This is a genomic window from Melioribacteraceae bacterium, from assembly GCA_019638015.1.
GTDB lineage: Bacteria > Bacteroidota > Ignavibacteria > Ignavibacteriales > Melioribacteraceae > JAHBUP01.
Genome location: JAHBUP010000001.1, coordinates 3,229,601 through 3,287,271, shown reverse-complemented (window position 1 = coordinate 3,287,271; position 57,671 = coordinate 3,229,601). Strand labels below are relative to the sequence as shown.

Sequence of the window (57,671 nt, the reverse complement as noted above, 5' to 3'; positions counted from 1 at the left end):
CTGCCGAAGGAAAAGATTTCTTTGTGCTTCCCGATCTTGGTACCGAAATTAGTAGGATCGAAAATGAAATTACTGATGAAGAATTAAGATTAAAAAGGAAGGATGAACTTTATCATATATATGCTGAACGCTCAGATAGAATTCATACCATTAATCAGCTTTTAAAAGCATATACACTATTTGAAAAAGATGATGAGTATGTAGTTACAGAAGATGGAAAGATTGCTATTGTTGATGAGTTTACTGGAAGAATTTTACCGGGAAGAAGATATTCTGACGGTCTTCATCAAGCAATTGAAGCAAAGGAAAATGTAAAGGTTGAAAGAGATACTCAAACTCTTGCTACTATTACTCTTCAGAATTATTTCCGCCTATATAAAAAATTAGCAGGAATGACCGGAACCGCAGAAACTGAAGAGGGTGAATTTTTCCAAATATATAAGCTTGAAGTAAATGTAATCCCAACGAATAAACCAATTACCCGTGACGATGACGATGACGCCATCTATCGTACCAAGCGTGAAAAGTATAATGCCGTGCTCGAAAAAATTAAAGAGTTGAAAGAACAAAAACGCCCCGTATTAGTTGGTACAACCAGTGTCGAAGTCTCTGAAACTTTAAGCAGAATGCTGAAACGCCAGGGCGTGGCTCATAACGTTTTAAATGCTAAACAGCATCAACGTGAAGCAGAAATTGTTGCATTCGCGGGGCAACCGGGGGCAGTTACAATTGCAACTAATATGGCAGGTAGAGGTACAGATATTAAATTGGGCGCAGGTGTAAAAGACGCAGGCGGTTTATATATTCTTGGAACCGAGCGCCATGAATCAAGAAGAATTGATCGCCAACTTAGAGGTCGGTCTGGCCGACAAGGAGATCCCGGTACTTCAAAGTTTTATATCTCACTTGAAGATGATTTGATGAGATTGTTTGGTACAGATAGAATTACGAGTGTAATGAGTAAAATAGGAATGGAAGAGGGGGAGGCAATTCAGCATCCATTAATTACGAAATCGGTTAGCCGCGCTCAAAAAAAGGTTGAAGAAAATAACTTTGCAATTAGAAAACGTCTTTTAGAGTTTGATAATGTTATGAATCAGCAGCGCGAGGTTATTTATTCAAAAAGAAAAAAAGCTTTAGAGGGAGAAAGATTAAAGGGGGAAGTATTAGAATATTTAGAAGAGTATATAGAAAATACCATTGAAAAGTATTATGAGAATGGAGAGATTGAACTCATTCATTCAGCACTATTACAAAATTTATTACTGGATATAAAATTAGAACCTCAGGTAATAGTTGATCTTGGTAAAGAAGGATACAGAGATAAATTAATTGAAGCGGCAAATGAGTTTTATACCCGCAAAGAGGAGATGTTAAGCAGTGACTTGATGGCTAGATTAGAAAGATATGCTTTCTTAAGTGTTATCGATGAAAAATGGAAAGAACATCTTAGAGAAATGGATGACCTAAAAGAGGGTATTGGTTTGCGAGCCTACGGTCAAAAAGATCCTTTGCTGGAATATAAAGGTGAAGCATATAACCTCTTCATTACATTATTAGATGAAATTAGAGATGAAGTTGTATCATTCTGCTTTAAATTTTGGCCGCAAGCTCCTTCCGAAGTTCAAGAGAGAAGAATCGCTCCGGCTCAAAGACTTAGAGCTATAAAAGATGATACCGATAATTTAGGTTACAAATCTTCTTCTGGAATGGGTGAAGGGGCTGCTTCGGCGAAACATCAGCCCGTTCGAGTTGAAAAGCAAGTAGGTAGAAATGAGCCCTGTCCCTGCGGCAGTGGTAAAAAATACAAGCACTGTCACGGCGTTTAAATTTTATTGAGGATATTTTGAAAAAAATTGAAGCTATCATTCGCCCATTTAAATTGGATGAGGTAAAAGAATCTTTACTGGAATTAGGGGTTCGTGGAATGACCATTACAGAAGTTAGGGGTTATGGCAGGCAAAAAGGGCATAAGGAAACTTACAGGGGAAATGAGTACGAGATTGAGTTTGTTCCTAAAATAAAAATTGAGTTGGTAGTGGAAGACAATATTGCTGAAAAATCAATTGAAGCAATATTAAAAATTGCGAAAACTGGACAGGTTGGGGATGGTAAAATATTTGTTTCAGAAATTTCAGACGCAATACGCATCAGAACTGATGAATCTGGCATCGAAGCACTTTAAATAAGGAGGAACTTATAATAGTTTATACTTTTTACTAACATTAAATTGAAAATTATGAAAGCTACAATCATTCAAAAACTATTTTTGTTCTCATCCTTTATTGTTGTTTCTTTAATTATGACAGGTTGTGGTATGTGGCGGGATTTCACTACTTACTTCAACACTTACTACAATGCCAAATCATTATTTGATCAAACAGAAGAAGAAATCCTTAAAAACAAAACCGATATATTTGCCTTTAGGGAAGATCAAACAACAAACAGAAATACTTCACAAAACTTAAATCCAACTTTACAACAGCAACAACAGAGACAGATGGGAATGCAAGGGCAAGGCGCTGGTTATCAACAGCAATTTGCTAGTCAACCTGGTGTAATGACTGGAAGCGTAGCTGAAAATCTCAAAAAAGTTATTGAAAAATGTTCAAAGATTTTACAGTATGATCAAGAATCCTCATTCTTCGTTAACGCCTTATTCATGACAGGGAAAGCTCTTTATTATCAACAGGAATATGCGCGAGCGCAAAGAAAGTTTATTGAACTTTCTGGTTTAGGCGAAAATGATTTCTCCGATCAAAATAAAATATGGCTCGCTAAAACACATCTTCAGCTCAGAGAATTTGATATTGGCATTAAACTTTTAGATGAAGTTAAAACGAAAGCGCTTGAAATTGAAGATGATGAACTATTTAATGAAGCAGTGATAACCAAAATAAGTTTTTATTTATTTAGAAATGAATACTCTAATGCGATCACTGAATCTAATAATTATTTAGAGCACACGGATGATGATGAGATGCGTGCGCTGGTGTACTTCCAATTAGGAAATATTTATCAAAAAATTAATGAGAACGATCTAGCTCTCAATTCATATAAAAAAGTACTTGATTATTCACCTACTTTTGAAACGGAATATAGAAGCAGGTTAGAATATGCTAAATTGTTAAAACAACTTGATAGAGTAGATGATAGTAAAAAAGAATTTGTTCAATTGAGCAATGAGGGAAAGTTTGTAAATTATTTGGATGAAATTTTAATTGAACTAGGGCAGATTTACATTGAAACCGAGGAGTATGAAACCGCATTCAAATTATTTGTGGAGGTTGACTCGGTCTATAAAAACAAACCTACAGGAGGAATTGCTTCATCCAAAATTGGGGAGATTTATGAAAAGTATTACCGTGATTATGATAGCACCTTAAAGTATTACAATAAAGCTGTCTTGTCACTTATCCCGGCAGAACAAAAAGCCGAAGTGATTAAAAGAGTAAGAAATTTTGAAAAGTTTACCACAGTTCATACAAAAATAAATGCGAGTTTTTTACAACTTGAGTATAATGTAAATCCTGATCGTTTCATTCGCGATTCAATTGATTATGCTTTTGCTTACAGGGAATACCAGGCCGAACAGGAAAAAATTGCCGAACAGCAGAAAAATCAAGCACAACAATTCCAGCAGAACCCTCAACAGCAGATGTCTCAATTACAGATCGATCCAAAGGATAAAAACACCGTTCTGACACCAGCACAACAAATTGCACTAGGATTACTAAAGCAACCCGCTAAATTAAACTACTCGGTTGACACATTGAAGTACTTTATAGCACAAGATTATTACGATTTGGGTAATCTGTTTTTCTCTGAACTGGAAGTTTTAGATTCGGCATACTATTATTTCAACAAAACCATCACAGATTATGCCGATAAACCGGCCATGGTACAAGCTTTATTTGCGCTTGGTACCTATTATGAAACATTGGATGATAGTGTAAAAGCGGATAGTCTTTATCAAATTATATATGATAAATATGAAAAACATCCTTTGTGGTCGGCTGCTGGAGAAAAACTTGGTTTATTAAAAAAGGAAGAGAAGAAAATATTATCTCAAGATACGGATCCTGCTGAGAGAGCATACAGCAAAGCTGAGGAAATTTATTATAATGGAAATTATCAGGCGGCGATAGATGAGTATAGAAAATTAATTGCTGATAATCCCTCCTCACCTTTAGTACCCAAAGCTTTAATGCACATAGGAGTTATATTCGAAAATGATTTGAAACAGTATGATTCAGCCGCGGTTGCATATGGTAAATTAGTTGATGGATTTAAAACTACTAATTATGCCAAGGCTGTTTCTGATAAGTACACTAATTATCAGTCAGAAGTTGAAAAAAGGAAAAAGCAAGAAGAAGAAAAATTAAAAGCTGAAGAACAGAAATTGATTGAGGAGAAAAAAGTCGTAGCTAATGATGATTCAACACAAACGAAAACGACTCTTCTCGATGAAGAAGCCTTTCCCGATAGTATTGCAATTCAAAGACGAATTTTGCAGGCCAAAAGGAGAGAGGCGTACCTAGATAGTTTAAAGACCAGAAAGGATACGGTTTTAATAAACAACCAAATAGATGATGATGTTGCTTTCCCTGACAGTATCACTAATAAAAGAAAAAATTCACAATTGCCCAAAAAAGAAGTTTTCGTTGATAGTTTGAAAACGAAGAAAGATACTTTGGCTGCGCCCGCCAAATTTATAAAAGACCCTTAGATGTATGATAACCCGAAAAAAAATTATTCAGATGATTGAGCATGGAGAGAATATTACAATAGAGTTTAAGCAGAGATTTTCTTCACATGAAAAAATAGCCAAGGAAATGATTGCCTTTGCAAATACGAGAGGTGGTTATATACTCTTTGGAGTTGAGGATGATGGATCGATTTACGGATTAGAAAGTGAAAGATCGGATATTGAGCTTATCAAAGAAACAGCCGAAAGGTATTGTGAACCTGCAGTTCAATATAAGCTAGAGTCCATAGAAATTGAAAAAAAAGATTTGATTGCTGTTCAAGTATTCGAGTCTGAATTCAAACCAAATAGAATGCAAGATTATAAAAAAGAAATGGATTTGAATTCGGCACAGGTTTATGTTAGAATTAATGATAAAAGCGTACTTGCCTCGAAAGAGATGATCAAAATTTTGCAAACCCAGAGCAGAGATTCGAAACTGGTAAACTATACGGTTGGGAGTTTGGAAAAAATTGTGTTTGAGTATTTGGATAAGAATGAAACTATAACTGTGAAGCAGCTTGGGAAAATTGCAAATGTTTCAGATCGTAGAGCTTCAAGGACATTAATAAAATTGGTTAGAGCAGACTTGCTTATCATTCATCAAAAGGAAAATGGTGAGAGCTATTTTTCTTATTCTGGAAATTAAAACTATGTATCAAATATCCTTCTCATTTCAAATATAGAAATTCCATACGCTACAGCAACATTTAATGACTGCTTAATTCCATATTGTGGTATTTCTATTGAATGATCACACAAATCTATTAATTCTTGAGACACGCCGGTAATCTCGTTACCAATTATTAATACGCATGGGAACCATTCTTTAGAAAGAGAATAGTGGGGAACGCTTTTATCAGTTAATTCTAAGGCAATAATTTTTAATCCTTCCTTTTTCAGCTTTGAAACAATATCGCTAGCATTTTCAACATATTCCCAAGCAATACTATTTTGAGAACCAAGTGAAGTTTTTAGAACATCTTTATTCTCCGGCGTTGGAGTGTAACCGCAGAGATATATTTTTTCTACCATGGCTCCATCAGAAGTTCTAAAGATTGATCCGACATTGTAACTACTTCTTATGCTATTTAGAACAACATGAACCGGTAATTTTTTTACTGAGTCTAAAGTTTCTAATGTACTTCTGTTTTGTGAAATTTGTTCGTGCGAAAGTTTTTTCATCAGCATCAGGCGGCTTTGTAGGTTAGTTTTAATCCTATGATACCAATTACAATAAAAAAGATGAACATTATTCTGAGAAGATCTTTTGGTTCATCAAAAAACAGCATACCATAAAAAGCGGTTCCAACGGCTCCAATCCCTGTCCATACGGCATAAGCTGTTCCTATCGGTAAAGTTTTTACTCCAAGTGCTAGAAAAATATAACTTAATATCATGGTGATCACAGTAAAAATGGATGCTTTTAAATTTGTAAATCCATTACTGTATTTCAAACCGACTGCCCAGGATATTTCAAAAATGGAAGCAATAAGAATATATAACCATGCCATATTATTCAAACGACATTTTGGCCACAGAAAGATAATTTTCGAATGTGACATTATTGACAAAAATGTTTATTCTTTTAAGTTCGGGGAATTGCTTTGCAGTTGAATAAACTTGCTCTTGGATTCGGGGAATATCACAAACTCCGGAAATATCAAAATCACCTTTGAAGTAAACATCAGCAACCATATTGGCTACTGTTACTTGAGCGAGAATTAATCCAGGACCACGCACAAAATTTTTTAATGATTCGCTGCTTTTTTCATTCATCAATGCAGTAAGTACGGCTTCTAATCCGGAGCGGGTAATTTTCAGCTCTTTTTCGATGGGAACAAGCACATCATTACATCCTATTATTTGTCCTTTTGCCTCGGTTCCTTCAAGTGCAATTAGGTAGATATTTAGTTTTTGATCTTTGATATTATTGGATGATTCAGAGCATCCTAAAACTAAAATTGTAAGGAAACCAATTAAGATTATCTTAAATACTAGTTTATTCATTTAACAAATATTTTTTATAATTGATGGTATAAGATAATAAAAAGTAAGCTACTTTTTAACAGTTAAATATACCGTATCAGCAATAGCTGATCCAAATACGCCAATACCATCTCCTGTAAAATTCAATCGAGGTTCATGAAAGTTACCATCAAATTCCTGAACTGAACGATAAGTTTGAAAGTACAGCCTGTAGTTTTCGTCAACGGCATAAACAACTAAACGGTGATTCCCATAGAACCACAAATCGAGCCAAGGAATTTCATATTCGATATTTCCACCGAATGAGTTGATATTTGGAAGTTGATTAGCCTGCAGTCTATATCGATCAAAATCTTTATTAAGATCCTCTTTTTTAATTTCAAAATATGGATTATCATAAACGAAAGTTTTATCACTAGCGTCAAGGGCTAAAAGTGATATTAAATAAAACTTAGTACCCGGCGATGGAGCAAAATTCAAAACAAAACTTTTGGGATTACCTGACTCATCTGGTTCCCTATAAAACATTGGATCAAATTTCGATAATTCTCTATTAATCTTGAATCCCTTTTGAGGTACTTTAGTTGTTGAACTAGCGGATAACTTTTTCCCATCAACATAGGCACTAACATTTAATTGATATTCTCTTCCATAATTTATTGTAAGATCATTCCCTTTATATTCAAAAGAGAAAGACTGGGGGTTATATGTTAATCTAAATTCTCTACCACTTTCAATTTCTTTAATGGAAACATCTGCATTGGATAAAATCAGGTTGGAAACTTGAATTGAACTATTTAGTGGAAAATTTCTAGTCACTCTTATATTCGCAACATTTTGATTGGCAAATAAGTAACCCTCAACAACAATTTTAGGCGAGTAGGTGTTCTCCCCAATCTCCACTAAATTTTCGGTACAACTCACAAAAATAATAATAAGAATAACCATACTTAAAAGTTTTACTACCTTCATTCACTACTCCTAAAAATTTATTGTAACCCCAATGCTCGGAAGTATAGGGAACATTGTAACATTGTTGATTTTTTGATTTATACTGCTTGCTTTTATCTCATTCTCATATTCAATAAACCAAACATTTTTTCTGTTTAACAGATTAAAGATTTGTAAATATGGCATCATCGACCAATTTTTATACTTGATTTCATAGTTAATACTTAAATCTAATCGGGCATAAGAAGGGAGGCGGAAGGCATTAATCTCTGATGGATAAACTGCTACAGAGTTTTGATTGATCGGCCAATCGGGGAATGGATTGGCTAAATAAATTGATCCTGGTAATGTTATTGGCTGACCAGTAAGATAGGAAAAGCTTAATCCTATCGACCATTTTTTTTCTGAGTCAATGTAGGGTCTGCCTGTAAATTCATTAACTAAATTATTAAGATCAGCATTAGCTACAATGTTAATTGTTTGTGTTCGGTCATGTCTCGGCGAAAAAGAGTTACCTCTGTTAATTTTATCTATTGTATATTCAGTTCGAGCTAATGAATATGCAACCCATCCAGTTAATGCTCCAACGTCTTTCCGGAGCAAAAATTCAATTCCATAAGATTTGCCGGATGCTTTATCAAATAATCCTTTAGAATTATTATAAACCGGGTAATTATTTTTATCGTATGAAGAGGGCTCTACGTCGGCTAAAAAAGTTTGATTGTAGGAATAGAGATTTTTATAATCTTTATAGTAAGCCTCAACTTCCAATTCAAATTTTGAGGCTATTTCCCGTTGATAGCCAAGAACAAAATGTGTTGATTGAGAACCTTGAATGTACTCATCGGCAGTAGTCCAGATGCTCACAAAAAATAATCTTGGAATCCTGTTTGCGTACTGGTGGTAAACACCAGTCGAAAATTTTAAATTTTCTATTTCACTTAATCTGTATTTGATACTTAACCGGGGGTCTAAATTTTTATAGTCTACATCCGAATCAAAAAAGTCGGCACGCAGTCCTGCTTGAATATCCCACAAAGTATTTGGCTTCCAAGTAGTATTCAGGTAAAGGGTATAAAGTCTGCGATGTTTGGAAACATCAACATTAGCTCGGGTAAATTGTTGAATTAACTTTCCGCTAATATTTTTGTTTTCGAAGCCGAACTTAATATCAAATTTATCATTAGCAAAGTATTCAAGATTTCCTTTAAGAGTGAAATCCCGAATTAAATTGTGCTCAAATAGTTCAACGGCATCTAAATCGAAATAAGAGTAAAAACGGCTTCCTGTAATCCAGAAATTGCCGAAAAGTTTAGGCGATAATATAGTTCGCCAATTAACGCTACCGGTATTATTTCCCCATACGTAATCAAATCCGAATGATTGAGCTCTCTCTTTATCCAATATAAAATCTAAATCATCTCTGCTTCCAAAGTAGCTAATAATTAATTTATTTGATTTATCCAGATCTAAAAAAGCTTTCAAGTTTCCATCAATAAAATAGTAGTCGGGCACCTCATCAACCCATTTGGCAATTGTTTGATCGAGATAAGTTCTTCGTACTGAGCCGGATAACGAACCAATTGAACCTAGCGGCATTTGAAGTGTGGTATTTAATGAGAGAAGACTAAGTGAAACCTTACCTTGAAAATTATTTCTATTCCCATCGTTATTAGTCACATTAACTACTGAAGAAAGCCTGCCGCCAAATTCAGCGCCGAAACCACCTTTGTAAATTTCAACTTTTTTAATAGCGTCGGTATTAAAAGTGGAGAATATTCCAAATGCATGTTCGGGATTATAAACATCGGCACCATCAACCATAAATAAATTTTGATCCGGAGTGCCACCTCTCACATATATTGCTGAAGAAAAATCAGAGAGAGGTACAATTCCAGGGAGGGATTGAAGTGTTCGTAATAAATCAGCTTCAATTGCTTGTGGAACTTTGCCAATTTGTTTTAAAGTAAGCTCAATTTTAGATACCGGCTTATTAAATAGTCGGTCTATAATTCTAACTGAATCTGCTGATACAACTATTTCCTTTCCAAGAATTACCTCGGGGACGAGCTGGATATCAAGCCGTAAATCTTGACTGTTTACTAAATTAACTTTTTGAGTGAATGTTTTGTAACCAACAAAACTAACCTTTAGAATATACTCGCCCTTAGATAAACCGGGAATTACATAATAACCGCTATTGTTTGATGCGGCTCCTCTCATAATTTCGGGCAAATATACATTTGCACCAAGAAGTACCTCCCCGTTGCTTGCGTCAAATATAAATCCGCTAACACTGGATTCCCCATTTTGTGCTTTAATTGATTCAATCGATATAATTACAATCATTAAAAGAAGTATGCGAGAGTAGAATTTCATAAACCTCCAAAAATTCATATAAATCTTTAATTAGGACGTATCGGCCCGGTTAAATGTTTAAAATAAATGATTAATAAATTGCTAAGCTTTATTTGTTTCTATAAACAATTTTTGTGTATAAGAGTTTCTTTTCGGTCTCAAAATTCTGCTCGACTTTAACGATATATTTATTGAAGGGGAGCGATTGAATTTTTGATTCAATTAAATAATTACAAATGCAGCGACAAAGATTTTGGGCTGTATCGGCTAAGCTGATATTGATTGTATCTGCATATATTCTATGTGAGAATTTAAATCTGTTTGAATCGGGGCAGCAATTACCCACCACACAAAAATTAATTTCTAATTCTTTACCGAATTTATAATTAAAACATGTATCGATGCTTGATTTATTCAAGCTGAAGCCACCACATCCCGGTTTTTGAGAAATTGATACAAGTGGCTCAATATAATCGGGTTCGTTAGTGCAGTAAAATAATAGCGCAACTAACATTAATAATGTAAGTGAAATAAATTTACTCATTGTTTCGACCTATAAAATTAAAATTCCATGTTAAGTTAATCCAAGGTATAAAGGGCATTGAGTTAGAACTCCAATTTGTTGTTCTAGCTAGCGCAACATCCCCCGAAATTCTCTCGTTGTAAAATCTCAATCCAATAAAGAAAATTGCGAAATCGTTGCTTGGAGCAATCCAACATTCAGCCATAAATTTTGATGAGCCGCTAATTTGAGAATCACCACCAATAATAATTATGGGACTGTCCACAATATTATCACCATTAAATCCCCAACCTAGCCCCCCTGTAAAGCTGTATTTTTCATCTCCAATCGTTGCCATTGAATAGGTAATACCAACACCATTATCTGAGTGTTTAGATAATGGCATCAAATAAAAAACACCTCCAGCAATACTAAAATTCTTATTATGATAAGGAATTATCTTGGGTGAAAAATAGAGAAGCTGATATTCAAATGATGGAAATATTGTAATTCCACCCCCAACTGTGGCAAAATTACCAATTCCCACTGAAGCAAATGGAAAGAAAACCTCCGCAATCGAAAAATACCACTGACCGCTCAACATTGGTCTTGCAGTAGGGAATATAATCATTCTGCTTAAATTCGCATCCGGAATATCGGATTTAAATTCTTCTGAAATTTTTGGTTTAACTTTCAGGTCGTTTGGGTGAATATCTTCAACCCTGATTATCTCGGAGATACCATTTTTAGGTATTTGAATTCTTATGCTGGTCTTGGTGATGAGATTAATATTTAGACTGTCTTTAGATTCAATCCTCCCAATGAAAACTGAACCATCATTTAGAGTTACTCTTAACAATGGAGCTTTGAGTGTATCGGTTTGCGAATAGCTAATAGAATAGAAAAGTGTGAACAACAATAATATCATGGTACTACTTTTCATTTATTTTCCCCGCTAAAATTACTCCTTTCAGAAATCAATTCAGTGCATAAAAAATACTTAAATGCAATTGGATTAATTCACTTTTACAGCCAGTTGACCGCATGCCGCGGCAATATCATCTCCTTGAGTATCTCTAATCATCACTGTTAAATTATTATTTCTCAGTTTGTTGGCAAATGCTAAAATTTCGGTATATGAAGTTGGTTCAAGTTCGGATGATATCCCGCCAGGACTCATATGTTTAATGCTGTTAAAAGGAATAATATTTATTTTAGATGGGAGTTGAGAGCATAATTTTGTCAACGCTCTAACGTCCTCATTGCGATCATTAATACTTTTAAGCATAGTATATTCAAAAGTAATTCTTGTCTTTGTGACTCTCGCATAATATTTAAGCGCCTCAATATTCTCTTTCAATGAATATTTTTTATTGATAGGCATAATTTTAGTCCTGATCTCTTCAAATGGAGAATGAAGTGAAAGAGCAAGTTTCACCCGAAAACCGGAATCTGCAAGCTCAACAATTTTATGTGGTATGCCCGCGGTTGAAATTGTGATACGAGTGCGGCTTAATCCTTTAGTAAGTTCATGTGTAAATATTTCAGCGGATTTAATAGTTGTTTCATAGTTTAGTAGCGGTTCACCCATACCCATATAAACAATATTGGTGATTGTTTTTTTTCCTTTCTGCTTGGCTGATAAAAGATATTGATCAACAACTTCTCCGGTTGTTAAATTTCTTTTGTAACCCATTAAACCGGTCGCGCAAAATTTACAATCGAGCGGGCAACCAACTTGAGTAGAAATACAAAGCGTATTTCTATCTTTATCGGGAATAATGACAGATTCAATTTTGCGATTGTCTTCTGTTTGAAATAAATATTTTTCAGTTTTAGTATTTGCCGAATCCTGAACGGACACTAGTTTTAGTGAATCAAGTTTGCAAATTAAACTTAACTTTTGTCTCAATTCTTTGGGCATATTATTCATCTGTTCAAAGTCGAAGATTAGATGGTTATACACCCAATTAAATAGCTGTTCGCCACGGAATTTTGATTCACCAATAGATTCGAAATAATTTCTCAGTTCACCAAGAGTCATCCCTTTTAGCTCTACTTTTTTGCTATTCTCAGACATTATCAAATTCTTTCAATATGTTATATTTGCCAAAATTGTGAACGATCTATTAATATTACTTATTAAAATATCCGGCGACAAAAACGAGTGGCGCATTCCAATTAATCGCAATTTCATTTGAGGCATAACTTCCTTGATGATCAACAAATTTTAACGCGTTTGGAGTTTCGTAAGTAAAAGCATCCTTCAAAATTTGATCACTCAAGCCCTTTTCAGGACCGCCGCTCAACAAACCCGGAACTGGATCAACAATATTATCGGCACCACTTGGCCTATGATGAATATTCATCACTGGGTTTGCGCCTATACCGGTTAGAAATGATATGTTATGTACATTTGTACCAAGTATATAATTAAATTGATGGAGCGCGGTATTATAATAATCACTATTCTTTGTTAACTCATGTGCGCAAATCAATAACACTGAAGTATTTAAAACAACACCAGTGCTACCCCAGACATATTCATCCGGGAGAATGCTGACATTAAAACCATCATTGCGTGAGCGCTCAACCAAAATATTACTATAATTAATCAAAGATTTTTTTAATTCACTCTGCACAGATTTATTTACTAATGTTTCATCCCCAAAAATGTAAGTTAGATAAGCTAATGGTTTTACATTTGGCCACGACATTGTTGAGAAGTTACTGTTAGGTTTGTTATAGTTATCCAAAAAATAATTATGATATACTGAATTTCCGGTTGCTAAAAATAATTCAGTTGCTGCCCATAGCCGTTCATCCGAATCATTCCCATCCCCATATTCACCTGTGCGTGTACCTTGTGGATTTTTAAATCCATTCTTAGGGAATATCTCATGATTATCCGATAAATATTTCCATGCTTTTTCGGCAGAAGTCAAACACTTACTAGCGAATGATTTGTCGAATTTTGAGAACACCCGATAAGCGCGAGCCATCACCGAAGCGAAATCTGCTGTAGCGGTACTCGAAACCGGAAGAATTAATCGTGTACCTTTATCAAACTCAGGCATAATAAAAGATTCAAAATTTTCATGAGTAACTTTGAAATATACTGCTCCATCCATTCTTTGCATTTTAAATAACCAATCAAGCTCAAATCTAATTTCGTCAAGAATATCGGGCATCTTGTTTCCGCTTTCGGGAATGTTCAAATCATCAGCTGAGAATTTTTCGGGGAACATTTCATAAGCCATTAATAAAGTTCCTACAGTAATTCCCGCATTTACAACATATTTTCCATAATCGCCGGCATCGTGCCAGCCGCCGGTAACATCAATTTTCTCTTTTGCGCCTGCTTGAGGATGTAATTCACCATCTTCTAAATGACATTCAGAATGTTTAAAATCACCGGCGTATTTTTCGTGAAGTTCTACCCCGCATCTTTGATAGTAAAATCCTTTTAACGATTTGTTAAGAGTTTCTTCAAAAACGAAGGGGGAAATTTTAAAATTGTATGATTTATTTCCCTTGGAATCTTTTACATAAAACTCACCATTGGTTTTTAATGATGAAAAATCTCCGGCATAAATATTTTTCCCGGTTGCTGGATCACCAATTCTATTTGGTTTAACCTCACTTTTAAATATTACTGAGCCAGTAAGTTTGCTAATCACATAAAAACTATCTGCTGGGTAGTCGAAATAAGCAACTTTATTTTTCTCGGGAAGGTAGCCGGCCTGATTCACAAATATTTGCGCATGTAAATTAGAGATTACGCTTACTGCAACTAATAATGCAAATATCAATTTTTTCATACAATTCCTATCCGCTTACTTTGTAATTTGTCGGCTCAAATTTAACAAAATTATTTAAGTTGATTATGTCATTCATGATATCTAAAAATGACTCAAAATCTCTTTTGATATTAAATAATGCTTTAGTAAGTTTAGTTATTATCGCACCACCAAAAGTGAGGTGTACATGAACTTTGAAATCACCAATGATCAATTGATGATTCAAAATATGGCAAAGGAATTTGCCGAAAATGAAATTGCGCCAACGTCTATCGAAAGAGATAAAAATTCCATATTCCCTACTGAAATTATCAAAAAGGTTGGTGAGCTTGGTTTTATGGGAATGATGGTGCCTACCGAATATGGAGGCGCCGGACTCGATACTGTAAGCTATGTGCTGGCTATGATTGAAATTTCTAAAGTAGATGCCAGTATTGGTGTTATTATGTCTGTAAACAATTCACTGGTTTGTTACGGCTTAGATAAATATGGTTCTGAATTTATAAAACAAAAATATCTGGTACCGCTAGCCGACGGAAGTAAATTAGGGGCTTTTGCCTTATCAGAACCGGAGGCGGGAAGTGACGCTACTAAGCAGCACACGACTGCCTATCTGGAAGATGGGAAGTGGGTTATCAATGGAATTAAAAACTGGATCACAAACGGTATCAATGCCGATTATTACCTCGTTTTTGCTCAGTCCGATAAAGAAAAGGGGCATAATGGTATTACTACTTTTTTAGTTGAAAAAGGAACCGAAGGATTTACACATGGGGCAAAGGAGGATAAACTTGGAATTCGAAGCAGTGATACTTCCTCTTTAATGTTTGAAAACTGTAAAGTACCCGAAGAAAATATAGTTTGGGAAATTGGCAAGGGGTTTAAATTTGCGATGCAAACTTTGAATGGCGGTAGAATTGGAATTGCATCACAAGCTGTGGGTATTGCTGAAGGCGCTCTGGATGCTTCAGTAAAATATGCAAAAAGCCGAAAAGCTTTTGGAACTGAAATTGCCAATCATCAGGCAATACAGTTTAAATTGGCAGATATGTCTACCAAAATTGAAGCCGCAAAATTATTAACACTTCAGGCTGCAGCGCTAAAGGATGCAGGAAGACCATATATAAAAGAAGCAGCTATGGCAAAAGTCTATGCCTCCAAAATTTCGGTTGAATGCGCGCTCGACGCCATTCAAATTCATGGCGGCTATGGTTACGTGCGCGAATATCTTGTTGAAAGGTATTTGCGTGATTCCAAAATCACAGAAATTTATGAAGGTACTTCGGAAATCCAAAGAATTGTGATCGCGAGGGAATTATTAAAAGATTGATGATTTTTTGTTTAGTGATGTTCTCTTTTTATCAATTGTATTCTCAAACCGATTGGAAAAAATGGGAAGCGAAGGAAATTAATTACGCAATAAAAAGTAGTTCCCAAATTGATGAACAAACAGAGTCAGACAAATCTTCCCAAAAATCTTTGGGGATTAAAATTTTATCGGGTTTAAGAAGTATCTATCAATATACAATTTCCGATCTCGATGGGGATAATTGTCCATTTTACCCAAGCTGTTCCCATTTCTTTATTGAGAGCGTGGGTCAAAGCAATATTTTTACAGGTTCATTAATGTTTGCCGATAGGTTTACGCGAGATTTAAATCCATTCAAAAAAGTGGAAAGGTACTTTAGAATACCCAAAGGAAAATATTTTGACCCTTCACACAATTATGCCTTAAATTTGCGTAATATAAAAATCACACCATTCGGAAATTAAATTGTTACTAAAAAGTGGGTTAATGCTATCATTTCTAATCATAGGATTGTTGTGTTTTTCACAATCCAATGCTCAGCAGATTTTTTCTACAGAGAATCGGCTAAAATTCGGCGAATCTCTTTTCGCAGATAAAGATTACCTTCGTGCGATTGATGAATTTACAGAGGTATTGAAAAAAAACGATAATGATACAATAAGATTTAAAATAGCTGAATCGTTATATAGAATTGGCAGATTTGAAGAATCAGCGGTAAACTTTAAATCACTATTTTTTAGTAGAACTTTAGAGGATAACTCCAAACTATTTTACTTCAAAACACTTTTTTTTATGCAGAAGTATTCACAAATAATTGATGACAACCAAACCCAACTTTACCACTCAAATAAATTTAGAAATGAGATAAACACTATCGCAAGTTTATCTCAAATATATTCCAATAATTTTGTGAATGCTGACACTACGCAATTATTTGAGCCATTCCCGGAATCGGTTCACTCAACCCTTTCTAATTTTTACATGAGAGCGAAGAACCCGAAATTGAAAAGCAAAACCTCTGCGGCACTCTATTCTGCATTTATTCCCGGTGCAGGTAAAATTTATACCGGTGAGGTTTCTGATGGTGTTACAACTTTGATAACTACAGCATTATTAACTTATTTAGCGGTAAGTAATTTTAAAGCAAAACACGAATTTAGAGGTTGGCTATTTACTGGGTTGACTTCATTATTTTATGCGGGTAATATTTATGGCTCCGCCGCATCTGCCTCAATTTATAACGCTCAAATTAGGTTTAACCTCGATTCTGAAATCAAATCCTTTTTTGAGCAGAATAATTACTTTTTGCCAAAGATTGGTTTTTCGGAGCTGAAATGATTAATAAATGCAATATAGTTTTGATTCTCCTTTTGTTGCCAATATTCATGGTTAAACCACAGAATGAAATAGAAGATCAATTTGACAGAGCCGAAAAACTTTTCTCTGAATCAAAATATTTTGAGGCTATTACCGAGTATAAACGTTATCTCTTCTTTGATGCAGCAAAGACTAGGAATTATGAAATTTTTGAAAGAATCGCAGAATGTTACAAAGCTGGAGCCCATTTTGAAGAAGCTATAAAATATTATCGACTCGCTGAAAAGGAAACAGTTGACGATGAAAAATTATTTTTAACTAAAATAAATTTAGTGAGAGTAAACATTTTAAGAAAAACAGCATCTCAAGCATTTGCAATATTGAGTGAAATTGAAAGTAATGAGAAATATAGGTTTAGGAAAAATGAAATTAACTATTGGCGAGGCTGGGTTTATATTTTTGAAGATGACTGGAAAAATGCCGCATTAAATTTTGATAAAATAAACCCTTACCATGAACTTAAACTATTATCCGAGCGAACAAATCGTTCAAAAGTTTCGGTTACTTTTGCTAAGGTAATTTCTTATATTTTGCCCGGTTCAGGTTTAATTTATACGGGCAATTTTCTGCAAGGCTTGCTTTCACTTTCTTGGAATGCGGCAAGTGGATATTTAACTATCAATTCGTTTGCTGAAAAAAGAGTCTTTGACGGAATAGTAACCGGCGAATTACTATTTCTCCGGTTTTATCGGGGATCTGTTCAAGCGGCGGAAGAGGAAGCCGTCCAAAAAAATATTAATATCAGTAACAAAACTTTAACTTATCTACAGAAAGAATATAAGGGTCTAAAACCTTGAAAATAAGCGAAGATGAAATAAGAAAAATTACGTTTGAAACAATCAGTCAACTGGGCAGTAATACAAACCCGGCAGAGGTAAAAGAAGCAGTTAGAAAAAAAATTGAATCAATGGCTGGGGAAAATATTAAATTTTATGAACAGGGAACTACATCTGGCAGAGTAATTTTAACTTCATTCGGGCTAAACAAACCGGGAGTGGTAGCCGCTGTTACTAAAGCTTTAAGTGAATACAATTGTGATATTCAAGATCTTAGCCAAAAAATTATGGGAGATTTCTTCACAATGATTATGATAATTGATATAACTGGCTCAAATAAAGATTTAAAAGAAGTTCAAGAATCTTTGAACATTGTAGCTCAAGACTTGAAAATAAAAATATATTTACAACACGAAGATGTTTTCCGTTACATGCATAGAATCTAATATTAAATATCAAAAATAAAATTAAACCTAAATATATGGTTTTCACTTTTTACCACTTATGAGGAAGAATGCAATACAACTTTGAAGAGATACTTGAAACAATACGGATGACCGAAATAGAACACTTCGATATAAGAACTGTAACTATGGGTATTAGTTTACGAGATTGTTTTGACCGTAACATCAATGTAGCAAAGCAGAAGGTTTATGATAAGATATTAAAACACGCTAAAAATCATGTGGTGTATGCCAAAGAAATGGAATCCCGATACGGAATTGCAATAGCAAATAAAAGAGTTTCTGTTACCCCAATTTCAATTCCCTTTGATGCATATGGTGTTGAAGAATTTGTAGAGATTGCAAAAATTCTTGATAAAGCCGCCGATGAGATTGGCATAGATTACATTGCTGGTTATTCAGCTTTAGTGCAAAAAGGTATGACAATTGGAGAAAGAGCACTAATTGAATCTATTCCCTTCGCATTATCGGAAACCAAGAGAGTATGCTCTAGCGTAAATATTGCTTCCACAAAAGCCGGAATTAATATGGACGCAATTAACCTGATGGCATCCGCAATTAAGCTCACCGCAGAAAAAACAAAAGAAAAAGATTCAATTGGTTGTGCAAAATTAGTTGTCTTTGCAAATGCTGTTGAAGATAATCCATTTGTGGCTGGAGCGTTTCATGGAATTTCAGAACCGGAAATTGTACTCAATGTGGGCATTAGTGGTCCTGGGGTTGTTCTCGATGCTATAAAAGAGGCCGGTAAAGCCGATTTACAACACTTAGCAGAAGCAATCAAAAAAACGATATTTAAAATTACGCGAGCCGGGGAACTGCTTGGACGAAAAGTTGCAGAAAGGCATGGGATTCCTTTCGGAATAGTGGATATTTCTCTTGCCCCAACACCGGCTGAAGGGGATAGTATTGCTGATATATTAAAAGCAATGGGAGTTGAAGATGTTGGTGCGCCCGGAACCACTGCGGCTCTGGCGATGCTAAATGATTCTGTGAAAAAAGCCGGATTAATGGCTAGTACATCGGTTGGCGGTATGAGTGGTGCATTCATCCCTGTTAGCGAGGATATGGGAATGATTAGAGCAGTACAAGCAGGAAATTTAACATTAGAAAAATTGGAAGCTATGACTGCCGTTTGTTCGGTTGGATTAGATATGATTGCCGTTCCAGGCGATACTCCAGATTCAACAATCGCGGGAATTATTGCGGATGAAGCCGCTATTGGAATTATTAATGATAAAACTACAGCTGTGAGGATTATCCCTGCCTATGGGAAAAAAGTTGGAGATTTTGTTGATTACGGAGGTTTATTAGGTAAGGCTCCAATAATGGAAATAAGAAGTTTAAGTAGTGCTAATTTTGTTGGTCGGGGTGGTAAAATACCGGCTCCAATGAGAAGTTTAACAAATTAAGTAACATTATTAAGTTTATAACTTGGAGGCACAATGAAAAAAGGATTACTAATTGGTTTAGGAATTTTCGGTGTTGTTGTTGTAATCGCCATTATTATAATTAGCTGGGGTGTTGGTATCTATAACAATCTAGTTGGATTAAATGAAAATGTAAATAAATCCTGGAGTCAGGTTGAAAATGTTTATCAGCGTCGCGCTGATTTAATTCCAAATTTGGTTGCTACTGTGAAAGGAGTAGCCGATTTTGAAAAAGAAACTTTTACGGCCGTTACCGAAGCAAGAGCAAAAGTTGGTCAAATTAAGTTAAGTGCCGATCAATTAAGTGATCCTCAGGCATTCCAGAAATTTCAACAAGCGCAAGATGGATTGAGTAGTGCTCTATCGAGACTGCTTGTCGTATCAGAGAATTATCCCCAACTTAAAGCAAATGAAAATTTCTTACAGCTACAGCAGCAGTTGGAAGGAACGGAAAATCGCATTACGGTAGAGAGAATGAAATTTAATGAGTCCGTTCAACAATATAATACTGTTATCAAAAAGTTTCCGGCAGTTATAATTGCAAACTTCAGCGGATTTAATGAGAAGCAATATTTCAAAGCTCAAGAGGGTTCAGATACAGCCCCAAAAGTTCAGTTTTAGTAAGTGGAGAGTATCGAGTGCAGAGTATAATCATGAAAAAATTCTTTATTCTTTTTTTTGTCGCTACAATTCAATTTGCGCAGGTTGAAATTCCTACTCTTAAACAATACGCAAATGATTTTACTGGCACATTAAATAGTGGAGAAATTTCAAATATTAATTCATCACTAAAAACTTTTGATGACTCCACTTCTAACCAGGTTGTGTTTTTAATGATTAGTTCATTAAATGACTATTCACTAGAAATGTTTACCTACGAAACTGCGGTAAAAAATAATATTGGTTCCAAAGCTAATAACAATGGGGTTTTATTTTTTGTAGCTAAAAATGACCGCAAAATGAGAATTGAGGTCGGATATGGATTAGAGGGAGCTCTCCCCGATGCATTGGCAAATTCAATTTTAAGAAATGAAGTCCGCCCCCATTTCAGAGAAAATAATTATTATGCAGGAATTGCTGCTGGTCTAAATGCCATAATTTTAGCAACACAGGGTGAGTATAAAATAAAAAAGAAATCAAAGGAAGAAGATGGTGGGTTCCCTGGAGTTTTTATATTTATCCTAATTTTTATAATTCTCTCCCTTTTTGGAAAAGGTAAAGGGGGTGGCGGGGGTCTCGGAAATGTGCTCCCCTGGTTAATTTTGAGCTCAATGACAGGTTCAAGAGGTGGTGGAAGGAGTTCTTGGGGTGGCGGTTTTGGCGGTGGAGGTGGATTTGGAGGCGGTTTTTCCGGTGGAGGTGGTTCGTTCGGCGGCGGTGGTTCTTCGGGAAGCTGGTAAAAATGGCATACAAGTACTTTTATCTTGACGTTATTAATGTCTTTTATTATTATTTCACAAGTTTTTGAAGAATATATCATTAGGAATAGAGTTATTTAACAGCGGCAATTTTTTTGACGCTCACGATTTTTTTGAAGATATTTGGATTGAATCAGAGAAAGAAGAAAAACTTTTTTTTCAAGGATTAGTTCAAGTTTCGGTTGCTTGTTTTCATTTAATAAGCGGAAATTTGACCGGTTCTTTAAATCAATTGAAAAAAGCTAAATTAAAATTGATAGGTTATCCCGAAAAATTTAATGAAGTGAACTTAACTGCATTGATTTCGGATGTCGACAAATTAATAGTTTCGTTGACCAAAAAAGAGTTTGATGATAATATCGAAAAATACTGGAAAAAGATTCCCAAAATTAATTAACATAAATTTTCACTAATTCAGGAGTAAACCAATGGCGATAATGATAACAGATGAATGCATTAATTGTGGTGCATGCGAACCAGAATGTCCGAATACTGCAATATATGAAGGTGGAGCAGACTGGAAACTTGCTGATAAAACTTATGGCGCCGATGATGCAGCTCCTTCGGGTGCAACCGGTTTCTACTCAAGCGATTTTTTCTATATTGTTCCGGATAAATGTACGGAATGCGTTGGTTTTCATGATGAACCCCAATGTGCGGCTGTTTGTCCTGTTGATTGCTGTGTCCCAGATCCAAAACACGTTGAGGATAAAGATACATTATTACAGCGTAAAGATTATCTGGATGGTTTAGGAAGATAATTCTTAGTAACCAACTTTCCATAAGAAAATGAGTGCGAAGCTGAAACTAAAGAATTCAGTTATTATGTTATTCGAAATTATAGGTCGATGTAGAGTCGGCCTATTTTATTTTGTGTATTCTACTTTGGCAGTAACCGGAAAATGATCTGAGGGATACATACCACTAAATGATTTTTTCACAATGGTTGCAGATTTTGTTTCAAAAAATCTATTTGAAAAAATAAAATCAATTTTTTCACCTGTATCAGTTCCCTCGAAACCATTGAAAGTACCTTCATTAGGTGAAATTTCATTCAGCTTTCTATAAGTATCAATAAAACCATTATTAAGGAGCGTCTTTATAGTTTCATTATTGTAGCCGCAGTTGAAATCCCCCATAACTAAAACCGGAATTCTACCAACAAAATCTTTTGTAAATTTCACAAGTTGAACGCTACTTTTCTCACGGGAAATTTGGGACTCATGGTCTAAATGGAGATTACATACCAGTAATTTTTTTTGAAAAAACTTGTCGAACAGAACAGCCCATGAACAGATTCGAGTAAAATTATTTCCCCATGTTTTGGAGCCAGGTATTTTGGGTGTATCGGAAAACCAGAATGTACCGGAGCTGTCCACAATAAATCTTTGTTTATTAAATAAAATGGCAGAAAATTCACCTTTCTCAATTCCATCATCTCTGCCTACTCCAACAAAATTATATTCTGGTAAATTTTCAAGAAGTTCATCAATCTGAAATTTAAGTGCTTCCTGTACACCAAGTATTTCGGGCGAATTATTTCTAACAGTTTCAAAGACGTAATTTTTTCTGAATTGCCAGCTGTTAGACCCATCATCTGCGCTTCCATACCTAATATTAAAGGTCATACTTTTAATTTCTTGATTAGCATTTAATCCGGTTGTATCACCGCTTTTGCAGGATAAAAGTACCAATGCAAATAAGATCATTAAACCCAATTGAACGGTTATTCTTTTCATTCTGTTACTCTTATTATAAATTAATCGAATATAATGTAAATTTACTTTCAAAATAACTATTTATTATAACTATGAAAATCGGAAAATATGAAATAAAGGTGCTTCATACCGGTACCTTTGCTTTGGATGGGGGAGCAATGTTCGGGATTATTCCTAAAATAATGTGGAGCAGAATTAACCCGCCGGATGACCAGAACCGCATTACTCTTGGGGCTAAAGTACTTCTACTCCAAAGTGAATCAAAGAAAATATTAATTGATACAGGATTCGGACTCAACTGGGATGAAAAATTTAATAATATCTACCGAGTTGATAATTCCTCTAATACACTTTCCAATTCTCTGATGAATTTAAATATCAAAGAAGATGAAATAACAGATGTATTTTTAACACATCTTCATTTTGATCATACCGGAGGTTCAACAAAATTTGAAAGTGGTAAATGGATTCCTTGTTTCCCAAACGCAAAATATCATGTTCAAAAAAAACATTTTGAGTGGGCTATGAATCCGTCTGAAAAGGACCGCGCTAGTTTTATTGATAACCGTTATTTGCCGCTTGCCGAAAATGGGATTCTTACTTTCATTGAGGGAGAAAAAGAATTTGATGACTTTATTAAATTTATTCCGGTTAACGGTCATACATTTTCACAGCAGATGATTAAAATTTCAGATCAATCAGACACTCTTCTCTACTGCGGTGATTTATTTCCAACAAGTTCGCATATTCCAATTCCCTATGTAATGGGTTACGATTTGGAACCACTTGTAACAATTTCGGAAAAGAAAAAAATATTACCACAAGCTGTTGATGAAAAATGGAAATTATTTTTTGAGCATGATCCCGAAATAATAATGGCAACCGTAACAACTAATGGTAAATCTTTTATGTTAGATGAAATTTTTGAGGAGATGATTTGAGCATTGTACCGGAGGGTTTCAAGAAAGTATGTAAAGTTTCTGATCTCAAAGAAAAGATCGGGTCACGTTTTTTTGTTGATGATGAGGATGTTGCATTATTTAAAATTGATGGTGAAGTATTCGCGGTTAGCAATATTTGTCCCCACCAAAAAGCCGCAATTATATATGATGGATTCGTTGAAGATAAATTAGTTACCTGTCCTTCTCACGGGTGGCAATTCAGTCTGGAGACCGGGATAATTCCCAGTGGAATTAAAGGTTTAAGCAAATATGATGTTATGATTATTGATGAATATGTTTATGTGAAAGTTTTTAAAAAATCATTTAAGTGGTGATTAAGTTATATGATTACCAATGAAATTGTGATTAAAAAAGCCGCAGAACTGGGATTTGATTTAGTTGGGTTTGCAAAAATTGAGCCTATTGAAAATGAAATAGAGAATCTAAATAGATGGCTTAATAATGGTTATCATGCTTCAATGGAGTACATGATTAAAAATCTTGAAAAAAGAAGCAATCCAAAACTGTTACTTGATAACGCAAAAAGCATTATATCTCTTGGCTTAAATTACTATACAGATCATCTGCATAAAACAGAAGATAATTATGGAAAAGTTTCCCGGTATGCATGGGGTAAAGACTATCATTTAGTCATATGGGAAAAGCTTGCACTCCTGGAGGGATACCTTAAAGAACTTGATCCCCAATTTCAATCAAAAAGTTATGTGGATACTGGACCGGTTATGGATAAAGTCTGGGCAGTGAAAAGCGGTATAGGATGGCTTGGCAAACATTCAAATGTAATCAACCGGGATATTGGAAGCTGGTTTTTTATCGCAACTATAATCACTAATTTTGAATTTGAATCAACAAATCCTATAACCGATCATTGCGGAACATGCACCGCATGTATCGACGCATGCCCCACAAAAGCAATTGTCGATAATTATGTCGTCGATTCCAATAAATGCATTTCTTTCCTGACAATTGAAAATAAAAAGGAAATTGATGAGGAGTTCAAAAATCAGTTTGATAATTGGCTCTTCGGTTGCGATATCTGTCAGGATGTTTGTCCGTGGAATAATAAATTTTCAGAAATATCCTCAATCATCGAATTTGAACCAAAATGTAATAAGGAATTAAATATAGATGAAGTGCTCTCAATGAATGGTGAAGAGTTTAAAACCCGTTTTGAAACAAGTCCAATTTTTCGTGCAAAATTAAAAGGGCTAAAGCGTAACGCGGCTTTTCTCAAAAAGTGATAAATTTATTATGTATGAATCTAAAACTATATTATCTCATCTAACTATTAAAAATTTAATAAAAATTGGAGAACAGAATGTCGGATAATCATCACAAAGTAATAATTATTGGGTCGGGTCCTGCAGGACTGACAGCCGCATTATACGCCAGCAGGGCTAATCTTGAGCCGATAATTTTGGAAGGCATGCAGCCAGGTGGACAATTAACAATTACTACAGAAGTTGAAAATTATCCCGGTTTCGAGCATGGAATTCAAGGTCCCGAATTAATGGATATAATGAGAAAACAAGCTCAGCGTTTTGGGGCAAAATCATTCTTTAAGTTGGTCACCGAAGTTGATTTTTCAAAACGTCCTTTCACTATTAAAACTGATGATACAATTTATACTGCGGATTCCGTTATTATTTCAACAGGCGCATCTGCTAAACTTCTCAATATCGAAAGTGAAAAAAAATATATGGGATATGGTGTTTCAGCATGCGCAACTTGCGATGGGTTCTTCTTTAAAAACTTAAAAATAATTGTTGTTGGCGGTGGAGATACAGCAATGGAAGAGGCAATCTATTTAACAAAATTTGCTTCTGAAGTTACAGTTGTTCACCGTAGAGATGAATTTCGCGCATCAAAAATTATGACCGAAAGAGCTAAAAAGAATCCTAAGATTAAATTTATTACGAACGCTGTGATAAAAGAGATATTGGGGAAAGATGAAGAGGGAAGAAAAACTGTAACCGGCGCTCTCCTTGAAAATACAAAGGATGGTTCAACATGGGAAGTTCCGGTTGATGGAATTTTTATGGCTATTGGTCATCAGCCAAACACAAGTTTGTTCAAAAATATATTGGATATGGATGAGACCGGATACTTAAAAGTAAAACCTGGTTCAACTCATACCAATATTGAAGGTGTATTTGCCGCTGGAGATGTTGCTGATCATGTTTACAGGCAAGCAATCACTGCCGCAGGCTCAGGTTGCATGGCCGCTATCGATGCGCAGAGATGGCTTGAAGAGAATGAGATGGCATAAAAAAAAGGGTTGAGGTAATCCTCAACCCTTTTTTAAAATTATGTGGGGATATTATTTTTCATTAGCTTCATTTAATGCTTCTACTTTTTTACTCACAAAGTAGGAAGTTATAAAACCTAATCCGGTCATCACAAAAATGGTTACTGCCATGTATTCATCAAAACCTGTGGCATTTTCCAAGGCGAAACCAAAACCAAGCCCAACTCCAAAAAACACAGCTATAATTCCAATTTTAAGCCATGCGGTTGATGTTTTCCCATTTTTCTGTTTCTCTTCAAGTAACTGATAGATTTGCTCAGCGCTCAGTCCCTTTTCCATCATTAATTGCTTTTCACGAGATTTAAAATATATCGCCGAAAGTATTACAATCCCGGTTACAATTATGAATATTATGGGTATAAAAACTGCTATTGTTGGTCCCATGACGTTTCTCCTTTGTCTATTAAAAATTAATTATTAGTAAACTCTACTTTTCTTAAATTGCTAATGTTTTTGTTTCTCTGATGCTTTTGACAAGAAGCCCTATGTAAAAGGTTACAAGATTCTGAATATTTTTTCTGTAACCTTTGAACTTTCATTTTGGTCTAATTGGGTGATGAAAAAATTAAGTGATATAGAAATTATTGAATCGGTGGTTAAAGGCAATATAAATGATTATACATTGCTGATTAACCGATATAAAGACCGGGCTTTTTCACTTCTTAAAAGACTTTTAAAAAATGAAATGGATGCTGAGGAAGTATTACAGGATTGTTTCTTAAAAGCATTTCATTCAATAAAGGATTTTAGAAAGGAATCGCAATTTTCAACCTGGTTTTACCGAATAGTGTATAATTCAGCCCTCACATTTATCTCTTCGAAAAAAAGAAAGATTGAAAAGGAGATGAGTAGTTATGATGAGGAATTTGATTTATCGAGATTTGATTCTGAGGTTTACAGTACCACAGAAAACGTTTCCGATTACATATTTAAAATGGTTGATAAACTTCCAATAAGAAACGCATTGGTACTAATTCTTTTTTATATGGATGGACTTTCATTAACAGAAATTAGCAATGTAATGGGGATTTCTATAGTTAATGTGAAAGTGCTGTTGCATCGTTCAAGAAATAATTTGAGGGATCTTCTTATTAAACATAATTATCAAGAGGAATTGGTATGAAAAATATAGATGATTTAATGAACGATTTTATCGATAACCAGCTCGATAATAATGAGATAGAACAATTAAATAGAGCTATAGATAATGATGTTGAATTAAAGACAAAACTCAAAGCACTTAAAGTAGTTGATTCCACCATGCGTAAAATTGAGGTTGATCCTGTTAATGAATCATTCACCTCAAAAGTCATGGTAAAAATTAACAAAGCTATGAGTGTTTACAAGCCTGTAAAAAATTACTTTTTTTACTCCATGATTTCAATTATGAGCATTCTATTAACATCTATTTTAATTGCGATGGGTTACTATTCAAGCGGGAATATTTCCGAATCTCCAAAGATGGAATTGTTTGAAAAAATTACACCATATATCACCTCGTTTTTTTCCTCTGCCGGTTCATTATTGGCAAATAAGTTTTTGATGACATTATCATCCTCGATGATTTTACTCCTCTTAGTGGTTTTATTCCTCTCTTATGATGGGTTCAAGAACTTTAAGAATAGATTAAAGGGACTTTCTCAGTAAGCATAAAATCTAAGCAACCTTAATTAATTTCAGAATAAGCTATTCACCAATAATTTCGATATTTTCGCACAACATTTTTGGTGAATAAATGAATCACAAAGCAGGATTTGTTACTATAGTCGGCAAACCAAATGCCGGTAAATCAACCCTTATGAACGCTCTAATTGGTGAAAAATTATCTATCACCACCAACAAACCACAGACAACGAGAAAGAAAATACTTGGTATTCTTTCGCATGAAGAGTATCAGATAATCTTTGTTGATACTCCAGGGATTCTTAAACCTGAGTATTTACTTCAAGAAAAAATGCTTGAGTCTATTTTTGCCGCTGTTAAATACTCCGACATAAATCTTTTTATTCTTGATGCTTCGGAGGATCCGAGCGGTGAGAGAACTTTTTCTGATCCCAATACAAATTCAGTTATTAGCAACTCATCAGCTAAAAATATATTGATTATAAATAAAATTGATTTAATGAAGCAAATTGAAGTTGAACAACTCATACAAAAACTTGAAGATAAAAAGTTGTTTGAAAATATTATTCCTATTTCAGCAGAAGAAAAATATAATTTGCAATCTGTACTAAATTCAATTTTGGATTTATTGCCCGAACATCCAAAATATTACCCCGATGACCAACTCAGCGATGAAAATGAACGCTTTTTTGTCACCGAAATTATCCGCGAAAAGATATTTGAACTTTACAGAGAAGAAGTTCCATACAGCACCGAAGTAATAATAGATGAATTTAAAGAGAGGGAAACTGCAAAAGATTATATTCTTGCGTCTATTGTTGTTGAGAGAGAATCGCAGAAACCAATAATTATAGGGAATAAAGGGGAGGCAATTAAGAGATTGGGGCAGGTAGCACGCAGAGCGGTGGAAGAGTTTTTAGGCAAGGAGGTATTTTTAGAGTTGAATGTAAAGGTTAAGGAAAAATGGCGGAGCGATAAAAATATTTTAAGACAGTTCGGTTACGACACTCATCATGAATGAGTATATTAAAAATAATTTATCGAAGTACTTTGCCGAATTAGCATTGTTGTTTATGACGATTATTTGGGGCGGTACTTTTGTGATTGTCAAAGAATCTTTAAATGATGTATCGCCGATTTTATTTGTTACAATCCGGTTTTCACTCGCATCACTAATCTTATTTGCAATAATTGTTTATAATAAAATATCTATCAGCAAGAATGTAATTCTTCCCGGTATTTTTTTAGGATCTATTATTTTTGTTGGATTTCTTTTCCAAACGCAAGGATTAAAATTAACTAGCGCGACCAAATCGGGATTTCTAACAGGTACACTGGTTGTAATTATCCCTTTGCTTCAAATTATTATAGAGAAAAAAATTCCAACACGGGGCGCACAAATTGGTACACTATTCGTCTTTTTAGGAGTTCTATTTTTATCAAGTTCTGGAAAATCGATTTTTGGTTTTTTAACAGACTTGGGGAGAAGTTTTAATTTTGGTGATATGCTAACATTGATATGCGCTCTATTTTTTGCGCTTCATGTTGTCTTTATTGATATCTATGCCCCAAAATTCAGATTGGTTGAATTACTCTTTATGCAGTTAGTTACCGTTGCCATTTTGGGAATTATCTTTACATTCTTCACTGATATTACTTCACTGGAAAAGGCCTCCTTCTCTTTCTCCTATAATTCAATTAAGGGGCTTTTATACACCGCATTATTAGCTACTCTTCTTAATTTCATGCTTCAGACCAAATATCAGAAAATGGTAACCCCCACTAAAGCTGGAATAATTTATTCATTTGAACCAATATTCGCGGCATTGTTTGCATTCTTTTTACTAAGTGAGAAAATCAGTAATTTTGGCCTGGTTGGATGTGCGTTAATATTCTTGGGGTTAATAATTGCCGAAGGATATGATTCATTTTTCATGAAGGTGAAAGAGAATGACGAGAGCTGAAATTACTGTCTCTGGTAGAGTTCAAGGTGTTGGATTTAGATATTTTGTAGTGAGAAATGCTGATAAGTTGAGTTTGAACGGATATACTCAGAACTTGGGAAATGGAGATGTGTTAACAGTTGTTGAGGGGGAAAAACTGTTAATTGAAAAATTATATGAAATATTAAAAGAGGGACCTTCACACGCTAAAGTGAAAGAATCTAAAATTTTGTGGTCTAATTTTCAAAATGAGTTTAATTCATTTGAGGTGAGATTTTGAAACAGCAATTTAGAACGGGATTTGGTTATGATGTTCATGAATTTGCAGATGGGAGAAAATTATTTTTAGGCGGAATTGAAATTCCATGCGAAAGAGGATTACTCGGGCATTCCGATGCCGATGTTTTACTACACGCAATTTGCGATTCTATATTGGGTGCGCTCGCTTTGGGAGATATTGGAGAACACTTTCCGAATACACATCCCGACTTCAAAGGAATTGACAGTAAACTACTCTTAAAAAATGTTTATGAAAAAATGATTTCGACAGGATATGCTCTTTCCAATTGTGATTGTACAGTTGTGTTGGAAAAACCAAAATTATCTCCCTTCATTGTTGAGATGAGACAAACGATTGCGGAAATTTTGGATGTCGAGTTCAGTCAAATTTCGATTAAAGCTACTACATCAGAGGGAATGGGATTTGTCGGGCGAAAAGAGGGTGCCGCCGCCTACGCAACTGTATTACTAATCAAAAAAGAAAACTGATGCTGGAAGAAATAATTGCCTATTTAAGTACGCTTGATTCATTTTGGATTTTTGCCATTCTTTTTTTCTTTGCTTATATCGAAAATATACTTCCCCCTTCACCGAGTGATTTAGTAATTGTTTTTGGTACCGCAATTATTTCCAAACTAGGAATTGGATTTACCTCATTATTGCTGGTTACAACACTCGGAAGTGGAACCGGTTTTATTTCAATGTATTTGATTGGTGAATATTTTGGAACGAGCATTCTCAGAAAAGGTAAAATTAAATTTTTAAAAGAGGAATACTTAAAAAAAGCCGATCTGTGGTTTCATAAATATGGATATAAAATTATTATTATAAACCGTTTTTTACCGGGAACGCGTGCGGTAGTAAGTTTCTTTGCGGGGGTTCATCGATTAAAAATGCTTCCCACTTTTCTCTATGCAATAATCAGCGCCGCCATTTGGAATTCATTGCTAATTTTCATGGGTTTTACACTTGGAGAAAATATTGATCACGCTGAAAAATATTTGAATGATTATTCGCTTGTGGCGGGTATAGTTTTTGGCGGAGTAGTATTATTCTTTTGGGTAAGGTACTTTTTAAGACGAAATAAGAAATATGATTTTCCAAAAAATTAAGATAATTATGAAAGTCATAAAAAAGGACTGGCTACTAGCTGTATTTAGCGGTGTAATTCTTGGACTGTCGTACCCACCATTCCCATTTCCTTTCTTAAGTTTTACTGCGCTTGTTCCATTCTTCATTGTTATTGAAAAGAGAGAGTCGATTTCATCGATCAACCGAATTTCTTATATAATGTTTTTTAGTTTTACAATTGTTACACTTTATTGGGTTGGAAGCTGGACAGCAGAAGCCGATCCTTTCTTAATGATTTCAGGTGTTGCATTAATGTTTGTTAATCCATTCTTATATTTAATTATTACAACTATGTATGGATTAGCGAGAAAAGTCTTTGGTAAAAAATATTCGATCTATTTTATTCCTCTCTTCTGGTCCGCATTTGAATTTTTATATGGATTAACCGATTTGAGATTCCCTTGGCTAATACTTGGTAATTCACAAGCTTTTTTTATACAGTTTATTCAAATAGCAGAGATTATTGGCGCAACTGGATTAACAATTGTAATTGTTTTCATAAATATCCTTCTTTATCACGCTTATAGAAGTTATAGAGAGGGTAAACTCAAATATTCTTTCTTAATTGCGGCTATAATAATTTTCTCCTCAATTTTTATTTATGGCGTTATTAGAATTGAAGGATTTGAGGCAAACAGTGATACTGTAAAAGTGGGAATAGTTCAGCCAAATATTAATCCGTGGGATAAATGGAGCGAAGGAAATTTAAATGATCAACTAGATATTTATTTAGAGCAATCAACAGAAGCAGTTGAGAAGGGTGCTCGATTAATATTCTGGCCAGAATCTGCCCTACCTGTATATCTGCTCTCCGGAAATTATGATCCTGAACTATCAAGAATTTATTCATTTGTTCAGACAAATAATGTACACCTCATAACGGGAATGCCCGATATTAATTTCTTTTATAATGAAGAAACAAAACCCGCTGATGCAAAGAAAACACAAAGCGGAATAAGTTACACCTCTTATAATTCAATTTATTACTTTTCACCAAGCACTAACGATATTCAAAAATATAGAAAAAATTTATTGGTTCCGTTTGGCGAGCATGTTCCTTTTGTTGAGCAATTACCATTTTTAGGTGATTGGATAAAATGGCAAGTTGGAATTTCTAGTTGGAATAAAGGAAAAGAACAAAATGTAATTGAAATGATGGAAAACAATTCGCCCGTTAATGTTGGAACAGTAATCTGCATAGAATCGATCTATCCCGATTATGTGGCAAAATTTATTCAAAGTGGAGCCAATTTTATTGCGGTTGTAACTAATGACAGCTGGTATGGATATTCAAGTGGACCATTTCAGCATAAAGAGATTGGAGTATTGCGTGCAGTAGAAAACCGCAGAAATGTTATTCGCTGCGCTAACGGGGGAATATCATGCATAATAGACGCAACTGGAAAAACAAAAGTACAATCTCAACTCTTCACTAAAACAACACTTGTTGATTTTGTTGAGTTAAGAAATGATGTTACTTTTTATTCTCAATACCCATTAGTAATCCCATATTTAAGTTTAATTTCTGTTTTACTTATGTTGGTATTATTTCTAATTAATAAATTATTCCCAAATGTTTTAGCGAGATTTATAAACCATGAAAAAAATAATTGATCTACGAAGTGATACCGTAACAAAACCATCCGCGGAAATGCGGAAAGCAATGTATGATGCTGAAGTTGGAGATGATGTTTATAAAGAAGATACCACTGTAATTGAGTTGCAAGAATATGCCGCAGAACTTCTTGGTAAAGAATCGGCATTGTTTGTTCCAAGCGGTGTTATGGGAAATCAAATTTGTTTAAATGTACTCACAAATCCGGGCGATGAAGTAATCTGTGAAAAGGACGCTCATATTTTTCAATATGAATCTGGCTCCCCGGCGGCTCTGAGTGGACTTCAACTTAGTTTGGTGGATGGAGATAACCGAGGAATTTTTACTGCAAGCCAAATTGAGCCACTCATACGTCCCACAAGCGCTTATTATATGGCAAGAACAAAACTTGTGGAAATTGAGAACACTCATAACCGAGCAGGTGGAACTGTAAACTCAATCGATAATATTTCTGAAATAAAAGAGTTGGTGAGAAAATATAATCTGTATTATCATTTAGATGGCGCGAGGATTTGGAATGCTTCGGTAAAAACCGGAATTACTGTTTCGGATTATGCCAAATATTTTGATACAGTTTCCTGCTGTCTTTCTAAAGGATTGGGAGCGCCAATTGGGTCTATAATTGCTGGAAGTAAATCGTTTATTGAGGAAGCTTTTAGGATTAGGAAAGCTTGGGGTGGAGGAATGAGACAGGTTGGAATTATTGCCGCTGCTGGTTTGTTCGCACTGAAAAATAATTTTGAGAGATTAATTGATGATCATACTAACGCAAAACTGCTCGGAAAATTAATTGCCGAAATAAAAAATATTGAGATTGACCTTTCACTTATTGAGACTAATATTGTTATGTTTAAAGTGAATGGTTTAAGTGTGGATGAATTTTTAAGTAGATGCAAAGAAGAAGGACTTATGCTCGGTACCGGAAAAGTTGGGGTCATAAGGGCAGTTACACATCTTGATATTTCGGAACAGGATATTCATAATGCGGCCGGGATTATAAAAAAAGTTTGCCCGTAAAGAATCCATAAATAATTTGGGGAAAATTAAATACTTAACAAATGGGGGTTGTATGAATTTGGTATTTGATATTGAAACAGTCGGCTGTGAAATTGAAGAACTCGCCGAATCGCAGCAGGAATTTTTATTAAGACAAGCCGAACATGAAACAGATCATGTTAAAAAAGAACTGCTCTACTCTGACACTAAAAGATATCTCAGTCTCTACCCGTTAACGGCAAAAGTTATTTCCATAGGACTGCTTGATGTTGTTAGTGAAAAGGTAATTGTTTTGTTTGAGGAGGGGAATGATTCTCAATGGATTAATGAAGAAACCGATGTTACTTATAAGCCAATGAGTGAATCAGAGATGCTCACCAAATTTTGGATTTATGTTTCTAAGTCCACAAAATTAATTTCATTTAATGGAAGAAATTTTGATCTGCCTTTTCTAATGATGCGTTCGGTAATTCACAAAATTAAGCCTTCTAAAAATCTTCTCAAGAATAGGTATGATATATCACAGCATATAGATCTTCTTGAACAATTTACATTTTACGGGGTAACCAGAAAATTTAATTTAGATTTTTACTGTATATCATTTGGTGTCGGTTCTCCAAAATCAGAAGGCATTACCGGAATGGAAGTGAAAGAACTCTACAAAGCCGGAAGAATGAAGGAAATTGCGATTTATTGCGGTAAAGATATCCGGGCAACCTTTGAACTCTATAAAATTTGGGATGAGTACCTAAATGTGAAGTAGGAGTAAGTTAGATTGATTATTTATCGATCCAACTCTTTTGCAGCAGACCAATAGTCCTTTTTTATCTCAAAATCGAAACTTTTTCAAAATTATTCTTGGATACAAGAATCTTTTATTCGATTTTTGTATCAAATCTTATATTTTATTGATAATTATTTCTGGCAAGTAAGTTGATATTTATAAATATCAGCTATTACGAAACTGTATGACAAACAATCTCAAAGACGACGAACCTATTTTCCCGATAAGTTCCGCGGCATTACTACTCAAAATTTCTGTTCATACTTTGCGAATGTATGAAAGAGAAGGTCTATTCATTCCATTTAAAAAAGAATCGAATCAACGCCTCTATTCTAAAAGAGATTTGGAAAGAATTGAGTGCATACGCAGGGCAATCAATGAAATGAAAATCAGCATCAACGGAATTAAAACAATGTACTCGTTAATTCCTTGCTGGGATGTAGCAAAGTGTTCCGAGACTGATAGAGCGAACTGTGAGGCTTATAAAGAACACAGTAAGCCCTGCTGGACATACAAACACAAAAATAATTTTTGCGAAAAATTAAACTGCCGCGAGTGTTCTGTTTACCAAAACTTTACTAAGTGTGACCATATAAAAGACGCAATTAAATTAATTACCGTTAATAAATAAAAACTCATTATGAAAAAAATAATTGTATCACTTTTGTTAATTGGATTAGTAATTACAACCGCAATAGTATTTCTTTCATCAAACGAAACAGAGAGAAGTAATCTTGAAAAGTTGAAAGAAAAATACTCGTCGCCCGTTAAGCCATCTGTAAATCATGCTAAATTTCCAGTATTGCAGAAAAACTTCACAACGTTGCAGCAGGTTACTGAAACATGTATTTCTTGCCATACGGAACGTCATACTGAAGTGATGCAATCGAATCATTGGAATTGGGAGAGGGAAGAATATGTTGAGGGAAGAGGGATAGTTTATCTCGGTAAAAAAAATGCGGTAAATAATTTCTGCATTGGTGTTGAAGGGAATGAGAAAAGCTGTGCAAAATGCCACATTGGTGCGGGAATGTCGGATTCACAAACCTTTGAATATACCGACCCAACAAATATTGATTGTCTCGTCTGTCACGACCAAACCGAATCCTATATAAAAGCTTCAGAAAAAGGGGGAGCGCCGCTTCCAAATTTAAATCTTAGTTTTATTTCACAAAATGTTGGAAAACCAAAACGAAGTAACTGCGGTGTTTGTCATTTCTTTGGCGGCGGAGGTAACAATGTTAAACATGGCGATCTCGAAGAATCAATGTTTGAGCCTACAAAAGAAATTGATGTTCATATGGGAACCGATGCTTCCAACTTGAGTTGTATTGCGTGCCATACTTCAGAAAAGCATATTATGAAGGGAAAACTATATTCACTCTCTTCAATGAATAAAAATAGGGCTTTGTGTGAAGATTGCCATACATCTAATGCTCATCAGGATGAAATATTAAATAACCATACTTTAAAAGTTGCTTGCCAAACCTGCCACATCCCCGTATACGCAAAAGTTAACGCTACAAAAACAGATTGGGACTGGTCAACTGCGGGAACGTTGAAAGAGGGTAAACCTTATGAAGTGGATGATGCCGAGGGAAATCATACTTTTCTTTCTATCAAAGGAACATTTAAGTGGGGAAAAAATCTGACACCTGAATATGTGTGGTTTAATGGAACTGCCAATCATTATTTGCTGGGGGATCAAATTGCGGATACAACAAAACCGCTGGTTTTGAATAAGTTGAATGGGGAGTATTCCGATCCCGATTCAAAAATAATTCCGGTAAAAATTCATAGAGCACGACAGCCATTTGACCCCGAAACCAAAATGTTAATACAACCTAAATTGTATTCAGAAAAAGTTGGTGAGGGAGCTTTGTGGAAGGATTTTGATTGGATTAAAGCTTCGGAAGCCGGACAGAAAAAAGTGGGACTTCCATTCAGCGGCAAAATAGAATTTATAAATACGGAAATGTACTGGCCTGTTAATCATATGGTTTCGCCGAAAGAAAATACTGTACAATGTAATGAGTGCCACACACGCGAAAACAGCCGACTAGCGGCATTAACCGATTTTTATATGCCCGCACGTGATTATAATCCAATAGTCGAATTTGCAGGTAAATCTGTAATTATACTTTCTTTGATAGGTATTATAGTTCATGGTTCAATCCGAATTGTTTCATCCCGTAAAATGAAGAAAAGAGGTTAATTTGAAAAAGAAAATTTATATCTACAGATCATTCGAAAGATTTTGGCATTGGATGCAGTCAATCTTAATATTCTTTTTAGCCATCACCGGATTTGAAATTCATGGTTCATTGGAATTTTTCGGATATGCAAATGCTGTGAAGTATCATAATGTTGCGGCATATTCATTTATTATACTTATTGCATTTGCCATATTCTGGCACTTTTCAACAGGAGAATGGAAACAATATGTACCGAGCTTTAAAAATTTAAAGGCTCAAGCCGATTATTATTTATTTGGCATTTTTAGGCACGCTCCGCATCCCACGAAGAAAACAGTACTCAGTAAATTAAATCCATTACAACGCTTGGTTTATTTAGCATTAAAAATACTAGTAATTCCTACAATGGTAATTAGCGGGTTACTGTATATGTTTTATCGATATCCTCAAGAGGGAGGAGTTGTTGGTTTAAATATTGAATCGGTAGAAACAATAGCTGTTTTTCATACGGCTGGAGCTTATGCGTTAATTGCATTCATTATTGCTCATCTTTATTTAATAACAACGGGTACAACTATTACTTCTAATTTAAAAGCAATGATTACAGGTTATGAAGAATTAGAAGATCATGAATCTCATGAAAAAGAAAATTCAAATAATGAAATAAAAAATGGTGAGGCAGAAAATGTCTGATACAAAATATATGAATCCATATTTAGCCGGATTTTTACTCGGACTGGTTTTACTGGTTACTATTTACATTACAGGAAGAGGACTTGGTGCGAGTGGTGCATTTAAAAGTGCGGTTGTTGCCACCGTTGAAACTGTAGCGCCAGCTCACACTGCAGATGCCACGTTTTATAAAGAATATAAAGTTGAGCATCCGGAAAATCCCTTAAAAAGCTGGCTGGTATTTGAAGTTATTGGAGTAATTATCGGTGCTTTTATCTCTGGGTTAATTTCAAATAGATTAAAGTTCACATTAGAATACTCACCAAAAACTACTAGCAGGATAAGAATTTTAGCTGCTTTAACCGGAGGAGTATTATTTGGATTTGGAGCGCAGCTTGGGCGGGGATGCACCAGTGGCTCAGCTCTCAGCGGAATGGCTGTTTTATCTGCAGGCGGAATTATAACAATGATGGCAATTTTCGGCGGGGCGTATATGTTTGCCTACTTCGTAAGAAAACTTTGGATATAGGAGAATGCAATGGGACCATTAGTACCGGAAATAATTGGTAATGAACTAAATTTTGTTGTTGCCCTTTTTGTTGGAATAGCCTTTGGATTTGTGCTTGAACAGGCGGGATTTTCAACTTCAAAAAAGTTGGTTGGTTTATTTTATGGATACGATTTTACTGTTCTGCGGGTTTTCTTCACTGCCGGAGTTACTGCTATGATTGGTGTAATTGCAATGGGACATTTCGGTATGCTTGATTTGAGCTTGATATATATTAATCCCACATTTTTATACTCCGCACTTGCTGGTGGATTAATCATGGGATTAGGATTTGTAATTGGGGGTTTTTGTCCAGGGACAGGTGTTTGTGCCGCGGCAATTGGGAAGATTGACGCGATAATTTTTGTTGTTGGATTATTTGCCGGCGTTTTAATTTTTGCTGAAGGATATCCACTCTGGGAAAATTTATATAAAGCGGAAAATTGGGGAAGTCCAAGAATTTTTGAATTACTTGGCATATCACAATCATTGTTTGCGTTTTTATTGATGCTGATGGCAGTCGGAGCATTTTGGGCTGTTACTTTTGTTGAAAGAAAAGTAAATAAAGTTCCGGGTGAGGAATTTAAGCTGAAGAAAATTTATTATGGACTAACCGGAATAGCAGTAGTCATAGGCCTTTCGGCATTTATACTTCCCGATAGAAAAGATGCGATGATGGATAAGCTGACCAATGTGAATTATATCAGTGCTTATGAAATTAAAACTATGAGTGCTGATGAACTTACTTTCCGGCTAATGGATGATGATAAGAAATTGCAAATATTTGATTTACGCTCCGAAAGTGAGTACAAGGAATTAAGCCTCCCAAAATCAACTAATATTTCATTGAGTAATATTTTTGAAAAGGATATTCTAAAACAACTCTCACTCAAAGGAATGAGAAATGTAATTATTGCGGATGACGAAACTATGGCAAAAAAAGGAGCAATAATCGCATCCGAGCTTGGTTACGAAAATGTAAAGGTATTGAAAGGTGGAATGAATTTATTGAAAGAAGAAATATTAAACTTTACGTCTCAAAATAATATTACTGGTATAAAGATTTCAGATACCGAGAGATTTAGAATAAAGGCAAGTAAAGTATTGCCGGTTCTAATTTCTGAAAATAAATTAAAGCAATCGGCTCAGCCAGTAAAAAAAGCAAAGAGAATTATTGGAGGCTGTTAGAATTAATTTCATTCAAGTTGAATGTGTGAAGGAATACGAGTTGTAAGTTGAATAATATCTGATTTTAGATACTTGGCTAAAGGGAATATTCAAACAAAGAAAACTTTCCATCCAAATCATAATTTTCAACAAACTTTTCCAATATGGAGGTCCGGACTATAAATACCAATTTTGCGTTTATCTGATCTCTTTCCTGAAGAATTTTTGATACAACCGGCTCTAGTCCTTTACCTTCTAACTCGAGAGGCCCAACTTCATCAATAATTAACCACTCCAATTCTTTTGATAAGCAATCCATTAAAACAATTTGTGCCCACTCAAATGTATGTGTATCAAAATTATATTTACCGATCTTGGTCCCCTCAGACGAAAGATTAATTTCTAAATTCTTCAAAGTTCTGCTCGATATATCATATATAAATCGTTTTCCCTCAACAACCGGCTGAAAAATCCCGCCAACATTATTTCTCGTCGCAGCCCATTTCATTAGAGATGTGGTTTTCCCACTTTCAATTTCTCCACTTAAAATAAAAATCTTACACATTAAATTGATCCTCGGTTAAAAGTAAAAATAGGAATGAATCCCTAAGAAAATATCTCACGCGTCTCAATCCCCTCATGCTCTCATTTCTCTTCCACGCATAAGTAACAACTGATTTGAAGTAGGGAAATAGTGAGGTGATATTTAAGATATCCTTTGCATTCTCAAATCTTTTTTTTTGCACATACTTATTAAAGTACTTCACAAGAATTGGTGAGATAAATAGAAACCATGCCAAAGTGATTATTATTGACCGGATAATCATAAGGAGTAGTTCAGCCACATCAACATTTGTTGAAGAAGGTGCAAGGTAAGAAATTGAACCAATAGTAATTAATAATAGAAAAACCACAACTCCCGATTTTCTCTTCCACCATATTTTCTTTTTCCTCTCTTTATCCTCTCGAATAATATAACTATCACATGTTGATCTTAGATCCTCCAATATTAGCGGATCAATTTTAGTAGCAAGCCACTTATCACTTTTAGCGGCTAATATTCCGGAATAAATTCCAGCAATCACATGAATTAAACTATATGCTATGATTATAATTAAACTTGCGCTTATATTTCCTACTTCTTGAATAAAAGGAGTTTGAGAAGTAACGAATGATGCAAAACTGTCGATCGCTTCCCAAAATAACATACCAAAAAGTATTGTTGTTAAAATTATTTTTTGAAGAGCCGAAAAGAGCAGTGAAAATAATCCAAGCAAAACCATTGTAATATTTTTCTTTCCAAACAGAGAAAAGAATGTAAATCCTAATATTCCTTGTAATGTAACTGCAAAATATGCAGCCAGAGGAGATACCGGAGCCACGAGTGCTTTTACAACTATCACGGTAAGAGTCGAACGGATAATCTGTGAGTATGATTGTGAATTTAATCCAATCAAACTAATGAATAGAACTGAAGCCGATCCAATAAAAAGTCCTGTAAATGGAAAACTTAGCGCGTGCAGCATTCCACCCAATACCGCCTCGCTGAATGCCCATACTGCGGTAATTTTCTGAATGTCTAGATGTTTCTTATTACTCAACTTAATATCATCCAATAGCATTTGAAAAATAAATACTTGTTTTGTTTGTCGGTAGAAAACATAATAAATTTTCATGGAATACTTTTAATTAAATATATTGCATATATAATTAGAAAAAATTCAGAGGTAGAATTGAAAGTTTTAGTAACAGGTGGGGCGGGTTATATTGGTTCTCATTTTGTAAGATATTTAATAGAAAACAAACATGAAGTAATTGTACTCGATAATCTATCTCGCGGGCATATAAAGTCGGTAAATGAAAAGGCAATTTTTGAGCAAGCAGACTTAATAGATAAAGAATCATTAAACAAAGTTATAAGGCAGCATTTGCCGGAGGCCATTGTTCACTTTGCGGCATTTGCTTATGTGGGGGAATCAGTTGAGAAGCCAGACTTGTATTATGAAAATAATGTTGTGGGAAGTTTTAATTTAATAAATGCAGCAGTGAATAATGGAATTAAAAACTTTGTCTTTTCTTCAACTTGCTCCCTTTACGGAAATCCAGAAAGAGTCCCGATCGCTGAGGATCAAATTCCGAATCCAATTAATCCCTACGCAAATACAAAATTTATTATTGAAAAAATGCTGTCAGATTATGAAGAGACTTATAAAATGAGATTTGTTGCGTTGAGGTACTTTAATGCCGCCGGGGCTCATCCTACAGTGGAACTTGGTGAAAGCCATGATCCTGAACCACATCTTATACCAATTGTACTTAATACTGCACTCGGCTTACGAGAAAAAGTTTTAGTTTTTGGGGATGATTATGATACCCCGGATGGAACATGTATTCGTGATTATATTCATGTGGTAGATTTGGCGGATGCTCATTTAAGAGCTCTAGAATATCTCGAAAAGGGAAATTCTTCCACTGTTTTCAATCTTGGAACCGGAGAGGGAAATTCGGTTCTTGAAATTATTATGAAGTCGAAAGAAATAACTAATAAAAATATACCATTCGAAATTGTTAATAGAAGAACAGGAGATCCGGCGAGATTAGTTGCTGATAATAAAAAAGCGGCAGATATTCTTGGTTGGAGACCTAAGTATAATATAGATGAGATAATAACAACCGCCTGGAATTGGCACTCAAATAAAAAATATTAGTGGGAAAAATTTGAATCTAATTAAAACTAATCTTGAAGGGGTAATACTGATCGAACCCGATGTATTTTACGATCAACGTGGATTTTTCTTTGAATCATATAATCAAAAAAAATATAATGAGTTGGGGATTAACGCGAAATTTGTGCAAGATAATATTTCCAAATCTTCCAAGGGAACAATAAGAGGATTACATTACCAGATCGGTGAAAGTGCACAAGGTAAATTATGCAGCGTAATAATTGGAAAAGTACTGGATGTTGCTGTTGATATTCGAGTTGGCTCTCTAACTTTTGGTAAATATTATGCGGTTGAATTGGATGGCGAACGAAAGAACCAACTTTGGATTCCACCTGGATTCGCACACGGATTTTCAGTATTAAGTGAGGAAGTTATATTTTCCTATAAATGCACAAATTTATACGATAAATCTGCCGAGCGAGCAATTAGATTTGATGACTCTGAAATAAATATTAATTGGAAAGTTGAAAATCCAATTATTTCCGAAAAGGATTTAAATGCTCCCTTTCTCAGTCAATTAACGAGAAATGATCTTTTCACTTATAATAAGGAATTATAAAAATGAATTTATCAGTAATCGGTTCGGGATATGTTGGATTAGTAAGCGGAACCTGCTTTGCTGAAATGGGCAATAATGTAATATGCGTAGATAATGATCCCGAAAAATTGAAAATGTTGAAAGATGCCGAAGTGCCTATTTATGAGCCTGGATTGGAAATTTTATTTTTAAGAAATATTGCAAAGAAGAGAATCTCCTTTACAGATGATTTAAAGAAAGCTGTACAAGAAAGTGATGTAATATTTCTATGTCTGCCTACTCCCCAGGGTGAAGATGGAAGCGCAGATTTGAAATATGTATTTAAAGTAGCGGAAGATATTTCTAAAATTCTCGTCGATCAAAAAGATCATCCATTTAAAATTATTGTAAATAAGAGCACTGTTCCCGTTGGTACTTCAAGAATGGTTACAGAAATAATATCGAAAAATGGAATCACCAATTTTGAAGTTGTTTCTAATCCGGAGTTTTTGAGAGAGGGATTTGCGGTTGAAGATTTTATGAAACCGGATAGAGTTGTAATTGGAGCAAAAACTGAACGGGCACTAAGTATAATGCGTTCTATTTATGAACCATTTGTGCGTCAGGGAAATCCTATTTTTGAAATGGATCCTGAGAGTTCAGAAGTTACAAAGTATGCGGCAAACTCATATTTAGCAACAAGAATTACATTTATGAATGAGCTTGCAAATTTTTGTGAGGTCGTTGGGGCAAATGTTGATAATGTTAGAAAGGGAATGGGCTCCGATTCGCGGATAGGAAAAAGATTTTTATTCCCCGGAATCGGCTACGGCGGTTCTTGTTTTCCCAAGGATGTAAATGCTCTCTATAAAACTTCATCCGAACATAACTCCCCCTTTCAAATATTGAAGCTGGTGGATGAACTAAACCAAAAACAGAAATTAATTTTGGTTAAAAAAATACTAAAACACTTCAATAATGATGTAAAAGGAAAGCATTTCATGATTTGGGGATTAGCTTTCAAACCAAATACCGATGATATGCGTGAAGCCCCCTCGATTTATATTATTAGAGAGCTTACAAAATTAGGAGCAAAAGTTACCGCTTACGATCCTGCCGCATCTGAGAACGCCAAATTTTATTTGGGTGATTCACTTGAATATGCCGCAGATCAGTATTCAACAATGAGTAATAAAGATGCTCTCTTAATTTTAACTGAATGGAATGAATTTAGAAATCCTGATTTTGATTTAATAAAGAAGAAATTAAAAAGTCCGGTAATCTTTGATGGAAGAAATGTTTTTGACACAAAAAAGATCGAAGAATTAGGATTTACTTATTATAGTATTGGAAGAACCCCGGTAAATATAAAGTGAGATAATACAACTTAGATTGTAAAAAATTCTCAATTATAACGTTTATTATGAATTCAGCACTTTTTCGTAATACTGAAGATATTTAGGTAATATTAAATTTTTATCGAAAGAGTTAACCGCTCTTGCTCGAGAATTTGTAGCAAACGAACTATACTTTTTCTTATTGGTAAATAATTCTACCGCGTACTTTGCCATTCTATCCACATCACCAATCTCTGCGATATAGCCTGTTTCATTATGTACTACTAATTCAGGTAATCCGCCGACCGATGTACTAATTACCGGAATGCCGCACGCCATTGCTTCGAGTGCGGAGAGTCCAAAACTTTCAGATTGTGATGGCATTAAAAATATATCGGACGAACTGAGAATCTCAGAAATTACATCCTGCTTTCCTAAAAATATTACATCTTTATGAATTCCCAATTCCCGTGCTAATCTCTCACATTCGGAACGGTCGGGACCATCGCCAATTAAAATTAATTTTGCTGGAATCTCCTGCTGAACTTTTGCCAATATTCTAATTGTATCTGGCACTCTCTTGACTGGTCGAAAATTGGAAGTATGAACGAGAATCTTTTCCCCATTTGGAGCAATATGATTTCTTAAATCTTCATTGGGAATCGGAGAAAATTTGTCAATGTCGATAAAATTATAAATAACTTCAATTTCCTTCTCAATATTATAGTTGGTTAGAGTTTTTTCCTTTAAAAATCTTGAAACGGCAGTAACACCATCACTTTCTTCAATGCTGAATTTTACAATAGGCATAAATGAAGGTTCTAGGCCAACTAAAGTGATATCCGTTCCATGTAGAGTGGTAACAAACTTTAAATCCTTTTTCGATTTCCTTAAAACTTGTCGCGCTAAATAGGCGCTCACAGCATGAGGAATTGCATAGTGAACATGCATCAGATCTAAATTTTCATATTCAACCACCTCTAACATCTTACTTGTTAAAGATAAACCATATAATGAATGCTCAAATAATGGATAATTGCTCATTTCTACTTCATGAAAAAAAACATTTTCAACAAATCGATTTAAACGCTGGGGAATAGCATAACTAATAAAATGAACCTGATGCCCTTGCGAAGCCAATGCTAATCCGAGTTCGGTTGCAACAACGCCGCTTCCGCCATATGTAGGATAACAAGTAATTCCTATTTTCATTTATATTAAAACCTATTTTTATAGTTTTAAAATAAAACAAACATTAAATTCACTACATTCAAAATACATCATTTTTAGCGTAATGAAAATTTTAGCGATTGGACATTCCATACTTGACCATATTGAGGGACATGCAGAAATAATTAAACCGGGGGGATTGTATTATACTTCACTAGGATTATGCGCCCTAAAAAGACCGGATGATCGGGTCTATCTTTTAACGGGAATTAATGATAGTCACAAATCCCTTTTTGAAAATGCATATAGTAATTGTGATTTAACTTATTGTAATTGTTTGGATGATTTACCAGAAGTATATCTAAGATTAGATGATTTAGCTGAAAGAAAAGAGATTTATAAAAATATATCTCAGCCGTTGAATATTGATTCGATCGAAGATTGGAATGTTTTTGATGGAATTCTAATTAATATGATAACAGGATTTGATATTTCGATTGAACAATTAAAATATATAAGGAGTAACTTCTCTAAATTAATCTATTTCGATGTTCACACTCTGGCACGGGGACTAGACGTAAATGGAAACAGAGAATTTCGACTTATTCCTAAAATTGAAAAATGGCTTAATTGTATTGATATTTTGCAGTGTAATGAAAATGAAATTCAATGCATTTACCAAGGTGAAGAAATCGATACAGCAAGAAAAATTTTAGATTTAGGCGTTAAATTATTGATAACCACCAAAGGAAATAAAGGAGCAACTATTTATTGGGACAGAAATAACATCAAAAAATTGCATCATGATGCTATTAAAGTTGAACAAAAAAACAGTATTGGGTGCGGCGATATTTTTGGGGCTACTTTCTTTTATTCCTATATTTTAGGTGATGATATTTCTACCGCGTTGAATAAGTCGATAAATACCGCGGCAAATGTTGTTAATAATAATTTTTTTGTAAACGGGTAAATTCGATAATGCTAACTGGCGACCTAATTAAAAAAAGAATTTTGATAATCGGTTCAAATGGAATGCTTGGACAACGATTAACTGAATTTTATTCTACTCAAAAGAATGTTGAGCTTTTATCTGCTTCAGCTGAGGATTATTCATTAATTGAGGGGGTACAATATCAAAAATTAGATATAACTAATAAAAATGACGTTCGGGGATTAATTTTATCATTTTTCCCTGATGTAATTATAAACACAGCCGCATTCACAAATGTTGACAAAGCGGAATCGGAAAGAGAAACTGCATGGAAGATAAATGTAAATGGTGTGGAAAATATTTCATTCTATGCATGGACAATTGACGCGTATTTGATCCATTTTTCAACCGATTATATCTTTGATGGAAAAAATGGTCCTTATAGTGAAGAAGATATTCCTAATCCAATTGGATATTACGGTCGTACAAAATTAGCGGCAGAAAACTCAGTGAGGGTGAGTGGTGTTAGGAATTCGATAGTGAGAACTAATATTTTATATGGACCGGCTAAATATGGCAGACCCGATTATGTAAAATGGGTTATTAGCAGTTTGCGGGATCAACATACAATCAGAATTGTGACTGATCAGATCGGAAATCCAACTTATATTGACGACATTGTGTACGCTACAAACACCCTAGCTGATCTCAAAAAAGAGGGAATAATAAATATTGGCGGAGCGGAGATAATTTCAAGGTTTGATTTTACCTTAAGAATTGCTGACTATTTTAATCTAAATAAAGATTTAATAAAACCAATTGTTACTTCTGAATTAAAACAACCAGCGGCAAGACCATTAAAATCCGGTTTAAAAATAAAGAAAGCTGTGGCTGAAATATTTTATAGTCCACACTCAATTGAAGAAACTTTTAATTTAATGAAGAAAGAATTAAATCTTTAGTTTATATTTGTTCTGGTTTTTTAATTGACAAATAGATTAATAATTTAGAAATTAATCTTAAGAACGAACTGAATTGTCGTCCCAATACATCACAAACAAACAGATGGAGGAATAATGAGAAAAATATCAATGATTTTTGCTTTATTAGTATTTGTGTCCGCATTTACATACGGGCAAGTTCAGGTTCAGAGCGGAACCTTCTTTTATTCAAAAGATCAGAACGGTACAAGCTATACCTTGCACTCAAATCAAGGTAAGAGAATGGTTGAATATGAAATTACATTTCCAAAACCATTCGATAAGAAACCAAAAGTAGTATTAATGCCTGCATTAATTGATGCTGAAAAATCAACCCAGGTTAGATATAACTTAAAAGCATCCGGTGTGTCTAGAGATGGGTTTGTACTTTTAGCAGAAGTTTGGGGAGATACTCAATTTAATTCTATTGGCGGTTTCTGGCTCGCTCATACTGAAGAATAACAAATTACGATGCCTCACTTTTTATAAGTGGGGCGTCTTTTCTAACCCACCATACCCTGCATAATTCCACAAATTAAAATCAATACTATTATTGTCAAATTTATATCCGTAAATTGAACAAAAGGTTGTTAATTTTTTAATCGAGTCTTTTTTATTAGGCATATCTGTTTTAGATTGCAACACCGAATTATGTAATTGTGTATCCTTTCATCTCCTCAAGACAGGAGGCAAGAATGTTATCACAGCTTGTCAAACCAGAAATACTAGATTTAGTTAAAACCAGAGATTTTGTCGAACTCAAAGAAATTTTGATCGACTGGGATCCGGTTGATATTGCTGATCTCATCACCTCAATTGAAGAAAATGAAGAAGCGATAATTTTTCGTCTACTTCCAAAAGATCTTGCCGCAGATGTTTTTGAATACCTTGAAGTTGAAACACAGCTCTCATTAATTCATTCGCTGAGCAAAGAGGAAGTTGCATCTGTACTTAATGAAATGGCGGATGATGACAGAACCGCTCTTTTTGAGGAGATGCCTCCCAATGTAGTAAGGCAGATGTTAAATTACCTTACTCCTGAACAGAGAAAAATCTCACAGCAATTGTTGGGATATCCTGAATATTCTATCGGCCGTTTGATGACTCCCGATTATATTGCTGTTAAAGAAGATTGGACAGTTCAGCAAACATTAGATTACATCCGCGCCAATGGCCAAAATAAAGAAACTTTAAATGTTGTTTATGTTACCGATTCCAAAGGTGTTTTGAAAGATGATATAAAAATTAGAGAATTTCTTCTTTCACCACTCAATGCTAGAGTAAGTGATTTAATGGATCTCAATTATTCTTTTCTAAATGTAAATGACGATCAAGAAACTGCAGTTCAGGTATTTCAGAAATATGATAGAACCGCACTTCCCGTAGTTGATAATAGTAATATTCTCGTTGGTATTGTTACGGTTGATGACGTTCTTGATATTGCAGAAGAAGAAGCCACTGAAGATATACACAAATTAGGTGCTGTTGGTGTACTCGAGGATACTTATGCTTCCACAAATCTTTTTGGAATGGTCAAAAAAAGAATAGGCTGGTTAAGTATTTTATTTTTAGGACAAATGTTAACAGCTACCGCAATGGATTTTTTTGAAACTGAAATACAAAAAGCTCTAGTATTAGTGGCATTTATTCCTCTTATCATTTCGAGCGGTGGAAATTCCGGCTCGCAAGCATCTACGTTAATAATCCGAGCCCTCGCCCTTGGCGAAATAACACTTAAAGAATGGTTTTTTGTTTTCAGAAGAGAAGTGGTTGTTGGTTTTATACTCGGTTTAATACTAGCAGTAATTGGTTTTTTAAGAATATCTATTTGGCAATATGCTTTTCAAGATTATGGTATGTATTGGGCATTCGTTGGTTTTACAGTTAGTATTGCCCTAGTTGGTGTAGTAGTTTGGGGGAGTTTAATGGGTGCGATGCTTCCCTTTTTATTAAAGAAAATGGGATTTGATCCGGCAACATCTTCGGCTCCCTTTGTCGCAACATTAGTGGATGTTACCGGATTAATTATTTACTTTTCAATTGCGGCGGTTCTTTTGAAAGGTACTCTTTTGTAGATTTAAAGGTGAGATATTGAATTCAGGAATAGACACATATTTAGTATTTATAAAAATTAAATCATATCTGGTAAGTTTGCTTGATGACTCTTCCAGTGGAGCTGATTCGCTTCAATTAACCGAAGAATTTTTAGATAGGAAATACCCCGGGCAAAAAGAATATATAATGGAGATTCTGGTTTCGAATGATATAATAAGTGATGAGCAAATTGCATTCGATGAAAATATTCTTTCTAAATTTAAAGATATTGCCAACGCAGATAATAATTCAGTTTCCCTTGAAGAGATACTTAAAAATTTTAATATAGAATCCATTGAAAAAACTCTCTCAGAGAAATCAATCCAGACTTTTAAACAAGCCCGTGAACAGAAGACTAAAGAAATAATCACTATTCTATTTCAACTTGCACGTATTTGGAGCTATAAAATTGAGCTCGAAAATGAGATTGATGATTATTCACTACTTGAAGAGGAAGAATTAATTCGTCCAGATGAGGAGTTCAAGCTTGATAAACTTGACGACGATACGAATGTTTCTTTTGGACTCATTTCTAAATTAACAAATATTTATCTCGAACAATTAGTGAGTTACTTTTTTGATTTTGGGGGGAATGTCTCGCTCGCTAATTTTATAAATAATCTAGAGACATTCAAAAAACTAGTTCACAAAAAATATACTGAATTATTTCAACAATACGGATTAAACCAAAAAGAGAAATAAAATGAAAAGAATCTTCCTATTATTAATCGTTATTGCCCTTATGAACGGCTGCTCTATTTTTCAAAAGGATTCATTCGAAGGAGCATGGGAAATGAATTTATCCGGTTCCATCGATGAAAAAGTAGAGTTTAGTATTTCACCCCAAAACACATTTGATGTAAAAAAAGTGATCCCTTACGGCTCGGTTAATTATGAAGTAAACTTTAAGGGCACGGTTTCGAAAGATGGAGTAATTGTGGGAGATATTTTTGCCGATGGAGGTCACATTGGCACACTCCAAGGAACAGTTAATTACGAAACGGGTTCTGGTAAATGGAATGCCAGCATGCTGAGTGGCGTTTGGAATGCTGTAAAAAAATAAAATTGTTTCTATCTCTAACTTCTTTAATAAAAATGAAGGAGAATTTATGAGCTTTTCGTTCATTGATTATGCTGTATTCATCACCTATATAGTATTTATTGTATTTCTCGGTTTATGGGTTTCAAGAAGCAAGAAAGGGCATCAAAAAGATTCTCAAGATTATTTTCTCGCTGGAAAATCACTTCCCTGGTGGGCAATTGGCTCGTCACTAATTGCGGCAAATATCTCAGCCGAACAGTTTATTGGCATGTCGGGTTCTGGTTTTGCTATTGGATTGGCAATTGCTTCCTATGAATGGATGGCCGCTATCACTCTTATTATTGTCGGAAAATTTTTCCTACCAATATTTATTGAAAAAGGACTTTACACAATTCCTCAATTTGTTGAGCAGCGCTTTAGTACAAATCTGAAAACAATACTAGCTGTATTTTGGGTTGCGCTATTTATATTCGTCAATCTTACATCAGTTTTATTTCTTGGCGGTAAGGCGATAGACACAATTATTGGAACCGGTGACGGCAGTTTAATTTTTTACGCGATATTAGGTTTGGCATTTATTGCCGCCGCTTATTCGTTATACGGTGGTTTATCAGCAGTGGCATGGACCGACGCTGTGCAAGTTGCATTGTTGATTATTGGTGGATTAATTACTTCAGTACTCGCACTTTCGGCTGTTACTCCCGAAGGTGGAATCATTAATGGGATTTCGCATGTGTTTGAGAAAGCTCCCGAAAAATTTCATATGATTCTTTCAAGAGATAATCCTGAATTTTTTAATCTCCCGGGTATTGCGGTTCTAATTGGCGGAATGTGGGTCGCAAATTTATATTACTGGGGTTTCAATCAATATATAATTCAACGAACTCTTGCCGCCAAATCAATAAAAGAAGCACAAAAGGGAATTGCTTTTGCCGCGGGATTAAAGCTAATTATTCCTTTAATAGTAGTAATTCCTGGAATAGTTGCTTATGTAATGTTCACTCAACCTGATGGTACAGCAATAATACCGGGGGTTTCAGAAGCATTCTTAAAAGCAGATGGTAGTGTTAATTTTGATAAAGCATATCCTTGGTTAATCAGTAAATTTATTCCGGCCGGTCTGCAAGGGTTGGTCCTTGCCGCATTAACAGCCGCGATAGTCTCATCTTTAGCCTCAATGTTAAATTCTACTTCCACAATTTTTACGATGGATATTTACAGACCATACATAAATAAAAACGCATCAGAAAAGAAATTAGTAAATGTAGGCAGAATTACCGCATCTGCAGCTTTAGTTATTGCGATTGCACTCGCTCCAATTATGGGAAATATTCCTCAGATGTTTCAGTACATACAAGAATATACAGGACTTGTAAGCCCGGGAATTCTTGCAATCTTTTTGATGGGATTATTCTGGAAAAAAACCACAAATAAAGCCGCTATAATTGGCGCCCTCTCTTCAATAGTGGTTGCACTTGTTTTAAAAGCTACAATTGTAAATTTACCCTGGATGGATCAGATGTTCTACACTATGCTAATTACTATGGTAATTATGGTTGGTGTAAGTTTAACAACTTCAGAGGTTGATGATGATCCAAAAGGACTTGTACTTACAGCAAAATTGTTTAGAACAGATTCTTCATTTAACATAAGCGCGTATGCTATTCTGATTATATTAGTTCTACTATATACAATTTTCTGGTAGGCAAGATTTGGCTTAAGCTATTTTAATTAAATAAAGATTTGATTTTAAAACCTCGGTGACTTAACGAGATATTATTAGTCCTGAGGTTTTTTATTTGTGCTAATTATAGTTGTAATTAAATTTGAACTTTGAGAGATTAGGCGGAAATTTTCTAACTCTTTCTAATTCGTAATTGTAAATAATTTTACCGAGTTCAGCAAAGAAAGGTAATCCTATTTCATCGTATTCGTAAATCCCATCATTGTAAATTTTATTTTTATTTACATGAATTACGGATGATAGCATAAACTCAATTTTTCTTTCGAAATCGACAACGTAGGCGATATCGGTTAGGTAGCCGTATGCCAATCCAACTTTATTGAAAATCCTTATACTCTCGGGCATTGGAGCTTTTGAGTTTCCAAACATGTAATATTTAACATAACTATCATAATAAGATGTATCGTAGCTGGGATACTTACTTTCTTTGGGTAACATTGACATATATTTATATAAAAAATTATAATCGTCATCTGTTAAATTGAATCGCCTCTCGCGAGTAATTGATTCCGGAAAGATTACCGCTTTTAAAATTTCATGCAAAGATTCAAGCGAGATGTAGTTGCGTGCAGAAAAATCGAAAGGTTTATATACAATTTCATCAGCTGAATTTAAGTATCCTATACCTTTTGATAATCCATCGAGTTCAATATTGTAAGTATTTGTGTTCCGCGCCTCTTCTTGTCTATAGATCACTCTATCATTCTCATAAAAAGTGAAAGGATTTGTAATTCTATTATCCTCGGAAGTTAAGCCGCCTTGAAACCGGTGAAGGATTTTTACATCACTATAACCTTTATTATGAAGATTCTCATTTATGGCCGATTGTCCTAAAAACTCATATAGCCGATTATATGCGTCATTATCACTTACCAAAAAAACTTTCTTAATGTAATGAGCGATTGATGGGAGCCCCGATTCAGAAGATGAATCAACAGTTACCGCTTTTTGTCTTTCACTCGCGCTATCAACTTTTAAGGGAGTATATTTATTCAGTCCAACTATGTTTAGGTTATTTAATTTTTCCAACGACAGAATTGCCGCCGGCAGCTTTACCGTGCTGGCGGGGTAGAAGTAGTTGCGGGGATTTACTCTATATTTATGAGTAGTGAAAGCGGGAAAGTTATTTTCATCTCTATCTATCTGCGTATAAATAATTTGTACTTCGAATGTGTCAATATTTTTTAAAACATTCTCAAATTGTTTCTGATTCTCAAAAAGTAATTTCTCAATTAAATTGTTTTGAGAATAAAGGACTCCCGAAGTGAATACAGTAAAAAGAAAAAGTGAAAATATTATATTCTTCATGTATAGTTTTAATTATCCAAAATTGCTTTTCTTACAAAGCCATCTGCTCTTTGAAGCCGCAGCTGCGCTTCTTCATAATTAACATTAGCAAGAATCATAACCAATGCTGTTTTTACATGACCCTTCGATTTTATCAAATAATCCTCTGCGCTCTCATAATCAACGCCGGTAATTGTCATAATAATTTTTTTTGATCGTTCTACCAGTTTTTTATTCGTCATCTGCAGATCAATCATCATATTCTCATAAACTTTTCCCATTCTAACCATCGAAGCTGTAGTGAGCATATTTAAAACTAATTTTTGAGCCGTTCCACTTTTCATTCTTGTTGAACCCATAATAACCTCGGGACCCACATCAACACAAATTGCCACATCAACATTATCAATATTAAAAGTAGAGCGGGGAGTGCAAGTAACATACAATGTTTTTGCGCCCAGTTCATGCGCCTTCTTTATGGCTCCAATTACATAAGGAGTTCGGCGGCTCGCGGCGATACCACAGACTACATCTTTATCTGTCACCTCAGCTTTTACCACATCACCGGCTCCATTCTCTTCAAAATCCTCGGCTCCTTCTTGCGCGCGAAACATAGCTTCTTTTCCGCCGGCAATATATCCTTCAATTAATCCAAATGGCGTTCCGAAAGTCGGGGGACATTCAGAGGCGTCAACAACTCCCAATCTTCCACTTGTGCCTGCTCCAAAATAAAGAAGACGACCTCCATTCTTTAATGCATGAACTATATGTTCAACAGCTTTTTCAATATATGGCAGTTCATTTTCAACCGCCAATGGAATTGTCTTATCTTCATTATTTATGATCTTTAAAATACCGGCAATGCTTTCATTATCGATATTCATCGAATTTTTATTTCTTTGTTCTGTAGCTAGAGCGCTTATTTCATCAAACAGTTTTTTACTTTTTGTCATTTTTAGTTTCCGAATCAGATTATTTTCCTCTTGTTAATTGCATTCCATACGCTATTGAATATTCAAATTCTTTAATAATATTAAATCCAACTTTTTCATAGAATAATTGAGCATTCTTATTTTTTTTGCCAACTTCCAAATGAAGCGCTTTTACTCCCAGCTCAATTAACTTCTCAGCAAAAATATGAATTAATTTCTTACCTAATCCATGCCCTTGTCCCTCAGGTAAAATATCGATATGGAGATGAGCCGGGTAATCCAAAAGTTCAGCTTTAGGAGGATGACCTTTATGAATCAACCTAATAATTCTTGCGTCGGCACTACTATCACTCTCCTTGGGGAATGGATATTTTTCCCTTAACGGAGGAAACCACTTCTGCTCGGTGGTTTGGTAAAATTGCGTAGAATCTGAAGTGCCAACGATGTACCCAATTGGAATATTATTATTTGTAATAATAAAAGCCAGCTCAGGATGAAATATAACATAGGGGGCAACATAAATATGCCCAAGTAAAAGTGGATCAGTGTAAATACCGGAGGCATCTTTTCCACTATCGCCGGTTCTCAGACAAATTTCATATAACTTTGCGTAATCAGATTTCTGATAGGGTCTAATTGAGAAATTCATATTGAAGACTTTTTATATTATAAATATTACTGTTAATTGAATCATAAGAAAATTATCAATTTCCACTGATTTATAACCACCCGATTGTGTAGTTGCATTTTTTTAACAGAAATATAGATTAAACATGCTAAAAATCTGCTTTACTTGGACTTGGTTAAATAGTTACCTTGCATCAAGTTTGTGACAAATGAATTGAATTTGAGCTTTGAAAACAATATGATTTGATTGTTAGGAATAATTATAATTGAATTTATTAGGAGTGAAAATGAGAAAAGTAATCTTGATTTTATTTTTGATGACGATGCCGGTAATTTCTCAAAAAGTTACAGTAATAAAGAACAATCCGGTTACAAATTTAACCGAAGGAAAATTTTACTATCCACAAGTTAACCCGGATGGAAAGAGCATTATTTTCTCATCAGAGAATAGAAAAGGGCTTTGGCTCAAAAATATAAATGACGGGAATACTCTACTAATCACGGATGCATTGGGAGCAGGATACGAACCCGGTTTTTCCTCGAACAATGAATTGATTTTTAGACATGACAGATTTAATAATGGAAGAAGAATCTCCTCGCTAGTTTCATACAATATTATTTCAAGAAGATCCTCATATATAGAAAACGGTATTCGCGATTTAAGGATTTGTAAAAATGAGAATGGACTGGTTTTCAGTTTTCTAAAGGATTCCAATTTACCGGTTGTGGTAAATAAAAACGTTCTTCAAAAAAGTAATTATTCATTAATAACTGCCTATGCTCAAAACAATAGTCTAATTGTAACGGATGGAAGAGTTAAAAAAACAATTCAGCCATTTGGAGTCGGGCATTATTTATGGCCCTCAATTTCTCCAAATAGAAATTTGCTACTTTTTACTTTTGCCGGAAAAGGTGCATACATCACTGACTTGAATGGCGCAATAATTAAAAAATTAGGATATGCAAATTATCCCTCATTTTCTCCCGATGGAAATTGGGTTTTGTTTATGAAAGATATTGATGATGGTGTGGAAGTGATATCCTCAAACATACATATCGTTAATATTAAGAGCGGTAAATATTTTAATTTGACGGTGGATCAAGATCATATTGCAATGTACCCAAGATGGGGAATTACTCCCTCGGAGATTTATTACAATACTTACGATGGTGAAATAAGAAAAATTGAACTTAAGATTGAATAAAAAAAATATGAAAAAACAATTTATATATGCCTCCTTAATCGTTACACTTTTTTTGGGAACCACAATATTCTCACAGTCTCTTTCTGGACTCAAAATTTGCATTAATCCCGGGCATGGCGGTTATGATTCAAACGATAGGCAAATCCCGCTTGGGAATAATATCTATTTCTGGGAATCGGAGGGGAATCTGGCAAAGGGACTTCACTTGAGAGATATTCTCGAATCACTAGGCGCTACTGTTATAATGTCGAGAACTCAAAACAGAACAGAGGATGATCTTGGTCTTTCACAGATTGCCGAGATCGCTAATTCGAATAATGTGGATTATTTTCACTCAATACACAGCAACGCATTTAACGCGGCGAGCAATTATACATTAATACTTTTTCATGGATATGATAATGCTCCAACCTACCCTCAATCAAAAGTAATGGGGGCGATACTTGCAAATAAAATTAGATCGGTTAATAGAACAACAGCCGAACATAATCGAGGAGATTTTAATTTTTATGGTAATACATCGGGGCTTGGAGTTTTAAGACCATTGGCTCTGCCGGGCACTTTATCCGAAGGCTCATTTCACGATTACACACCGGAAACATGGCGGCTTAAAAATAATAGTTACTTAAAGCATGAAGCGTGGGCAATCGCGAGATCATTTTTACAATATTTTAACGCGGGTGAATTCCAGCATGGAATTGTCGCCGGAATTTTAAGAGACGAATTGGAAAAAGTACCGACTAGCTATAACCCAATAGGGAACGACATTTATAAACCGCTAAATACAATTAAAGTTAAACTGGAACCGGGAAATAAAATTTATACCGGTGATAGTTTTAACAATGGTTACTTCTTCTTTGATGAAGTTCTTCCCGGTAACTATAGTTTGATTTATGAAGTTGAAAAAATGAAACCCGATACCATTCCAATTACAGTCTCAGCTAATACTTCAAGTTTTTTTGATAAGCTGATGGTGCTAAATCCAATTCTTGATCCTCCCTCAGTTCTGAGTTACTCACCTGCAGATAGTATTAATGAAGTAAGTAACATTTCAAAAATAATTATTGATTTTGACATTCGGATGAATCCGACTGAAACGCAAAAAGCGTTAACTATTACTCCCGAAGTTGCCGGTGGATTTATCTGGGAAAATGATTTCAAGCGGATGATCTTCTCTCCAACAAAAAGCTATACTCCAGGGACAAAATATACTGTTAAATTAAATTCGCAGGCAAAAACTCATTTTGGCATTTATCTCCCTCAAGAAAAATCATTTTCATTTACAACACGTTCGAAACTAAAATTAATATCAACCTATCCCAGTTCCGGAGCTGAGAATATAAGCTCAACAGTGCTAATTAGAATTCAATTTGATAAGGGCATTGATGGACTAACTTTAAGCGGTAAAATTGCCTTTATGGATAGTGGTGGTAATTCAGTTTCATTATCCGTTAATCAAGCAAAATACGCGAGTGGAATAATTGAGTTTGAGCCAAGAGCGGCGCTCGTAAATAATTCTACTTATAAAGTGATTGTTAGAGAGGGAATTGGTGATGTTGAGAATGTAAAATATTTGCAAACCGATACAATTAAATTTACTGTGGAGAGCAATACTACTTTTACCGGACAAATTTTGGAGGGTTTTGAAACTGATAATATTTGGAGCTCACCATTATTATCGCCAAATACAAAAGGTGTCGTGAGTAGTAAAACTAATTTTGTACTATTGAGTCAGAAAAAAATTAGCGGGAGTAATTCGGGCCGACTCGAGTATGCGTTCTCGGGTAAGGATGGCAATGTGGAATTGGGTTTGCAGAACCCGATTACAATCGGTGAAACCTCTACCGGTGAATTTGGTATTTGGGTGTTTGGTGATGACAGCAAAAATTTACTTCAGTATAGATTTGGAAGAGGAAACTCTGCTGAGGAGTTGGTTTTTGTTGATACAATAAATTGGACCGGCTGGAGAATGAAAAAAATATTATTGAATTCAATACCGGGAATTGGAATAGTTCGAA

General features: G+C 34.8%; 62 protein-coding genes (2 of these 62 running past the window's edge). 45 read left to right on the top strand and 17 right to left on the bottom strand.

What is annotated here, in order from left to right; translation table 11 throughout:
- The 4 genes in view from secA to KF816_14040 are tightly spaced (at most 54 nt apart) and all read left to right on the top strand, a layout consistent with a single transcriptional unit that may run on beyond the window.
- Positions 1–1,829 carry the 3' portion of a preprotein translocase subunit SecA gene (secA, locus tag KF816_14055; GenBank protein MBX3009139.1) on the top strand. Its footprint begins 1,225 nt before the window's first position, so 1,829 of the gene's 3,054 nt are visible here — the last part of the coding sequence; its start codon lies off the left edge, out of view; its stop codon occupies positions 1,827–1,829.
- A gap of 17 nt (positions 1,830–1,846) precedes the next feature.
- Complete coding sequence (locus KF816_14050) at positions 1,847–2,185, top strand: P-II family nitrogen regulator (protein ID MBX3009138.1); 339 nt, start codon at positions 1,847–1,849, stop codon at positions 2,183–2,185.
- Between the two features lie 54 nt (positions 2,186–2,239).
- Positions 2,240–4,729 carry a tetratricopeptide repeat protein gene (locus KF816_14045; GenBank protein MBX3009137.1) on the top strand — a complete coding sequence of 830 codons (2,490 nt, stop codon included), beginning with the start codon at positions 2,240–2,242 and terminating at the stop codon, positions 4,727–4,729.
- Positions 4,730–4,736: 7 nt separating this feature from the next.
- Entirely contained in the window at positions 4,737–5,396 is a 660-nt protein-coding gene (locus KF816_14040) for a putative DNA binding domain-containing protein (protein ID MBX3009136.1), read from the top strand.
- A gap of 2 nt (positions 5,397–5,398) precedes the next feature.
- On the opposite strand, the gene KF816_14035 is transcribed toward KF816_14040, so the two are convergent.
- The 9 genes from KF816_14035 to KF816_13995 form a co-directional block, all read right to left on the bottom strand.
- Positions 5,399–5,932 (bottom strand): RNA methyltransferase, encoded by a 534-nt coding sequence (locus tag KF816_14035; GenBank protein MBX3009135.1) that lies wholly within the window; start codon positions 5,930–5,932, stop codon positions 5,399–5,401.
- A gap of 5 nt (positions 5,933–5,937) precedes the next feature.
- Entirely contained in the window at positions 5,938–6,261 is a 324-nt protein-coding gene (locus KF816_14030; protein ID MBX3009134.1) for a multidrug efflux SMR transporter, read from the bottom strand.
- A gap of 1 nt (position 6,262) precedes the next feature.
- Positions 6,263–6,757 carry a GerMN domain-containing protein gene (locus tag KF816_14025; GenBank protein ID MBX3009133.1) on the bottom strand — a complete coding sequence of 165 codons (495 nt, stop codon included), beginning with the start codon at positions 6,755–6,757 and terminating at the stop codon, positions 6,263–6,265.
- Positions 6,758–6,805: 48 nt separating this feature from the next.
- Complete coding sequence (locus KF816_14020; protein MBX3009132.1) at positions 6,806–7,708, bottom strand: DUF4249 family protein; 903 nt, start codon at positions 7,706–7,708, stop codon at positions 6,806–6,808.
- Between the two features lie 9 nt (positions 7,709–7,717).
- Positions 7,718–10,066 (bottom strand): TonB-dependent receptor, encoded by a 2,349-nt coding sequence (locus KF816_14015; GenBank protein ID MBX3009131.1) that lies wholly within the window; start codon positions 10,064–10,066, stop codon positions 7,718–7,720.
- 88 nt (positions 10,067–10,154) lie between these two features.
- The gene (locus tag KF816_14010) at positions 10,155–10,589 is read right to left on the bottom strand and encodes a hypothetical protein (GenBank protein ID MBX3009130.1); all 435 of its coding nucleotides are present in this window, start codon (positions 10,587–10,589) and stop codon (positions 10,155–10,157) included.
- Entirely contained in the window at positions 10,582–11,490 is a 909-nt protein-coding gene (locus KF816_14005) for a hypothetical protein (GenBank protein MBX3009129.1), read from the bottom strand. Before KF816_14005 ends, KF816_14010 begins: the two co-directional genes overlap by 8 nt.
- Before the next feature lie 72 nt (positions 11,491–11,562).
- On the bottom strand, positions 11,563–12,627 hold the full coding sequence (gene rlmN, locus KF816_14000) for a 23S rRNA (adenine(2503)-C(2))-methyltransferase RlmN (GenBank protein MBX3009128.1): 1,065 nt from the start codon (positions 12,625–12,627) through the stop codon (positions 11,563–11,565).
- 55 nt (positions 12,628–12,682) lie between these two features.
- Positions 12,683–14,368, bottom strand: a complete 1,686-nt coding sequence (locus KF816_13995; GenBank protein ID MBX3009127.1) for a glycoside hydrolase family 9 protein — start codon at positions 14,366–14,368, stop codon at positions 12,683–12,685.
- 166 nt (positions 14,369–14,534) lie between these two features.
- Between KF816_13995 and KF816_13990 the strand changes: the two genes are divergently transcribed.
- From KF816_13990 to KF816_13945, 10 genes are all read left to right on the top strand, one after another.
- Positions 14,535–15,677, top strand: a complete 1,143-nt coding sequence (locus tag KF816_13990; GenBank protein MBX3009126.1) for an acyl-CoA dehydrogenase — start codon at positions 14,535–14,537, stop codon at positions 15,675–15,677.
- Positions 15,677–16,120, top strand: a complete 444-nt coding sequence (gene yidD, locus KF816_13985) for a membrane protein insertion efficiency factor YidD (GenBank protein MBX3009125.1) — start codon at positions 15,677–15,679, stop codon at positions 16,118–16,120. The genes KF816_13990 and yidD overlap by 1 nt, the downstream gene beginning before the upstream one ends.
- Before the next feature lie 22 nt (positions 16,121–16,142).
- Entirely contained in the window at positions 16,143–16,994 is an 852-nt protein-coding gene (locus tag KF816_13980) for a hypothetical protein (GenBank protein MBX3009124.1), read from the top strand.
- Positions 16,991–17,830, top strand: a complete 840-nt coding sequence (locus KF816_13975) for a hypothetical protein (protein ID MBX3009123.1) — start codon at positions 16,991–16,993, stop codon at positions 17,828–17,830. The genes KF816_13980 and KF816_13975 overlap by 4 nt, the downstream gene beginning before the upstream one ends.
- Positions 17,827–18,255, top strand: a complete 429-nt coding sequence (locus tag KF816_13970) for an ACT domain-containing protein (GenBank protein MBX3009122.1) — start codon at positions 17,827–17,829, stop codon at positions 18,253–18,255. Before KF816_13975 ends, KF816_13970 begins: the two co-directional genes overlap by 4 nt.
- 68 nt (positions 18,256–18,323) lie before the next feature.
- Positions 18,324–19,685, top strand: coding sequence for a PFL family protein (locus KF816_13965; GenBank protein MBX3009121.1), 1,362 nt, complete (start codon positions 18,324–18,326; stop codon positions 19,683–19,685).
- A 33-nt stretch (positions 19,686–19,718) separates the two neighbouring features.
- Positions 19,719–20,324, top strand: a complete 606-nt coding sequence (locus tag KF816_13960; protein ID MBX3009120.1) for a LemA family protein — start codon at positions 19,719–19,721, stop codon at positions 20,322–20,324.
- A 32-nt stretch (positions 20,325–20,356) separates the two neighbouring features.
- Complete coding sequence (locus KF816_13955) at positions 20,357–21,103, top strand: TPM domain-containing protein (protein MBX3009119.1); 747 nt, start codon at positions 20,357–20,359, stop codon at positions 21,101–21,103.
- Between the two features lie 64 nt (positions 21,104–21,167).
- On the top strand, positions 21,168–21,518 hold the full coding sequence (locus KF816_13950; GenBank protein MBX3009118.1) for a DUF309 domain-containing protein: 351 nt from the start codon (positions 21,168–21,170) through the stop codon (positions 21,516–21,518).
- Between the two features lie 31 nt (positions 21,519–21,549).
- A complete protein-coding gene (locus KF816_13945) occupies positions 21,550–21,882 on the top strand; it encodes a 4Fe-4S dicluster domain-containing protein (protein MBX3009117.1) in 333 nt (110 codons plus the stop codon).
- A 105-nt stretch (positions 21,883–21,987) separates the two neighbouring features.
- Here the strand turns inward: KF816_13945 and KF816_13940 are convergent, their stop codons facing one another.
- Positions 21,988–22,860 (bottom strand): endonuclease/exonuclease/phosphatase family protein, encoded by an 873-nt coding sequence (locus tag KF816_13940; protein ID MBX3009116.1) that lies wholly within the window; start codon positions 22,858–22,860, stop codon positions 21,988–21,990.
- 71 nt (positions 22,861–22,931) lie between these two features.
- Here KF816_13940 and KF816_13935 point away from each other — a divergent pair, with 71 nt between their 5' ends.
- From KF816_13935 to trxB, 4 genes are all read left to right on the top strand, one after another.
- The gene (locus KF816_13935) at positions 22,932–23,780 is read left to right on the top strand and encodes an MBL fold metallo-hydrolase (GenBank protein MBX3009115.1); all 849 of its coding nucleotides are present in this window, start codon (positions 22,932–22,934) and stop codon (positions 23,778–23,780) included.
- Positions 23,777–24,115: a Rieske (2Fe-2S) protein gene (locus KF816_13930; protein ID MBX3009114.1), complete on the top strand. Its 339-nt coding sequence runs from the start codon at positions 23,777–23,779 to the stop codon at positions 24,113–24,115. The genes KF816_13935 and KF816_13930 overlap by 4 nt, the downstream gene beginning before the upstream one ends.
- A gap of 9 nt (positions 24,116–24,124) precedes the next feature.
- Entirely contained in the window at positions 24,125–25,042 is a 918-nt protein-coding gene (gene queG / locus KF816_13925) for a tRNA epoxyqueuosine(34) reductase QueG (GenBank protein MBX3009113.1), read from the top strand.
- Between the two features lie 77 nt (positions 25,043–25,119).
- A complete protein-coding gene (trxB, locus tag KF816_13920; protein MBX3009112.1) occupies positions 25,120–26,070 on the top strand; it encodes a thioredoxin-disulfide reductase in 951 nt (316 codons plus the stop codon).
- 51 nt (positions 26,071–26,121) lie between these two features.
- Here trxB and KF816_13915 read toward each other — a convergent pair whose 3' ends face one another.
- A complete protein-coding gene (locus KF816_13915; GenBank protein ID MBX3009111.1) occupies positions 26,122–26,493 on the bottom strand; it encodes a hypothetical protein in 372 nt (123 codons plus the stop codon).
- A gap of 172 nt (positions 26,494–26,665) precedes the next feature.
- Here KF816_13915 and KF816_13910 point away from each other — a divergent pair, with 172 nt between their 5' ends.
- From KF816_13910 to KF816_13840, 15 genes are all read left to right on the top strand, one after another.
- Complete coding sequence (locus tag KF816_13910) at positions 26,666–27,232, top strand: RNA polymerase sigma factor (protein MBX3009110.1); 567 nt, start codon at positions 26,666–26,668, stop codon at positions 27,230–27,232.
- A complete protein-coding gene (locus KF816_13905; GenBank protein MBX3009109.1) occupies positions 27,229–27,756 on the top strand; it encodes a hypothetical protein in 528 nt (175 codons plus the stop codon). The genes KF816_13910 and KF816_13905 overlap by 4 nt, the downstream gene beginning before the upstream one ends.
- A gap of 88 nt (positions 27,757–27,844) precedes the next feature.
- A complete protein-coding gene (era, locus tag KF816_13900; GenBank protein ID MBX3009108.1) occupies positions 27,845–28,753 on the top strand; it encodes a GTPase Era in 909 nt (302 codons plus the stop codon).
- Positions 28,746–29,696 carry a DMT family transporter gene (locus KF816_13895; protein MBX3009107.1) on the top strand — a complete coding sequence of 317 codons (951 nt, stop codon included), beginning with the start codon at positions 28,746–28,748 and terminating at the stop codon, positions 29,694–29,696. Before era ends, KF816_13895 begins: the two co-directional genes overlap by 8 nt.
- Positions 29,683–29,955: an acylphosphatase gene (locus KF816_13890; GenBank protein MBX3009106.1), complete on the top strand. Its 273-nt coding sequence runs from the start codon at positions 29,683–29,685 to the stop codon at positions 29,953–29,955. The genes KF816_13895 and KF816_13890 overlap by 14 nt, the downstream gene beginning before the upstream one ends.
- Positions 29,952–30,443, top strand: a complete 492-nt coding sequence (gene ispF / locus KF816_13885) for a 2-C-methyl-D-erythritol 2,4-cyclodiphosphate synthase (protein ID MBX3009105.1) — start codon at positions 29,952–29,954, stop codon at positions 30,441–30,443. The genes KF816_13890 and ispF overlap by 4 nt, the downstream gene beginning before the upstream one ends.
- The gene (locus KF816_13880) at positions 30,443–31,066 is read left to right on the top strand and encodes a DedA family protein (GenBank protein ID MBX3009104.1); all 624 of its coding nucleotides are present in this window, start codon (positions 30,443–30,445) and stop codon (positions 31,064–31,066) included. The genes ispF and KF816_13880 overlap by 1 nt, the downstream gene beginning before the upstream one ends.
- Positions 31,047–32,699, top strand: coding sequence for an apolipoprotein N-acyltransferase (gene lnt, locus KF816_13875; GenBank protein MBX3009103.1), 1,653 nt, complete (start codon positions 31,047–31,049; stop codon positions 32,697–32,699). Before KF816_13880 ends, lnt begins: the two co-directional genes overlap by 20 nt.
- The gene (locus KF816_13870; GenBank protein ID MBX3009102.1) at positions 32,683–33,717 is read left to right on the top strand and encodes a low specificity L-threonine aldolase; all 1,035 of its coding nucleotides are present in this window, start codon (positions 32,683–32,685) and stop codon (positions 33,715–33,717) included. The genes lnt and KF816_13870 overlap by 17 nt, the downstream gene beginning before the upstream one ends.
- A 52-nt stretch (positions 33,718–33,769) precedes the next feature.
- Positions 33,770–34,459 carry a ribonuclease H-like domain-containing protein gene (locus KF816_13865; GenBank protein MBX3009101.1) on the top strand — a complete coding sequence of 230 codons (690 nt, stop codon included), beginning with the start codon at positions 33,770–33,772 and terminating at the stop codon, positions 34,457–34,459.
- 205 nt (positions 34,460–34,664) lie between these two features.
- Positions 34,665–35,111, top strand: a complete 447-nt coding sequence (locus KF816_13860) for a MerR family transcriptional regulator (GenBank protein ID MBX3009100.1) — start codon at positions 34,665–34,667, stop codon at positions 35,109–35,111.
- A 9-nt stretch (positions 35,112–35,120) separates the two neighbouring features.
- Entirely contained in the window at positions 35,121–36,695 is a 1,575-nt protein-coding gene (locus KF816_13855; protein ID MBX3009099.1) for a tetrathionate reductase family octaheme c-type cytochrome, read from the top strand.
- Between the two features lie 52 nt (positions 36,696–36,747).
- The gene (locus KF816_13850; GenBank protein MBX3009098.1) at positions 36,748–37,368 is read left to right on the top strand and encodes a cytochrome b/b6 domain-containing protein; all 621 of its coding nucleotides are present in this window, start codon (positions 36,748–36,750) and stop codon (positions 37,366–37,368) included.
- Positions 37,361–37,876, top strand: a complete 516-nt coding sequence (locus tag KF816_13845; protein ID MBX3009097.1) for a YeeE/YedE family protein — start codon at positions 37,361–37,363, stop codon at positions 37,874–37,876. The genes KF816_13850 and KF816_13845 overlap by 8 nt, the downstream gene beginning before the upstream one ends.
- Positions 37,877–37,885: 9 nt before the next feature.
- Positions 37,886–39,082: a YeeE/YedE family protein gene (locus KF816_13840; protein MBX3009096.1), complete on the top strand. Its 1,197-nt coding sequence runs from the start codon at positions 37,886–37,888 to the stop codon at positions 39,080–39,082.
- A gap of 76 nt (positions 39,083–39,158) precedes the next feature.
- On the opposite strand, the gene KF816_13835 is transcribed toward KF816_13840, so the two are convergent.
- Positions 39,159–39,626: a hypothetical protein gene (locus KF816_13835; GenBank protein ID MBX3009095.1), complete on the bottom strand. Its 468-nt coding sequence runs from the start codon at positions 39,624–39,626 to the stop codon at positions 39,159–39,161.
- Complete coding sequence (locus tag KF816_13830; GenBank protein ID MBX3009094.1) at positions 39,619–40,737, bottom strand: hypothetical protein; 1,119 nt, start codon at positions 40,735–40,737, stop codon at positions 39,619–39,621. Before KF816_13830 ends, KF816_13835 begins: the two co-directional genes overlap by 8 nt.
- Before the next feature lie 12 nt (positions 40,738–40,749).
- Between KF816_13830 and galE the strand changes: the two genes are divergently transcribed.
- The 3 genes from galE to KF816_13815 are packed head-to-tail and all read left to right on the top strand — an operon-like array spanning position 40,750 to position 43,680.
- A complete protein-coding gene (galE, locus tag KF816_13825) occupies positions 40,750–41,769 on the top strand; it encodes a UDP-glucose 4-epimerase GalE (GenBank protein MBX3009093.1) in 1,020 nt (339 codons plus the stop codon).
- A 10-nt stretch (positions 41,770–41,779) separates the two neighbouring features.
- Complete coding sequence (gene rfbC, locus KF816_13820) at positions 41,780–42,346, top strand: dTDP-4-dehydrorhamnose 3,5-epimerase (protein MBX3009092.1); 567 nt, start codon at positions 41,780–41,782, stop codon at positions 42,344–42,346.
- 2 nt (positions 42,347–42,348) lie between these two features.
- On the top strand, positions 42,349–43,680 hold the full coding sequence (locus tag KF816_13815; GenBank protein MBX3009091.1) for a UDP-glucose/GDP-mannose dehydrogenase family protein: 1,332 nt from the start codon (positions 42,349–42,351) through the stop codon (positions 43,678–43,680).
- Positions 43,681–43,725: 45 nt separating this feature from the next.
- On the opposite strand, the gene bshA is transcribed toward KF816_13815, so the two are convergent.
- Entirely contained in the window at positions 43,726–44,853 is a 1,128-nt protein-coding gene (bshA, locus tag KF816_13810) for an N-acetyl-alpha-D-glucosaminyl L-malate synthase BshA (protein ID MBX3009090.1), read from the bottom strand.
- Between the two features lie 82 nt (positions 44,854–44,935).
- Here bshA and KF816_13805 point away from each other — a divergent pair, with 82 nt between their 5' ends.
- From KF816_13805 to KF816_13775, 7 genes are all read left to right on the top strand, one after another.
- The gene (locus KF816_13805; protein MBX3009089.1) at positions 44,936–45,781 is read left to right on the top strand and encodes a carbohydrate kinase family protein; all 846 of its coding nucleotides are present in this window, start codon (positions 44,936–44,938) and stop codon (positions 45,779–45,781) included.
- Between the two features lie 8 nt (positions 45,782–45,789).
- A complete protein-coding gene (gene rfbD / locus KF816_13800; GenBank protein ID MBX3009088.1) occupies positions 45,790–46,704 on the top strand; it encodes a dTDP-4-dehydrorhamnose reductase in 915 nt (304 codons plus the stop codon).
- Positions 46,705–46,818: 114 nt separating this feature from the next.
- Positions 46,819–47,184: an H-type lectin domain-containing protein gene (locus KF816_13795; protein ID MBX3009087.1), complete on the top strand. Its 366-nt coding sequence runs from the start codon at positions 46,819–46,821 to the stop codon at positions 47,182–47,184.
- A 233-nt stretch (positions 47,185–47,417) separates the two neighbouring features.
- Positions 47,418–48,797: a magnesium transporter gene (gene mgtE, locus KF816_13790; GenBank protein ID MBX3009086.1), complete on the top strand. Its 1,380-nt coding sequence runs from the start codon at positions 47,418–47,420 to the stop codon at positions 48,795–48,797.
- A 16-nt stretch (positions 48,798–48,813) separates the two neighbouring features.
- Positions 48,814–49,518 (top strand): hypothetical protein, encoded by a 705-nt coding sequence (locus KF816_13785; GenBank protein ID MBX3009085.1) that lies wholly within the window; start codon positions 48,814–48,816, stop codon positions 49,516–49,518.
- Between the two features lies 1 nt (position 49,519).
- A complete protein-coding gene (locus KF816_13780) occupies positions 49,520–49,879 on the top strand; it encodes a hypothetical protein (GenBank protein MBX3009084.1) in 360 nt (119 codons plus the stop codon).
- Between the two features lie 46 nt (positions 49,880–49,925).
- On the top strand, positions 49,926–51,563 hold the full coding sequence (locus KF816_13775) for a sodium/sugar symporter (GenBank protein ID MBX3009083.1): 1,638 nt from the start codon (positions 49,926–49,928) through the stop codon (positions 51,561–51,563).
- Positions 51,564–51,662: 99 nt separating this feature from the next.
- On the opposite strand, the gene KF816_13770 is transcribed toward KF816_13775, so the two are convergent.
- The 3 genes from KF816_13770 to KF816_13760 are packed head-to-tail and all read right to left on the bottom strand — an operon-like array spanning position 51,663 to position 54,470.
- Positions 51,663–52,910 carry a serine hydrolase gene (locus tag KF816_13770; protein MBX3009082.1) on the bottom strand — a complete coding sequence of 416 codons (1,248 nt, stop codon included), beginning with the start codon at positions 52,908–52,910 and terminating at the stop codon, positions 51,663–51,665.
- An 8-nt stretch (positions 52,911–52,918) separates the two neighbouring features.
- Positions 52,919–53,842, bottom strand: coding sequence for an N-acetylmuramic acid 6-phosphate etherase (gene murQ / locus KF816_13765; protein MBX3009081.1), 924 nt, complete (start codon positions 53,840–53,842; stop codon positions 52,919–52,921).
- Positions 53,843–53,861: 19 nt separating this feature from the next.
- On the bottom strand, positions 53,862–54,470 hold the full coding sequence (locus KF816_13760; GenBank protein MBX3009080.1) for a GNAT family N-acetyltransferase: 609 nt from the start codon (positions 54,468–54,470) through the stop codon (positions 53,862–53,864).
- Between the two features lie 265 nt (positions 54,471–54,735).
- On the opposite strand from KF816_13760, the gene KF816_13755 reads away from it, so the two are divergent.
- The gene (locus KF816_13755) at positions 54,736–55,653 is read left to right on the top strand and encodes a PD40 domain-containing protein (protein ID MBX3009079.1); all 918 of its coding nucleotides are present in this window, start codon (positions 54,736–54,738) and stop codon (positions 55,651–55,653) included.
- A gap of 7 nt (positions 55,654–55,660) precedes the next feature.
- Positions 55,661–57,671, top strand: partial view of an Ig-like domain-containing protein gene (locus KF816_13750; protein ID MBX3009078.1) — the 5' portion only. Its footprint extends 395 nt past the window's final position; 2,011 of the gene's 2,406 nt are visible here — the first part of the coding sequence; its start codon is at positions 55,661–55,663; its stop codon lies beyond the right edge, outside the window.

Coding starts and splice junctions, on each gene's coding strand:
- KF816_14045 (MBX3009137.1), top strand. CDS start 2,240: ATGAAAGCTACAATCATTCAAAAACTATTTTTGTTCTCATCCTTTATT.
- KF816_14035 (MBX3009135.1), bottom strand. CDS start 5,932: ATGAAAAAACTTTCGCACGAACAAATTTCACAAAACAGAAGTACATTA.
- KF816_14030 (MBX3009134.1), bottom strand. CDS start 6,261: ATGGCATGGTTATATATTCTTATTGCTTCCATTTTTGAAATATCCTGG.
- KF816_14025 (MBX3009133.1), bottom strand. CDS start 6,757: ATGAATAAACTAGTATTTAAGATAATCTTAATTGGTTTCCTTACAATT.
- KF816_14020 (MBX3009132.1), bottom strand. CDS start 7,708: ATGAAGGTAGTAAAACTTTTAAGTATGGTTATTCTTATTATTATTTTT.
- KF816_14015 (MBX3009131.1), bottom strand. CDS start 10,066: ATGAAATTCTACTCTCGCATACTTCTTTTAATGATTGTAATTATATCG.
- KF816_14010 (MBX3009130.1), bottom strand. CDS start 10,589: ATGAGTAAATTTATTTCACTTACATTATTAATGTTAGTTGCGCTATTA.
- KF816_14005 (MBX3009129.1), bottom strand. CDS start 11,490: ATGAAAAGTAGTACCATGATATTATTGTTGTTCACACTTTTCTATTCT.
- rlmN (MBX3009128.1), bottom strand. CDS start 12,627: ATGTCTGAGAATAGCAAAAAAGTAGAGCTAAAAGGGATGACTCTTGGT.
- KF816_13995 (MBX3009127.1), bottom strand. CDS start 14,368: ATGAAAAAATTGATATTTGCATTATTAGTTGCAGTAAGCGTAATCTCT.
- KF816_13990 (MBX3009126.1), top strand. CDS start 14,535: ATGAACTTTGAAATCACCAATGATCAATTGATGATTCAAAATATGGCA.
- yidD (MBX3009125.1), top strand. CDS start 15,677: ATGATTTTTTGTTTAGTGATGTTCTCTTTTTATCAATTGTATTCTCAA.
- KF816_13980 (MBX3009124.1), top strand. CDS start 16,143: ATGCTATCATTTCTAATCATAGGATTGTTGTGTTTTTCACAATCCAAT.
- KF816_13975 (MBX3009123.1), top strand. CDS start 16,991: ATGATTAATAAATGCAATATAGTTTTGATTCTCCTTTTGTTGCCAATA.
- KF816_13965 (MBX3009121.1), top strand. CDS start 18,324: ATGCAATACAACTTTGAAGAGATACTTGAAACAATACGGATGACCGAA.
- KF816_13960 (MBX3009120.1), top strand. CDS start 19,719: ATGAAAAAAGGATTACTAATTGGTTTAGGAATTTTCGGTGTTGTTGTT.
- KF816_13955 (MBX3009119.1), top strand. CDS start 20,357: ATGAAAAAATTCTTTATTCTTTTTTTTGTCGCTACAATTCAATTTGCG.
- KF816_13945 (MBX3009117.1), top strand. CDS start 21,550: ATGGCGATAATGATAACAGATGAATGCATTAATTGTGGTGCATGCGAA.
- KF816_13940 (MBX3009116.1), bottom strand. CDS start 22,860: ATGAAAAGAATAACCGTTCAATTGGGTTTAATGATCTTATTTGCATTG.
- KF816_13935 (MBX3009115.1), top strand. CDS start 22,932: ATGAAAATCGGAAAATATGAAATAAAGGTGCTTCATACCGGTACCTTT.
- queG (MBX3009113.1), top strand. CDS start 24,125: ATGATTACCAATGAAATTGTGATTAAAAAAGCCGCAGAACTGGGATTT.
- trxB (MBX3009112.1), top strand. CDS start 25,120: ATGTCGGATAATCATCACAAAGTAATAATTATTGGGTCGGGTCCTGCA.
- KF816_13915 (MBX3009111.1), bottom strand. CDS start 26,493: ATGGGACCAACAATAGCAGTTTTTATACCCATAATATTCATAATTGTA.
- KF816_13910 (MBX3009110.1), top strand. CDS start 26,666: ATGAAAAAATTAAGTGATATAGAAATTATTGAATCGGTGGTTAAAGGC.
- KF816_13905 (MBX3009109.1), top strand. CDS start 27,229: ATGAAAAATATAGATGATTTAATGAACGATTTTATCGATAACCAGCTC.
- era (MBX3009108.1), top strand. CDS start 27,845: ATGAATCACAAAGCAGGATTTGTTACTATAGTCGGCAAACCAAATGCC.
- KF816_13895 (MBX3009107.1), top strand. CDS start 28,746: ATGAATGAGTATATTAAAAATAATTTATCGAAGTACTTTGCCGAATTA.
- KF816_13890 (MBX3009106.1), top strand. CDS start 29,683: ATGACGAGAGCTGAAATTACTGTCTCTGGTAGAGTTCAAGGTGTTGGA.
- KF816_13880 (MBX3009104.1), top strand. CDS start 30,443: ATGCTGGAAGAAATAATTGCCTATTTAAGTACGCTTGATTCATTTTGG.
- lnt (MBX3009103.1), top strand. CDS start 31,047: ATGATTTTCCAAAAAATTAAGATAATTATGAAAGTCATAAAAAAGGAC.
- KF816_13870 (MBX3009102.1), top strand. CDS start 32,683: ATGAAAAAAATAATTGATCTACGAAGTGATACCGTAACAAAACCATCC.
- KF816_13865 (MBX3009101.1), top strand. CDS start 33,770: ATGAATTTGGTATTTGATATTGAAACAGTCGGCTGTGAAATTGAAGAA.
- KF816_13860 (MBX3009100.1), top strand. CDS start 34,665: ATGACAAACAATCTCAAAGACGACGAACCTATTTTCCCGATAAGTTCC.
- KF816_13855 (MBX3009099.1), top strand. CDS start 35,121: ATGAAAAAAATAATTGTATCACTTTTGTTAATTGGATTAGTAATTACA.
- KF816_13850 (MBX3009098.1), top strand. CDS start 36,748: ATGCAGTCAATCTTAATATTCTTTTTAGCCATCACCGGATTTGAAATT.
- KF816_13845 (MBX3009097.1), top strand. CDS start 37,361: ATGTCTGATACAAAATATATGAATCCATATTTAGCCGGATTTTTACTC.
- KF816_13840 (MBX3009096.1), top strand. CDS start 37,886: ATGGGACCATTAGTACCGGAAATAATTGGTAATGAACTAAATTTTGTT.
- KF816_13835 (MBX3009095.1), bottom strand. CDS start 39,626: ATGTGTAAGATTTTTATTTTAAGTGGAGAAATTGAAAGTGGGAAAACC.
- KF816_13830 (MBX3009094.1), bottom strand. CDS start 40,737: ATGAAAATTTATTATGTTTTCTACCGACAAACAAAACAAGTATTTATT.
- KF816_13815 (MBX3009091.1), top strand. CDS start 42,349: ATGAATTTATCAGTAATCGGTTCGGGATATGTTGGATTAGTAAGCGGA.
- bshA (MBX3009090.1), bottom strand. CDS start 44,853: ATGAAAATAGGAATTACTTGTTATCCTACATATGGCGGAAGCGGCGTT.
- KF816_13805 (MBX3009089.1), top strand. CDS start 44,936: ATGAAAATTTTAGCGATTGGACATTCCATACTTGACCATATTGAGGGA.
- rfbD (MBX3009088.1), top strand. CDS start 45,790: ATGCTAACTGGCGACCTAATTAAAAAAAGAATTTTGATAATCGGTTCA.
- KF816_13795 (MBX3009087.1), top strand. CDS start 46,819: ATGAGAAAAATATCAATGATTTTTGCTTTATTAGTATTTGTGTCCGCA.
- mgtE (MBX3009086.1), top strand. CDS start 47,418: ATGTTATCACAGCTTGTCAAACCAGAAATACTAGATTTAGTTAAAACC.
- KF816_13780 (MBX3009084.1), top strand. CDS start 49,520: ATGAAAAGAATCTTCCTATTATTAATCGTTATTGCCCTTATGAACGGC.
- KF816_13775 (MBX3009083.1), top strand. CDS start 49,926: ATGAGCTTTTCGTTCATTGATTATGCTGTATTCATCACCTATATAGTA.
- KF816_13770 (MBX3009082.1), bottom strand. CDS start 52,910: ATGAAGAATATAATATTTTCACTTTTTCTTTTTACTGTATTCACTTCG.
- murQ (MBX3009081.1), bottom strand. CDS start 53,842: ATGACAAAAAGTAAAAAACTGTTTGATGAAATAAGCGCTCTAGCTACA.
- KF816_13760 (MBX3009080.1), bottom strand. CDS start 54,470: ATGAATTTCTCAATTAGACCCTATCAGAAATCTGATTACGCAAAGTTA.
- KF816_13755 (MBX3009079.1), top strand. CDS start 54,736: ATGAGAAAAGTAATCTTGATTTTATTTTTGATGACGATGCCGGTAATT.